This is a genomic window from Paenibacillus sp. BK720 (assembly GCF_011761545.1).
GTDB lineage: Bacteria > Bacillota > Bacilli > Paenibacillales > Paenibacillaceae > Pristimantibacillus.
On the sequence record NZ_JAASRQ010000002.1, the window covers coordinates 115,343 to 173,013 of the forward strand.

The window sequence follows — 57,671 nt, forward strand, 5'->3', positions numbered from 1 at the left end:
AAGCTTGTAGCAGACGGCACGCTTCCTCCGTTGGCGGAGCGCCTGCCAGTCCAAGCAGATGTCATGGTGGAGCCGGTTGTCGACGAAATCGGACAGTACGGCGGCGACTGGACGATGGCGTGGACGGGGCCGGGCGACAAGTGGGCCGTCGGACAGCCGACGGAGGAGGCGCTTTTCCGTTTCAACAAGGACGGCAGCGGCGTCGAGCCGAACGTTGCCAAAAGCTATGAAGTCAATGAAAATTCAACCGAATTCATCATCCATCTCCGGGAAGGCATGAAATGGTCCGACGGCGAGCCGTTTACAGCGGACGACGTGCTGTTCTATTGGGAGCACATGCTGACGAAGGAAACCTTCGGCAAGGCGATTTACGATGCTTATTACTCGGTTGACCCGGTTACCGGCGATAAGGCGCTGGCCACGGTCACGAAGGTGGACGATTATACGTTTAAGGTTGTTCATAAATATCCAAGCGTACAATTTCTCGAACGGGTTGCGATCGACAATAAATGGTTTTTCGCGCCTGCGCATTTCCACAAGACGATCCTGCCCGAGCTGGTCGGCGAGGACAAAGCGCTGGAGATCGCCAAACAGTGGGGCTTCGAGGATACGACCGCGTTCCTGAAGGAAACCGGTTATTATTACTGGCTTTATCCGCAAATTCCGACGCTCCGCCCATGGGTGGCGAAGAACGATCCGAACAGCGACCAGTTCATCATGGAACGGAATCCGTATTATTGGAAAACGGACCCGGAAGGCAATCAGCTGCCTTACATGGACCGGATTGTCGCAACGAAGATCCAGGATCCGAGCCAACGCGTTCTCGGCACGCTGGCGGGCGACTTTAACTTGTCCACGTTCGGGGCGCAGGATTTCACGGTACTGAAGGAAAACGAGAAGAAGGGTGATTACCGCGTTATCGCTTGGCAGCAGCCGGCATGGATGACCTCGGGCATCCAGCTCAACCAAACCGTCGACGATCCTAACCTTCGCAAGCTATTCCAGGATATCCGATTCAGGGAAGCGCTCTCTCTTGGGGTGAACCGCACGGAGATTACGGAGATTGTGACGAACGGCATCGCGGATCCGATCCAGGCTTCCGTTCAGGAAGGGCTTGTGGGCTATCAGGAAGGCTGGGCGGATCAATGGGCCAGCTTCGATCCCGAACGGGCGAACGCGCTGCTCGACGAGATTGGTTTAACGAAACGCGACAAAAATAACTTCCGGCTGTTCCCCGACGGCTCGGACGTAACCCTCACGATTATGGACTCCTCGGAGGCAAGCGCCAATTACACGGAGCTTCTCAAGAAATTTTACGAGGACATGGGCATTAAGACAAACGTGAAGCTTGTCGATCAAGCGACGCTGCAAGAGCTGAAGTATTCCAATCAGGTGCCGGTGAGCATCGAGAATATTTCCGTCGTGAACGTGGCTTACCGTCCCGATGCGCTTGTGCCGCTTCGGGTACTGACTCCGTGGTACGGCCAATACGGCTTGTATGTTTCTTCGGGAGGGAAGGAGGGCGTAAAACCGGAGGGAGACGTCGCTAAGATTCTGGAGTACTGGGATCAGATTAAGGCTGCCTCAACAACCGATGAGATTAACCGGCTCGGCGATGAGATCGTTAAGCTGCATATGAAAAATCAATGGGTAATCGGATACGCAGGCCCAACGCCAACCCTTATCACGGCATCCAACAAGATGGGTAACATTCCGGAAGATTTGATCTGGGCCGACGAGTTCCGTTCGCTTGGAGCCGCTCATCCCGCGCAGTTTTATTTGAAGAAGTAACCTTTGTTTTGCACGCGTGCGGCAAGGGGAGAGCGGGAGCTCTTCCCTTCGCAACGGGTCATTCTGATGACATTCGCGCAAGGCCGAATGTCAAGGGGAGGAGAAATAACAAGGTGCTGCAATACACGTTGAAGCGTATTTTGCTGGCCGTCCCAGTCGTGTTTTTCATATCCGTCATCGTGTTCTACATTATACAGCTGCCACCCGGCGATTACGTATCCAATTACGCGGCTGAAGCATCGGTTGCCGGGGAGGTATTCACGCAGGAGGATATGGATGCGATGCGGGCGGATCTCGGGCTTGACCGTCCCGTTTACGAGCAGTATTTCATTTGGGTCAAGGACATTGTATGGCATGGTGACTTTGGCTTCTCCTTTAACTATAACAAGCCTGTGCTGGCCGTCATTGAGCAATATATGGGTCTTACGCTGACCGTTTCCCTGGTCACAATGGCATTCCAATATCTCGTGGCGATTCCGATCGGCATTTATTGCGCGGTCAAGCAATATTCGATTGGCGACTATTTTTTCTCGGGACTGAGCTTTCTCGGGATGGCGACGCCGCATTTTCTGATGGCCGTCATTCTGATGTTCCTCTCCTACACGTGGTTTGGCGATCCGCTGCTTGGCCTGTTCTCCGCGGAATACGTGAATGCGCCGTGGTCGATGGACAAGGCGATCGATTTGGCTAAGCATATGGTCATTCCCGTCATCGTTATCGGGTTGTCCGGGACGGCGGATTTAATCCGCGTTATGCGCGGCCAGATGCTGGATGAGCTGAATAAGCCAAACGTCGTTACGGCAAGAGCGAAAGGCTTATCGGAGAGGAAGATTTTGTTCAAATACCCGACGCGGGCGGCGCTGAATCCCATTGTCAGTACGTTCGGATGGTCGCTTACGTCGATCTTCACCGGCTCCACCATCACCGCAATTGTTCTTAATTTGCCGATTCAAGGACCGGTCATGTTTAATGCCTTGCTGGGACAGGACATGTATCTGGCAGGGACTTGGCTGCTGTTCATGGCGCTGCTCACCGTGCTCGGAACCTTGATTTCGGACATTCTGCTCGCGTGGCTGGATCCGAAAATTCGCACGGAATTCAGAGGTACCTAAACGATGAGACGATTCGGAAGACGACAAGCCGCTGCCACGGAGCCGGCCATTGATAAAGACTTAAACTACAGCTCGCAATGGCGTCTCATGTATGTAAGATTCAAGAAGCATAAGCTGGCCCGGGTCAGCCTCGTTATATTGGCCTTTCTCTACGCAGGTGCGCTGTTCGCGCAGTTCCTGGCTCCTTACGGGCTGGAGAACTACGATAGCAAGTATGTGAACGCGGCACCCATGAAGCTTCGATTTGTCGATGCGGAAGGGAAGTTTCATATCCGGCCTTTCGTATACGGGCTAAAGTCGGGGCGCGATCCGGAGACGATGCGCAAAACGTTCACCGCCGACACGGAGAAGCAATATCGGCTGCAATTTTTCGTTAAAGGGGAAAAGTATAAGTTTCTTGGCCTCATCCCTTCTTCCACGCATTTAATCGGCGTCAAGGAGCCCGGCCGGCTCTTCCTGCTCGGCACGGATTCGCTCGGACGGGATTTGTTTTCCCGCATTTTGCTTGGAAGTCAGGTTTCGTTAAGCATTCCTCTGGTGGGGGTTGGCATCAGCTTCGTATTAGGATTGATTATCGGCGGCGCGTCAGGCTATTTCGGAGGCTGGGTTGACGCCGTCATTCAAAGGGTTATCGAAATCATACGTTCCTTCCCGACCCTGCCGTTATGGATGGCGTTGTCCGCTGCGATTCCTCCGCGCATTCCGGTCGTCCGAATGTATTTCTACATTGTTATTATCTTTGCGTTCATCGAGTGGACGGGGCTTGCGAGGGTTGTGCGGGGCAAGTTTATATCCCTAAAAAATGAGGATTACGTCGTTGCGGCCAAAATCGCAGGCGTCAGCGACTCGAAAATCATGGTCAAGCATTTGCTGCCCGGCTTCATCAGCTATCTGGTCGTTGCAACGACGCTGGCGATACCCGGCATGATTTTGGCCGAGACGGCCATGAGCTTCCTTGGCCTTGGCATTCGGTCCCCCGCCACCAGCTGGGGCGTGCTGCTGCAGGAAGCGCAGAAAATCGACAATATTGCTCTGTATCCATGGAAAATCATTCCGCTTGGCACAGTCATTCTTACCGTCTTGACGTTCAACTTTTTGGGAGACGGCTTGCGCGACGCGGCGGATCCGTACAAAAGGTAGGTCAAAATTTAAGGTTATAGCGAGGGGATACCTATGACAGCAGACGCCGCTCAACCGCAGCAGCCGCTTCTCCGGGTCCAGGACCTGAAGATTCGGATTCGGATGGACAACGGCGTAATGAACGCCGTGGACGGGGTCGACTTCGAAATCCGAAGAGGCCGAACGTTAGGCCTTGTAGGGGAGTCGGGCTGCGGAAAAAGCTTGACGAGCAGGGCGCTTATCGGCATTAACCCGAAGGAATGCGAGACCTCGGGGACGATCGCGTACCGGTCGTCGCAGGAGCCCGAGGCGAACGAGGAGCCTCTCAATCTGCTCGCTTTGGACCCGAACGGCCGGAAAATCCGTTCCATACGCGGGCGAAAAATCGCGATGATCTTTCAAGAGCCGATGACGGCTTTCTCGCCGATGTATACGATAGGCAATCAGATCATGGAAGCCATTCTGATTCACCGGACCAGAAGCAAGAAGGAAGCGAAAAGAATCGCGCTCGAGATGCTCGGCAAGGTTGGCATATCCGATCAGGAGAAGCGGTTTGATCAGTACCCGCATGAGTTCTCCGGCGGCATGCGGCAGAGGGCCATGATCTCGATGGCGCTGTCGTGCAACCCCGAGCTGTTGATTGCCGACGAGCCGACCACAGCGCTCGATGTGACGATTCAAGCCCAGGTACTGGAGCTGATGAAGCGGCTGCAGCAGGAATTCGGCATGGCGATTCTGCTGGTGACGCATGATTTGGGCATAATCGCGGAAATGTGCGACGAAGTGGCCGTCATGTATCTCGGCAAAATCGTTGAGCAGGCGCCGATGAAGGAGATTTTCCGCAATCCGAAGCATCCGTATACGAAAGGTCTCTTGCGCTCGATGCCGAGGCTTGGCGGCAATAAAACGAAACGGCTCGAATCGATCGAAGGCTCGGTGCCGGTGCCGGTCAATATGCCGCCGATGTGCGGCTTTTACGACCGCTGCAAGGACAGGATCGAGGGCGTATGCAATAAGCAGTCCGTGCCCGCGACGCAAATTTCGGGCAGTCATACGGTCAGGTGTTTCTTGTACTCGGACCCGCGGGGAGGGCAATAACGATGGCGAGGCCCATACTCGAAATTAAAAATCTCAACAAGGATTTCAAAGTAAAGTCAAAGAAGGCATTGTTTGCGAAGCCGGCATCCGTGCGCGTGCTTCAGGACGTTTCCTTTCAGCTGCAAGAGGGGGAAACGCTGAGCATCGTCGGAGAATCGGGCTGCGGCAAGACGACGCTGGGAAGGTGCATCGTGAGGGGGATGAATGCTTCTTCCGGCGAAGTCGTCTACCGAACGGCAAGCGGAGAGGCCGTTGATTTTCTGAAGCTGAAAGGTGCCGAATCGAAAAAATTAAGAAAAGACATTCAGATGATTTTCCAGGACCCGTATTCTTCGTTAAGTCCGCGGATGAGCGTATTCGATATTATATCGGAGCCTCTCATCGCCAACTTCAAGCTGCCCAAATCGGAGGTGGAGCGGAGGGTGTCGGCCATCGCCGAGAAAACGGGATTAAACGTCAGCTACTTAAAACGGTATCCGCATGCCTTCTCCGGAGGGCAGCGGCAGCGAATCGCGATTGCGCGGGCGCTAATCACCCAGCCGAGGCTGATCGTTTGCGACGAAGCGGTATCCGCGCTGGACGTGTCGATTCAAGCCCAAATCATTAACCTGTTGAAGGATCTGCAGGAGCAATATAAAATCACTTATATATTTATCTCGCACGATCTGTCGATCGTAGAGAACATTTCTGACCGCGTGGCGGTCATGCATCTGGGCAAGGTGGTGGAGATGGCTGGCGTCGACTCCATCTTCAGCCAGCCCAGGCATCCGTACACCGAGGCGCTTCTTACCGCCGTGCCGCAGCCGGATCCTGATCTGAAGAAGGAGAGGATTGTCCTCGAGGGCGAGGTGCCGAATCCGGCGAATCCGCCAAGCGGCTGTCATTTTCATCCTCGCTGTGCTTACAGGACGGAGAGATGCGTGAAGGAAATGCCCGCCTTGCGGGAAATCGGAGATAACCATATGGCGGCTTGCCATTACGCGGAACAATTGCCATTACGCGGAACAATTGCTATTAAGGGGGGCAAGGCATGAACGGGGAACAAGCGAACAGCAATGAAGCCAAAGAACTTATCATTTTTCTTGATTGCGGAGATACGATTATCGACGAAGGCACGGAGGTGCGCGACGAGCACGGCGTCGTTATTGAGGGGAAGGTCATTCCCGGAGCCGATGAAATGGTCAGAACGCTTGCGGAGCGAGGGTACAGGCTGGCCATCGTAGCCGACGGCCTGGCTCAATCGTTTAAAAATTTGCTTTCGATAAACGGGCTTTACGATTATTTCGAAGTATTAATCTACTCCGAGCAGATGAAGGCCGAGAAGCCGGATCCGCGCATGTTCAGGGCAGCGATGGGCGCCATGCTGCTCGACGAGCGGGACCGGGAAAGAATCGTCATGGTCGGCAACAACCTCTCTCGCGACGTCCGGGGAGCTAATGCGGCAGGCATTACGAGCGTGCATCTGAACTGGACCTCGCGTTATCCGAATTCCTCGCCTGATCCGGCGGAACGGCCGGATTACACGATTGAAGAGCCGCTTGCGCTTGTGGAGCTTGCGGATCTTTTGAATGAAGAGCTTGTCTTGAAGAAGCGGGTTCAGGCCTAAAGGGAGCAGCAACCATCCATGGCGAAAATCGATGATGTGGCCCGTCTCGCCGGGGTATCCAAAGGAACCGTCTCCAACGTGTTCAGCCAGAAGAGGCCGACAAGCAGGGAAGTGACGGAAAGGGTGCTCAAGGCGTCGAAAGAGCTGAATTACGTTCCCAATCACATCGCGAGAAGCCTAGTGACGAAAAAGACGATGGCGATCGGGCTTACCATCCCGCACGGCAACTTTTTCTTCAGCGCCTTTCATAACCAATTCATTAACGGCGTCGTGCTGGAGGCTTCCAGGTTCGGCTACAGAGTACTGCTTGATATGCTTCCGGTACTGGAGGTGAAGACGCCTTCCTTGGCCAGCTACCCCATTGACGGTGCGATCGTGCTTGGCCCAACGGAAGAGGATGAACGGATTCGATTGCTCCATCTCACCGGCATTCCTTTCGTAACGGTCGGGAAAATTTCCAATTCGCAGGTAAAGGACGCGCCTACCGTAAACAACGATAACGCGAAAATATTGCATGACATCTGCGATTATCTGATCGCCAAAGGACATAGGGATCTCATGTTTCTAAACGCGACGGAAGGGACGACCGTCTCCATGGAGAGAAGAACGGCCTTCGTCGAAGCGCTTGCCAAGCATCGGATTGCCGTGCGCGATTCGATGCACCATTACAAGCCGCGAATTCAATCCGAACATTATTTGCTCTACGGGTATACGGAGACGGTGCGTGTTATCGGTGAGAACAAGGTGACGGCGATTATTGCGGACGACGACCGTTCGGCCTTTAATGCGATGAATGCGATTAAGGATCTGGGCCTTCGCATTCCGGAGGATATTTCCCTGTTTGTCATATGCGGCGACCTTTCCATGATGCATCAGACCATGCCGCCGTTGACCGGCATGGACCTGCAGCCCTCCGAGCTGGGAGCGCAGTCCGTCAAGCTGCTTATGAATAAGCTTGGCAGCAACCAAGGCGATGGCCTGGACCATATCATTATCGCTAGTAAACTCGTAGAGGGAGCATCGTGTTCTTCGATTAGGGAAAATAAGTAGGGGAACCGGCGGCAGGCAAGGACCTGCTCAGCATCCCAGCCCGTAACCGGGCCATGCGGAGTAACCGCCCACCGTCTCTGACGGTAGGCGGTATTTTTATTTGGACAAGGTCACCGCGCCTTATTCCTGATTAATTTAGGAAGCCGGATCGAGACGCGAGTGCCTTGACCGGCCTCGCTTTCAATCTGCACGGACGCAAGGCTGCCGAACAAATGCTCCAGCCGTCTCTTCGTATTGCTAAGGCCGATGTGCCTTAGCCCGGGGCTGCTCTTTTTCTCATGCGACTCCCAAATCCTCCGCAGCATCTCCGGCTCGATGCCGATCCCATCATCCTCGATGGTGATCAAGAGCTGGCTTTCGGATTCATAAGCGGAAATACGGATGGTGCCGGGCTCGTCCTTTGGGCATATACCGTGAAAAATGGCGTTCTCGACAAACGGCTGAATCAGTATGCGCGGCACCAGATAAGGAAGCGATTGATCCTCCAGCTCCCATTCCACCTTGAACATATCGGCGTACCGGTACGATTGAATGTCAATGTAATCCCTTAGCAGGGCGACATCGTCCCGGAGCGGGACAAGCAAATCATCGCCGCCCGTCTTCACCGCGTCCTGAAGCACGCGGATAAAAGCGGAGACCATGCGGACGATGTCCTCATTCCCTTGTTTTTGGGCCATGTAAATGACGGCATTCAGCGTGTTGTAAACGAAATGCGGATTCAGCTGGGACATTAGCAGCTCCATCTGGAGCTCGCGCTTGTCTTTCTCGTGCTGGATCGATTCCTCGATGTGAGTCTTCAGCTGGCTTGTCATCCGGTTGAAGCCGTTCCCCAGCTTCTCCATCTCGTCTCCGGTATGGATCTGCACCGATACCTGCAAATTACCGCTCGATACCGCATTCATCGCACTATACAGCCGCATGACCGGACGAGTAATGCGCAGTATGGCCGGAATCATGAGGGCAAGGATAAGGGTGGTACTGACCAACGTGAAGAAGCCAAGCAGGTATAAGACAATCTTGGCCCGGTCGAACAACGATGCTTGCGAGACGAAGGTGGCTAGCCGCCAGCCGGATGTTTCGAACCGGTCGACAAGCAGGTAGCCGTTGTTTGCGCGGAATGCTCCTTCCTTGTTCGTGCCGTCATCAAGCTCTTGAACGAGCCGGGCTACGACCTGCTCGCCGCCGCTTGGCTTCACGTAAAGAACGTTTCCGGAATCATTAAGCCAGGTAATGTTAACGAAAGGACTGAAGTCGAGCAAGGACTGAAAATGGCTGTAGTCGAGATTGACGATGAATTTACCGATTGTCTGTCCCGGCTTCTCGATATCCCGCACCGTCACGACATAGCTAATGATTGCGGTCTCGGAAGACGGTTTCTGGTCGGCAAGCATAAGGTGTGGCTCGGTGAAGCCGTATTCGGTCCCGGACTGGAGGAAATTCAAATACCACGGCTCCTTCAGACGCTCGCTGAAATAGCTGTCGTTGCCTGCGGCGTTCCAGAACACGCGCCCGTCCGGAAGAACAATCGCATAGCTCGTCACCTCCTTGCGAAGCCCCTTGTAGCCGTCGACGAACTTGAACGTGCTCTGCAAAGCCTTGAACTGATCAAACGTGTCAAGCTGATCATAGGTTTTGTAGAATCTCTGCAGCTGCTCCGCAATGATAAGCGTTAACGTGAATTTGGAAATGTCATCGGACATATAGTCGAGCTGGCGAACCGTCTGGCTCAGCTTCGCTTTGTCCTCCTCCATCATTTGGCCGATCAGGATATGATTATAGTAGTAATAGGTAAAGGCGACGGACAGCAGAAAACTGACGGCGGCGACGATAACGATTCTCCAAAAAATGACGGTGCGAAGCTTGGTCATCGGGCCTGCTCCTTGGCGCGGAATTGATGGGGGAGAACGCCGGTCAGCCGCTTGAATACCTGACTGAAATGCTGGGGCGAACGGTAGCCGACGCGAGCGGAGACCTCCGTCATTTTGGCATCCTCGCGCATAAGGATTATTTTAGCTTGTTTAATGCGGTATTCGGTCAAGTAGTCAAGAAAGGTACGGTTGAGCTCCCGCTTAAATAGTTCGTGCAAATATCTTGCGCTAATGCCGGTGGCGATAGCGGCATCCTCGACTCCAATCTCGTCTTGGAAATGGGCGTGGAGGTAGCGCAGCGCCTGCAGCAGCTTCGGCGACAGCTGTTTGAGAGCAGCCGATCCCTGCTCGCCAAGCTCGCGAAAAGCAAATATGAACCGGTCGCGTATATCGGTTACATGATAGAGGGGACCTGCCGTTCTTGAATCTAACGGATCCGTTTCGGGAAGTCCCGCGGCGGCAAGCCGTTCGCGATACAGGGCGGTCATCGCACGGATGGCTTCGTACAAACCGTTCCAATTCCATTCCGGTTTTGAAAGACTATCGAACCTCTCTTTGACAACGCTTTCAAAACTGCCGTAATCTTCTTGCATTAAACAGTTGGCCAACGCGTCAAGCCATTGGCGGCTGGCGTCCGCGTTACTCGCCGCCGTACGGACCGGCAAAGGAAGATCATCCACGCATGCGAGAGCGCTTCTGCCGGAGAATACGGTGTGCCGAGCGGCTTCTTCCAGCTTGCGCAGCAAGCCGGGCAGATTCGGGGTATCGGCGTATTCGAACGCGAGATAGAGCGAGACGGTATGGCCAAGCCGGTCTTCGAGTACGCGCTGCATAGCCGACGCATGCCTGTACAAGGCATCACGCTGCAGGGCAGCGCTTTTATCCCGCTGCTCGAACAACGCAACCAGTCGGCCTGCTCCATGGGGGAATTCCCCGATCATTTCCCAGCTGCCCGGTTTATCCGCCGGTATAATGCCTTCCGCCCATCCCGCGATCCCGCCGGTATCGGGTTGTACGGAGACGGCCGGGATTGTCGTGAACGGAGCATCTGCCTGCAAGAGCAGCGCGCAAAGGGGCGGCCTCGCGATAGGCACGCCTTGCCTGGCGGGCTTGCCGCCGGCGAAAAACGCTTCCTTCAGCTGCTCGGAGCGAGAGAGCTTGCGCTGCCGCTCGCTTATTTCCCAAGCGAGCTTCGCTTTCGCAAGTTCCCGCATAAGCTTGTCGCGATTAACCTCGTGCTTAACAAGGTAGCTTGACACGCAGCCGAGCGAGATCGCCTGACGGGCATAATTAAAATCCTCGTACGCGCTCATTACGATGAAGCTGACGCCCCAGCCGCGTTCGGCTACCGCCCGGATGAGCTCAAGCCCATCCATGACCGGCATGCGGATATCCACGATCATGATTTGGGGACGATGCTCTTCGCAGAGCTTCAGCGCGCTTCGGCCGTTTGTTGCCGCCGCTGCGATTTCATAGCCGTTTTCTTCCCAGGGTATTAGCGTTCGTATATGCTCCAGGGCAATGCGTTCATCATCCACCAATATGATCTTCATCGAAGGGAGCCTCCCATGTCCATATTTTGAATTCATTATACTCTACGCATTAAGGGCGGTGAAGCAAAGTGCAGAATCCCGACCAAAAGTGCAGTTTTGTTATGTTTACGCTTTCATGGGGACTTGTATATGATGAAAGCGTAGCCAACAACAACCTAAGGGAGGATTTGGGATGCGTCGTTCGAGATGGGGAAGAGGAATCGCGCAGGCAATGACTGCCGTGACTCTTATTAGCTTGCTTGCTGCATGTTCAGGCGGCAGCGGAGGCAACAGCGGCGGGAACGTCAATACGAGCACACCGGCGGCAGAAACAGAGAATAACGGCGCTGTAGAGGACGGAGGCAATAAGGAGCTTTCCGGGGAGTTCGTGCTCTGGACCTGGGAACCGGAGCATCCGACGGCGATTGCGGCTTTTAACGAGAAATATCCGGGGATCAAAATCAAGCGGGTACAGGTGGAAGCGGCGGATGTCCCGAAGAAGCTGCAGACGACGATCGCCTCTGGCGGCGAGCTGCCGGACGTGATTCGGATCGAGCGCGGGCAGAAGGCCAAGATTTTCAGCATGGATATTCTGCAAGATCTAGAAGCCGACCCCTATAACGCGGATCGCAACGCGTTATTCGAGTATGACGCTCCGGCATTCTCCATGAATGACCATCTGGTTGCTATTCCGGACGATATGAGCGTTGCCGGGGTTGCTTACATCAAGTCGCTTGCCAAGGAATATCTGGGTACGGACAATCCCGAAGAGCTGGAAGCCATGCTGCCGGACTGGGACGCATTCATCGCCAAAGGCGTGGAAGTCTTGGATAAGAGCGGCGGTAAAGTCATGATGTTCCCGAGTCTTGGCGGCGTGTACGATATCTTGAAGGGTCAGCGGGATCAGCCGTACTTCGAGGATAACAAATTAAACGTTCAGCTGCTGCAAAGCGTGGTAACGCGGCTTGTCCAGTTCCGCGATGCGGGCATTGTAGACAAGCTTGACCAATGGACCCCGGCTTGGAACGCCTCGTTTGGCGGCGATAAATATATGTTTACGCCAAGCCCGGTCTGGATGCCGCAATACGTCATAGGACCAAATGACAAGAAGCCGGACCGCTGGGCGCTGATGGTAGCTCCGGATGGCGGTTATATCCGCGGCGGTTCGTCGCATGGCATTCCGAAAGGCGCGAAAAACGCCGAGCTCGCATGGAAATGGATCGAGTTCACCTCGATGTCGCAGGCAGGCGCGGAAGCGCAGAAGAAAGACGGCGTATTTACCCATTACAAGGAAGCATATCAGAATAAGGAGTTCTCGAATTGGACTTGGGAGAATTTCGGCAGCCAGGATATCGGGGAGAAGTTCTTCGTAGACATCTCCGGGGTGACGACGGATGTTGCCGAGAACGTGAACGACCAGGTGCTGGACGAAGCCATGAGCATTGTGCTGCAAACCCTCGCGAAGGATAAAAGCTTTGGCGTGGAGCAGGCGATGGACCGGATCCAAAAAGAGCTGAAGGCGAAAGTGCCGGACATTACATTCGGTTAATGGAGCTTCTGATGCTGTAGAGACGCTGGGAGCGGCCGGGCGGCCGCTCTTTGCGCTTTCCGCGACACTATAACGATCGGAGTGAGAATGATGGATGTCATGAAGCGGAAATGGGTGCCGTATCTGTTTCTGTCACCGTATATGCTGTTCTATGCAGCCTTTGGCCTGATTCCAATCCTGTTCTCGTTTTATGTAAGTTTGACGAGTTGGAACGGGATCGGCAAAAAAACGTTCGTTGGGCTGGACAACTATGCATTTCTGTTTAACCCCGACTCTTACTTCTTCACGTCAGTGGGGAACACGCTGTTGTTCGTAGCCGTATCGCTGCCGCTTCAGATGGCCTTCGGCCTTGCGATCGCTTCGCTGCTCTACAGCAAATTCGTAAAGTGGAAGGCCTTTTTCCAGCTCGTCAACTTCCTGCCGTACATCGTCACGCCGGTTGCGGTTGGCCTCATGTTCAACCTGCTGTTCGACTGGCAGGCCGGCTTCGTCAACAAGCTATTGCTTGAATTCGGTCTTATCGACGAAGGGATCTATTGGCTTGGCGAGCCAATGTATGCCCGTATCGTCATCATCCTGATGCTGTTCTGGAAGGGCTTTGGCTACACGATGATTTTTTATCTGGCAGGACTTGCTAACATATCGAAGGATTTGCATGAGGCGGCTGCCGTCGACGGGGCGACCGGCATGAAAGCGTTCTGGACCATAACGCTGCCGCTGCTTCGCCCGGTCACAACCTTTGTTGCCATTACCGGAATCATCGGCGGCTTCCAATTGCTTGAGGAGCCGATGCTGCTGCTTGGCGGCGCCGGAATGGGATCGGCGTCTGCCGTCATCGGCGGACCGGAGCGCTGCTGCCTGACGACCGTCTGGAATATGTATGACACGGCCTTTGGCAGCACGACCCGTTATGGGCTAGGCGCGGCGATTGCTTACGGACTTTGCGTCATTATTGCCGTGTTCTCGTTTGTAGGCACCAAGTTCTACAGGGAGGAATCCTAGATGAGTACACGATCGCGTACGATTACAGCGACAGTCGGTATCGCGCTGCTGTCGATCGTCGCCCTGCTGCCGTTTTACATTATGGTTGTTATGGGCACTTACAAGAACGAGGATCTTTTTACGAAGATCGTGCTTTATCCGGGAAACTACCTTGCGGAAAATTTCAAAACGGTTGCGGCCAGCCGTTTTGATCTGGCTTATTGGAACAGTTTTGTCGTCTCGGCTGCAAGCACGCTGCTGTCGGTGTTCGTCAGCGCGCTTGCCGGGTTTGCGTTCGCGAAATACGATTTTAAGTTTAAATCGAAAATATTCGGAGCCGTTCTGCTGACGATGATGATTCCGGGCCAGCTTGGCCTGGTCGCGTACGTTATCGAGATGCGATACTTGAATTTATCGGATACGCTGATGCCGCTCATCCTGCCTTGGGTGGCGAATGCATTTGGCGTGTACTGGATGACGCAGTTCATCCGCGGCGCGGTACCGGTCGAGGTGATCGAGAGCGCGCGCATCGACGGCTGCACGGATCTCGGGATTTTCTTCCGGATCGTGCTGCCCTTTATCTATCCGGCATTAACAACGCTGTCTTTGCTTGTCTTCCTCTGGTCGTGGAATAACTACCTGCTGCCGTTAATCGTCATCAACAAGCCGGAAATGTACACCATCCCGCTTGGCATCACGACGCTGGGATCCGCGTACAGAACCGATCTTGCGGCGCAAATTCTGGGACTGTCGATCGGAACGCTGCCGGTGCTCGTTCTGTTCGCCATCGGCTCGAAAAGCTTCATTCGGGGGCTGACGGCCGGATCGGTAAAGGGGTAGACGTTGTATATCGAAATAAAACGAGCCAATGGAAGCGTGATTCCATTGGCTCGTTTTTTCAATTCGCGATTGCCGTTCGCCCGACGGCGTCCAGTCGTTTCTTTGCTTCCTCGTAGACGTCGCTTGGAAGCGGGCCAAGCATGGCGTAACGGAGATTTTCCGCCAAGTGGGACGGATTCTTGGTGCCCACGATCGTTGTCGTCATGGAAGGGTGGGAGAGGGTGAATCGCAGCAGAAACCCTGTCCGCTGCTCGCCATGCTCAAGCAAGTCGTCCAGCTTCGCTTGCTCCCATGCGCTCCAGCGATCTTCCGAGCCGCGGCCGATGCCCGGTTCGCCTTGCCCAACGCCGCCGCGTACGATGATGCCGGCTCCGGTGCCCGCGGCTTTCGTTATCCAATCCTCGTGCTCGCGTTCCAGAGCGGAATAAGGCAGCTGGAACGTATCGAACGTTCCCCATTCCACGAAGGGAGGAAGGTTCGGAAGGTAAGAGGAGACGCCGATGTAACGGGCCTTGCCGCTCGCTTGAATTTCCTTCAGCGCGTCGACAAGCGCGCCTTCCTCGGCTTGCCGCACGGTTGGTCCATGCAGCTGCAAGACGTCGACATAATCGGTTTTCATGCGTTTTAAGCTTGTATCGATATTATGAAGCAAATTTTCGCGCGTCCAAATATGGGACGTCTCGTCATGATCTCCGCGGTCGGTTACGCAACAGCCGCATTTGGTCGCCAGAATGAACTCGGCCCGGCGGTGGCTGATGAAGCGGCCGATTAATTCTTCGCTGCGGCCGTAATCGTAAGAGGTGTCGATCAGGTTGATGCCGGCGTCGAGCACGGTATTCAGGATAAGGCCGGCATCGGCATCCTCGACCGGTCTTCCGCTCCATACGCGAGGTCCGCGAATTTCCATGGCGCCGTAACTCAATTTTGTGACTTCCAGTCCGGTGCGGCCTAAAATCGCTTTGTCCATCGTCCTAGCTCCCTTTTTATTGCCAGTTATTAACTTCTATGCTCTTTATATCATTTGAAATAATAGATTGGCAACCGTATGCAGCCCTTCTCTTATAACCGGACATCGCTCGAAGGACCGTTATGTTCGTTCCGGCGCGCTTCTTCCAGCTCCTGCTCCCAGGTTAAATGCCGGTAAGGCAAGGCAGCTTTATCGGTATCAAACCATTGGATAAAGTCCTGCCACATCGCCGTCGTCCAGGCTGCGTCGATTTGCGCCGTCGTATAGGTTCTGCTGTTCAGACGCGCAAAGCCAAACACGTCGCGGACCTGCGATTTCTCCGCATGGGTTGCCGTCAATTCGGCCAAGTGGGCCGGAATGAAGATGACGCCGGCCGGCGTGCCTAGCACGACATCGCCAGGGAGGCAGACGGCCCGGCCGATGCGGGCGGGAACGTTCATGCCGACCATCGTGACGTCCGCGATCGCGGTCGGGTCGCTGCCGCGATAGAAAACATTAATGTTGTCGATTTGCTGAACCTGCTGATTGTCCCGTATGCCGCCCCAAATCACGGCACCTCCGGTTTTCGTGCGAGTGGATATCGCCGTGGACAGGTTGCCCCCTACGTAGGTGCCTTGATAGATTTTATCGAACATATCGATAACGGCAACATCCTCTTCCTCCAGCGAATCGATCACCCATTGGTTGAAAAACCCTCTGCGATTTTCTTGTTCATGGCCGTAGTTTAGCAGCGTGTCATGCAAATCCGGACGTTTTGGCACCATAACGGCCGTTACCGCGCGTCCGACCATCACCTTGTTCGGGTGAATGATCTTGAAATCACCCTCGAATTGATAATGATAGCCTCTTGACCAGAGTGGCCCCCAAGCTTCCTCAAGCGTGATCCTGCTCAAGCGGCCAAGCACGCTGGACGGCACCTTGGGACGGCCGTCCGGAAAGCGCTCGCCTTCCCATAACGGCGATAATTGAATTGTATCTTCGGCATTATTAAACCTCATAAGGGACACCTCGCTTTATTTTTATTCGACTAACATGTTCAGCTCCACAGCCGGTCATTGGACCAATAGCCGTTCCATTCGTCGGTAGGAAGCCACAATCCCGGAATTTCGGGGTGAAGATGCTGAGCGATAACCTCGTCGTTAAGCGCTTCAATGCCAAGGCCCGGCGCATCAGGCACATGAATGAAACCATTCTGGACAAGCGGCTTCGGCAGCTTGCTGACGATCAGATCGTCCCACCAATCGACATCGACGGAATGGTATTCGAGCGCCAGGAAGTTTTCCGTGGCGGCCGCGGCGTGTACGGCTGCGAGGCAGGCGATAGGGCTTTCTGCCATATGGATGGCCATCGCGACGCCGTATTCCTGGGCCATGTCGCCGATTTTTTTCGTTTCGAGAATACCGCCCGTCGTAAGCACGTCGGGATGAATGACGGATACGCCGCCGGATTCCAGAAGCGGCTTGAAGTTCTCCTTGAGATAGATGTCCTCTCCGGTGCAGATCGGTGTCGTCACCATTCTGGCGAGCTGGGCATATTGATTCGTGTACTGCCACGGAATCATGTCTTCCATCCAAGCGAGATTGTATTTCTCGATGCGGCGGCCCAGCTTGATGCAGTCCTGCAAGCCAATGTGCCCGAAATGGTCTACGGCAAGAGGGACCTCGTAGCCGACGACCATGCGAACGTCGGCAACGTATTGCTCCAGCATGTCGAGACCCTTCTCGGTCACATGAATGCCCGTAAACGGATGCGCGATGTTATAAATATCGTAGTGGCGGCTGCGAATTTCGCGCAGCTGATGCTCTGAGAGGTTCGAATGCTTGCGGGAATACCAGGATTTGGACAGCGCCTTCATTTCCTCCAGGAAGCCTAGGGGAGCGCTTAACGTTCCGGGCTCGTTAATAATTTGATTGATGCCCAGATCCATCTTAAGGAAGGTGTAGCCTTGTTCCATTCTTTTTTGCAGCGCCAAGCCCATGGCCTTCCCCGTATCCTTGCCGTCAACGTCGGTGTCGCAATACATGCGGATCCGGTCGCGGAATTTGCCGCCCAGCATTTGATAGACGGGCATGCCGTAAGCTTTGCCGGCAATGTCCCAGAGCGCGATCTCGATGCCGCTCACGCCGCCGCCTTGCCGGGAATGTCCGCCGAATTGCTTGATTCTGCGGAAAAGCTTGTCGATATTGCACGGATTTTCGCCCAGAAGCCTGCTTTTAAGCTGAAGGGCAAACTGCTTGTCGGCGCCGTCGCGCACTTCGCCGAAACCAACGATGCCTTGGTTCGTGAATACCTTGATCAGACTGCAGTGCATGGGAGCGCCTGCGATATCGGCAAATCGAATGTCGGTAATGCGAAGCTCCGAAGGCTTGGAGTGAGTGTTGACGTGGGCTAACGTGCTTTCATAGGTTTCCTGTTGAGTCACGGGCATGGCTCCTTTAAGGGAATTTGGCATAAACAATGGATTACATTAACATGCCTGCACCGTCCATGCGGATGGTGGAGCCGGTCATAAACGAAGCTTCGTCCGAGGCCAAGTAGCAGGCGAGCGAAGCGATGTCCGCAGGCAGTCCGACGCGTCCAAGCGGGAATTTCTTGCGGTTTGGTTCCTTATGCGAGGCCTTGAATTTGCCGACGTCGACCGCGCCGGGCGCGATCGTATTGACCGTAATGCCGTATCGGGCCAGCTCTATCGCGCCTTCCCTCCCGAGCATTTTGATGCCGCCTTTCGACATGCAGTAGACGACGTCGAAGTCGGTAGGTCTTTTGCCATGCACGGAGGAAATGTTGATTATGCGGCCGAATTGCTGCTTCTTCATATAAGGGATAACCGCCTGCATGCATTGCCAGTAACCCTTAAGGTTGATGTTCATGACGCGGTCGTATAGCTCTTCCGTATAGTCGAACCAGTTAAGGTTAAGCTGAAGAGCGGCATTGTTGACCAGAATGTCGATGCCGCCAAGCTCCGCCGCTGCCGTATCGACCATGCGGACGATCTGCTCCCGGTCGGCGACGTCGGCTTGCACGGTCATGCATTTGCCGCCAAGCTCCTCGATTTGCTGCTGCGTGTCTGTGGCCCCGGCCCCGCTGGAATTGTAGTGAATAGCAACCCTTGCGCCGCGCTTCGCCAGTTCTAGGGCAATGCCTTTGCCGATGCCCGTTCCCGCTCCGGTGACAAGTGCCGATCTTCCTATCAAGCTGTGGCTCATGACGTTTGCGACTCCTCCTCGGCAGGCTTGTTCATGCGATGATCCATATAATGCAGGAGAAAACCGCCGTCCAGCCGGATATCGGCTCCGTTCAAATAGCCGGCCTCCTCTCCCGCAAGGAAGAAGGCAAGCCCGGCCAAATCGTCAGCCGTCCCGAGCTTGGTGCCAGGCACCTTGTAACGGTAATCGTCGTAAAGTCCGGAAACGGCGCTTTGAAACGTCATGTCCGCCCCTTCCGTAGGACCCATCTCAATCACATTAACATTGACGCCGAACCGGCCTAGAAACAACGCTGCTTCATGAGCCAGCATCTTTACCGCACCTTGCGATACGCTGTAGGCAAAGGATGAGCCGGTCGGCTTCTCGTTATGAATGGAGCTGACGAAGATGATGCTTCCGCTGCCTCTAGCCGCCATTCGTTTGCCTAACGTCTGGGTACAGATGAAGGCCGATTTGGCATTTATACGCATGGTTTCGACAAACTCCGCTTCGTTGCAGCTTTCGACAGAGACAGGCCTTATTTCGCAGCAATTGTGAATCATGACATCGACGGGGCCAAGCAGCTGCTCGGCATGATCCAGCGTAGTCGATAAGTCGCGGCTGCTGCATAGGTCGGCATGGGTAACGAGCACGTCGGAGCCTGCGGCTGCGCAGGCAGCGAGCACATCGTCCCATTGCTTATCCCCTTGAGAACCGTTCAAAATCAGATTCGCGCCAGCTTGACTAAACCGCTCGATAAGAGAATCGGCGGACCAGCTGCCGGCATCCGCGATAAAAACGACTTTCCTCTTCAAGCCATGTACACCTCCTCCATGAATCTCGGACTCCCTTCGGCAGGCGATTCGCTTTACATGACCATCTTACCGATCGTTTCAAGCGAAAAGCCATGCCGCAAAATTATGATTTTGTTTGTTTTTTTACGGTTGATGATCCGGTATGAAAGCGTTTAAATTTTATCTTGACATTCCCGTCCGAAGCGAATAGCATCGAATTATCGATTATCGATAATCCAAAGAATTTCCAAATTTCAAGGTGGTGAGAGCCCGTGTCCATCGAGACAGCCAGTTCAGAGCAAAGTCCTATCTCTCTAAGCGAGCATGTCTATATCGCCTTAAAGAAAAAAATTATGAAGGGTGAACTGCTGCCCGGACACCGCATGATCGTTCTGGATATCGCCAAACAATTCAATGTCAGTCAAGCACCCGTCAGGGAAGCGCTCGAGAGGTTGAAGCAGGAAGGTCTTATTGTCGGAAAAATGAATAAGGGCTCGGCCGTTTCCGAGATTACAGCCAAGGAAATACGAGACATTTACGAGCTCCGGCAAATGGTCGAGGGCGAGGCGCTCCGCAGGGCGATGAAGGTGCTGGAGGATAAGGATATCGCTTACCTGGAAGGCATCATTCAGGGCATGCGGGAAGCCATTGACAAGGACGATTCGTACAGGCTGGTCGAACTGGATATGCTCTTTCACGGCTACTTTTATTTGAGAAGCGGGAATGCGCTTTTATACGACATTTGGAACAGCATCAAAACGAAAGTGATGCGTTTTATTACGATAACGAACCAAGATCATCCGGGCTATACGCTATTTGATTCCCATACCGAGATCTTGGATCTCATCAAATCGGGCGACGTCGGGCAGACGGAAACGAAGCTGGTAAGGGGACTCGATTTCTATAAAAACTATACCGGCGAGTAGCTCGTCAGCCGCGCCGCATTCTTTTAATCATCCTTTCTTAAGAGAGGAGTACCGATTATGAAGCAAGGGGTAATGGTTCGGGTCCACACGCTGAACGACCTGCTCGCCGGCAGTGGCTTCGAAGCCGGAGAAATGAAGAGGAGGCTGGAGATGAGCGGGCTTCATGCTTATTACTCTTATCCGGCTCTAGCCTTGTTTAGCATTAGCTGCGCAGATTCGAATATCTGGTCCCGGAGGTACGCGGCGGATGAATTGTATACGGTCATCAAGCGGCATGGGCCGGATAATATGGCTATCCTTCCCGATGACAAGGGAAACGTCGGGGTCCTATTCTCCTGGGACGACCGCGATTCCGTCATGGATTTGTACGGCAGCATTTGCAGCCAAGAGCAAAGCATTAACCCTCAAACGATTTCGCTGGGCATCAGCAATCCTTCTTCGCAATTATCATGTCTGCATCATGGATACGAGCAAGCCCTCTTCGCATTGAAGCACCAATTCTACCAGAAATACGCACAGCCCATTTACTTCAGCAGTATTCCCGAGTATGCAACGGACGCCGAATACCCCTTGGAAAGGGAAGACGAGCTTCTGCATCTCCTGACTAGCGACTCCGTCACCGAATATGCGGCAACCCGCCAAGCGGTGGAAGCCTTCTACGGGAAGCTTACCAGCAGCGGCCCGCTGCCGGTCAACAAAGTCGTCGACGCGACGCTTCAGCTTCTGGTCAGCTTGCAGCTTCGGGTCAAATACGAGCTTGGCCAGTCCCATTTATGCAGTACGCCCGATATGACGGCTCTCATGCAGCTGAACACGCTGGAAGAAATGACGGATGCCGTATGCCAAGCCATTAAAGGAATGGGAGGGACGTCAGGCGCCTCCGACAATCTGAATCGCAATCTAGTTAAGAGAGCGGTTACTTTAATGGAGGAGGAATACGATAAAGCATCCCTGCATTACGTGGCCGATAAAGTATTCATTACTCCCGCCTATTTAAGCTCCTTATTCAAATCGAAAATGGGCGTTACGTTTATCGAGCATCTGACCCGCATCCGAATAGCCCATGCCAAAAAACTGCTCAAGCAGACGCATCTTAGAAACTATGAGGTCGCCGAACGAGTAGGCTACCAGGACTCTCGTTATTTCAGTCAAATATTCAAAAAGAAGGTAGGTTTGTCGCCAAGCGAATTCCGGGATGCCAATTAAACTGCTATCAATCCAATGGAGGTTATTAACGAGAATAAGAGGAGCGTGTACGGTTATGAAATTAGCCGAATTTTTCACTTCCCATCCGAACCGGTTATGGCATTTGGCGAAGCAGATGGGGGTCGATTATGCCGTTGGTCCGCTGCCTAAGGAAGATAACGGCTTAAAGCCGTGGGATTATATGAATCTGCTTCATATGAAGCAGCGCTACGAGAATCACGGGATTCAGCTGCTTGTCATCGAATCTGCTCCGCCGACGAATAAGATCAAGCTTGGCCTGCCGGGCCGCGACGAAGAGATTGAATGGATGGGCCAGCTCATATCGAATATGGGCGCTCTTGGCATTCCCGTCTTATGCTACAATTTCATGGCGCAATTCAATTGGTTCCGCACATCGACGACGACGCGTACCCGCGGCGGGGCGCTTGTGTCGAGCTATGATCATGCCTTAATGCAAAACGCGCCGCTAACGGAGGCGGGGATCGTAACGGAGGAGCAATTGTGGGACAATCTGCGTTATTATTTGGAGAGAATCGTGCCGATTGCCGAGAAGGCCAAGGTCAAGCTTGCTTTGCACCCCGACGATCCGCCTATAAGTCCGATTCGCGGCATAGCGCGCATTCTTCGAAATAGCGAGGCGCTGCAGCGGGCAATTGACCTCGTGCCAAGCGAATACAGCGGAATTACGCTATGCCAAGGCACGCTGGCAACCGCGGGCGAGCATATCCCTGATGTCATTCGCCGCTTCGCGAACCAGAACAAATTGTTTTTCGTGCATTTCCGTGACGTCGCGGGTACGCCCGATAAATTCCAGGAGACGTTCCACGATGACGGCAAGACCGATATGTACGAGGCGATGAAGGTATATTACGAGGTTGGGTTCGACGGACCGTCGAGGCCCGACCATGTCCCGACTATGGAAGGGGAGGACAATGCGAACCCCGGTTACGAAACGCTTGGACGACTGTATGGCGTAGGGTATATCAAAGGCTTGATGGAAGCGGCCATGGCGGAACGAAGGCCGGTTGCCGGAAGCATAAACGGATAAGCGGCATTAATAGAGGAAACAAGCTATGCATGCTCCGGCTGCATAGCTTTTTTTGCGTTCGGAAGGATCTATAAGGTCTCTCAAAAGTGTAAAAAAACAAACCAATTCATAATTCTATCGCATGTACACGTGTAAGCGATTTCAATAGAATGAGCCTTATAGATGCTGTGAGGGGGGATGAACATGAAATGAAGGCGGAAGCTATGAATAAGCCGGCGGCGGCCAAGCTGCGCTTGACGAAGAAGCTCAAAGGAACAAACGATAACAATCTGGCAGGCTACATTTTCATTTCACCTTGGTTAATAGGCTTTTTGCTGCTTACCGCATGGCCGATCATCCAGTCGTTTTATTTGTCGTTTACGGAGTACTCGCTGCTTGAGGCTCCGACCTGGACCGGAACGGATAACTACGCCAACATTTTCACAAACGATAACGATTTCAAGACATCGCTGAAGGTCACCTTCATCTTCGTCTTGTTTTCCGTCCCGCTTAAGCTTTTCTTTTCCTTAATGGTCGCGATGATGCTGAACAAAAATGTGAAGGGCATGAATCTGTACAGGACGGCGATCTATTTTCCCTCTTTAATCGGCGGGAGCATTGCCGTCGCGGCACTTTGGCGCAACATGTTTAATCTGAACGGTTATTTCAATCATGTGCTTTCCTGGTTCGGCATTCAAGGCGTCGGATGGATAACGAATCCGCATACCGCGCTCGGAACGCTGATTTTGCTGAATACATGGCAATTCGGCTCTACGATGGTTATATTTCTGGCCGGGCTGAAGCAGATTCCGGGCGAGCTTTATGAGTCGGCGTCGGTGGATGGCGCTACGAGGCTGCGGAAGTTTTTCCACATTACGCTTCCGATGCTGTCGCCGGTCATGTTTTTCAACCTGGTGCTTGGCATTATCGGCTCCTTCCAAATGTTCACCTCCGCGTTTATCGTTACGCAGGGCGGCCCGATCAATTCGACGTATATGTACGCGCTGTTCCTTTACGAGAAGGCGTTTAAGCATTATCAAATGGGATACGCTTCCGCGCTGGCCTGGATTCTGCTCGTTATCGTAGCGCTGATGACCGCCATCAACTTTCTGGTATCGCGTTATTGGGTATTTTACGAGACGGACGGAGGGAAGCAAAAGTGATCAAAACGCTAAAGAAACAAAAGGTAACCGGCCATCTGCTGCTGATTGCGTTCTCTCTCCTGATGTTATATCCGGTTATATGGTGGGTGGGCGCTTCGCTCAAAACGACGGCCGAGATGAGCTCGCCTTCCATCTGGCCCAGAGCGCCGATTTGGGAAAATTACACCAAGGGCTGGCAATTCTCTCCCGAATTTACGTTTGGACGCTTCTTCGGAAATACGCTTCTCATGGAGTTCTGGAACGTGCTGGGAGGCGTTCTCACAAGCGCGATTGTCGCCTACGGCTTTGCCCGCATAAACTTCAAATTCCGCGGCGCTTTATTCTCGATCCTGCTGCTTACGATGATGCTGCCGGGGCAAGTGACGATTGTTCCCCAGTACATTCTCTACAATAAGCTGCAGCTGATGGACAGCTACATCCCGTTAGTTCTGCCGCATTTCTTTGGCGGCGGCGCGTTTTTTATCTTTTTGCTCGTGCAATTCATTAGAGGCATCCCGCGGGAGCTGGATGAGGCAGCCAAGATCGACGGCGCTTCCGTTTACGGTATTTTCTATCGGATTGTTTTACCGCTGATCAAGCCCGCATTAGTAACCGTCGCGATTTTTACGTTCATATGGAGCTGGGACGATTTCTTCGCGCAAATGCTGTACTTGAATTCGGTTGGCAAATTTACGGTGGGTCTGGCGCTGCGCATGTACGTGGATCAATTTGAGATCCAATGGGGCAGGCTGCTCGCGATGTCGCTGCTATCGGTTCTGCCGTCCGTCATTTTGTTCTTCTTCGCGCAGAAGCAATTTGTCGAGGGGATTGCAACGACGGGCTTAAAGGGATAACGGCATGGCGGACCCGGCTTCAAAATATAAGGTAAAGGGGAAAAGAAGATGAAGCGAAGTGTATGCAAAGGATTCACGTTATTGATGCTGGCCGCCACACTGGCATTGTCGGCTTGCGGCAACGGCGGTGCGAACAACGGAGAGGCGAACGCTTCGAACGCCGGCGGGAATGGCGATCCCAATGCTCCGGTGAAGCTCAAGATCATGTGGCAAGGAGCGGATATCAGGCATCAGGCGATGCTGAAAACGCAGGAGGTCTATACGAAGTTAAATCCATCGGTCACCTTCTCGCCTGAATACATGGCATGGGACGATTATTGGAAGAAGCTGCCGACGCTGGCCGCTTCCCATTCGCTGCCCGATGTCCTTCATATGGACGGTGCATACATTCAAGAATATGCGACCAGAGGTACGCTGGAGGATTTGTCGGATATCGATCTTAGCGGCGTCATCGACGAGAAGACGCTGGAAAACTTGAAAATCGGCGGCAAGCTTTACGGTATTCCGATCAGCCGCAACGCGCAAGGCATGGCGTTCAACAAGGAAGCGCTGGAGGCTGCCGGCATAGAGCTGCCGAAGAAGGATTGGACTTGGGACGAATATTTCGATTTCGCGAGAAATGCCCGCGCCAAACTCCCGGAAGGGGTCTATCCGATCAGCGACACGGATACGTGGGATTTTTACCAGTATTATCAAATGTCTTACGGCAAAGGCCGGATTATTCAAGAGGATGGCAAGAAGTTTAATCTGGACAAAGACTTGTTCATGAAGTTCTACGGCATCCATGCGGAATTCCGCGAAAAGAAAATCGTACCTCCCGCGGACATGGTCAGCGCGTTTAAGGAAAACGATCCGCAAGCGGATCCGATGGCAAGCGGCAAAGTCATGACGCGGGGAGCTACGGTTGGTTCGGTAGGGGCGCTTGAGCAGTTAATGCCCGGAAAAATAGACGTTGTCAACCTTCCGGTTGGGCCAGAGGGAGGCGGATGGGCTCAGCCAACCATCTTCCTGAGCGTAAGCACCGATTCCAAGCACAAGGATGCGGCGAAGGCTTTCATCAAATGGTTCGTCACGGATAAGGCAGCCGGCGAAACGTACGGCACGAATTTCGGCATTCCGATCTACGACGAGATCTATACCGCGCTTGAGCCTACCTTGGCGCCAAAGGAAAAGCTGGGCAAGAAGCTATACGATACGTCGATCGACAAAGCCATGCCGTTCTCTCCGGCTGCGGCAGGGTGGACGGAATGGGTAGACAATTACAAGAAAACGATGGATTCCGTTATGTTCGGACAGAAATCGATTGAAGATGCTTATAACGAAATTTCGAAGGCAGGCAACGCGATTGCGGAGAAGCAAGCCGCGAAATAAGCCGGAAACGTTTTTCCTCCAGGCGGCAATCCCTTTCGGGTTTGCCGCCTTTTGGTTAGCTTTGCATTCGACGATTAAGATAGGAATGATGTGCCCGTTATTGTATGATAGACAAGAAGTAATGAAATTTGGAGGCTTACATGTCCTGGAGCAAACTGAAGCAGCAATTGGAGAGCTTTCTTAGTCCGGCGTTATCGGGGAGAGTCGAATACCGATCAACCAGCTACCGTTATTTACCCGATAAAGCAGGGCTTTGTTATATAGCTGTAGACAAGAAGAACGTATTTAATATGAGCGATGCAGCGACATCGATCAGATGGTATCAGACGGAGCAGGAAATCAAGAATGATCCGCAGCTTCAAATCCCGATCAGCAAGGAAGAGCTTGATGCGGTCAGAGCAGAGACGAAGGGGCTGGTTCCCGAGGAGCGTCTGAAGGTGATTGCGAGAGGCCGAAAAATAGGCGAGCTTGCAAAAGAGCTCTTGTCGGCACAGACCGCCTTAAGCAAATCTAACTTTGTTGCGGTAGCGAACAAGTTTCTATCCCTCTCCATAGAGGAGAGCATAGAGAGCAAGGATATCTTACTGAATATCCTGGCGTTGATTGATAGAAGGGTCGGGAAGAAACGCATTCAAAACATGAGCGGGAAGATCAAGCTCAAGCATCCCGTCGTTCAGTATTTCTATGAGCTGCGTCTTAGCACGATGTGAGTGAGGCAGCGCAGAACAGCCGGAGACAATCCAATCTGGGGATTGTCTCTTTTTATTGAAAGAAGAGATAATAAGGGAATAATAAATTCTTAAGACCTATTTAATACTTACCTTATATACTGGTTCAAACGTTGACGAGAGAAGGGGAAAGCATGAAACATAGCCGAAGCGTTTTTGTACCCGCCGTTGTTGTGGCGATGGCTGGTTTTGCCTTGATCTTCCACGCATGGTTTGGCGTAAGCCGCCAAGGCCTTCCTGGAATAAAGCCCGGGGATAGAGGGAACGAAGAACTATTCAAGACATTGGGAACGATTGCTGTGTGGAGTACCGCCCTTAGTTACGCGTGGCTTCGCGTGAAGCGAAAGCGTAAATCGCCATCTCCTCTCGTGAAGAAGCTGGTCAAGCTTTTTGACAAAGCGCATCGACTTGCTGGTTATGCAGCAATCGTCCTGATCGCTGTTCACGGCCTCTATTTTCTGACTCAAGCGAGAATCAAGGACGACACGTATACAGGTATTGCAGGATTTGCGCTGCTGCTATCGTTAGGGGTGTACGGTTTTTTAATCCGCCGCGTATAGAACAAGCATTTGCGCAAAATTCATTTTTTGCTGGCAACCGTGTTTGCCGTTGTGGCGGTTATTCATGCAGGCGTTTCGGCGATTATCGCGATACTCAGCACAATCGTGTTCTGGGGATTGGTTTGGTTGATTGAACGACGGGTGGCTCAGTCGACGGAGAATAGAGCCGCATAACCTTTCAATAAACTCATGGCGGGCAGAAGCGCGCTGTGAGTTCAGTAATAACCCTCTGGACAGAACCTACATATCTGTTGGATGCTCTAATTGGTCTTGATAAAAATCAAAATACAGCTTTCCATCGGTACCTCTTACGGCATAAAACACGTCGGTAAGAGCGTGTCCTTTCTTCTGCACAGCCTTTTCGATCATTTCCGTCTTAATATTCGCCTCATGCAGGTGTTCGTAAATAAACTTGCCTTCTTTTATGAGTTCTACAGGAAAGTTTATTGGTTTTGGCGGATATTTTTTTTCTGAATTTAGCAAATGCAAATTGAGATGCCGATATTCTTTCTTTCTCAGAACGGAGAGTTTGCCGCTGTTTTCAAGCAGGGCATACTCTACTTCGGAAATATCAAAAATCTCCTTCTCCCGAAGCATCTCGTTAAAGGAATCCAGTGTTAATTTGTTTTTCTTCATGTTCTCCTGAAGGAGTACACCTCCATCCACGACGACTGATGGCTTTCCGAATAACCATCTCTCCGCAATTCTTCCTTTTAAAGATAAAAGACTAAGCAGCCACGAAGTGACAGTAAATACACCTAGCGAAATTATTAGATGGGATAGAACGATCTTCTCGTTAAACGCAATGTTCGCCGCGATGGCGCCTAGGATAATCGCGGTTACGAAATCATGGCTATTCATATTGGATAATGTTTGTTTGCCAATCAATCTTGTGATGATTAAAAGGAGGATAAAGGAAGAAATACTCCTTATAAAAATGACATAGTATTCAGACATTTGGCTCCTCCAAAAATTGTATTTAAATTAATTTTTCTTTAAGTGCTTTTTATTATTCAGATACAAAAAAAGACCAGCCTAATGCTGATCTCTAGGTTTGTCGTTCCGTTAGGTTAAAGTTAAAAACTGACGGCCGTATTCCCCGTGATGATGAATAGCGGCATGCTCAATCTGGATGGTCGAATGCACGATGCCGTATTTCTCTTTCAATAGTTCGGTCAAGGCAAGCGTAATGCAATACGGCTGGGTATGGGAATCCGCAAGAACGTGGGCGGTTAAGGAATAATGATCGGTGGACACGGCCCATAAATGCATGTCGTGAACGTCCAATACGCCTGCCACGCCGCTCAAATCCTGGCGTATCGACTCCAGGTCAAATTTCTCCGGCACCGCCTCCATGAGAATAACGTAAGATTCGCGGATAATTTTTACGCCGCCGATCGCGATTATGCCGCCGATTACCATGCTAATAATCGGGTCGAAGAGAAGAATGCCCGTCGCTTTCATCAGAATGGCCGACACGATTACCCCTGCCGAGCTGAGCGTGTCGCCAATGAAGTGCCATAACGCGCTTTTGACATTCAGGTTCTCTTCTTCTTTCGCGCTGCGGTGCAGCAGCAGGGTAAGTACGACATTCACGATCAAACCGATTACGGCAATGCCAAGCATGAGGCCCATGTCTACCGGCTCGGGATGGATCAGCCGCTGAACGCCCTCGTACCAGATGAATCCCGCGATAGCCACCAGCGCAAGGCCATTCAAGAATGAAGCCATGATCTCGAAACGCACGAATCCGAAGGTATATTGGCTGGTAGGCTGCCGCGATGCCATATAGATGGCGAACATGCTTAAACCAAGAGCCAATACGTCGGATACCATATGGGCCGAATCGGAGAGCAGAGCAAGCGAGCCGGACAATAAGCCGCCGATGATTTCAATAGCCGTAAAGATTGAGGTTAACGTTAAGGTGAGCCACAGCGTTTTTTTGGATGCGGACTGCTCTTTCACATGCGGGAGATGATGATAGTCCCCTTTGTTCATGACACTCGCTCCTTTATTCTAGATTAGAATCATTATAAATAACTAATGTAGCTTAAGTATATGCCCTCCATGGCCAAACGTTCAAATGAACATTGTATGGATAACAGAAGGAATTCTCATTCTCACTCTATTTTCACATGTACATACAAGTTTCAATGATGGTATACTGTCTACAGACAAGTTAGCTAAACTGAACTTCATTTCAATTCATTAACCATAACGGAGGAACAAACATGAGTTTTGATATGAGAGAGGCTATTAAGAACGGCAAAACAGTGCTTGGAATCGAGCTGGGCTCAACCCGGATTAAGGCAGTTCTCATCGGGGAAGACAATACGCCAATCGCATCGGGCAGTCATGACTGGGAGAACAGCTACCACAATAATATTTGGACGTACAGCCTGGAGGATATTTGGAAGGGCATTCAAGACAGCTATCGGAAGATGGCGGCCAATGTGAAGGAGCGGTATGGCGCGGCATTGCAAACTATTGGCGCCATTGGTTTTAGCGGAATGATGCATGGCTACATGGTGTTTGATCAGGCTGGCAATCAGCTTGTTCCTTTCCGCACATGGAGAAACAATATAACGGAGCAGGCTTCGGCGGAGCTGAGCGAATTGTTCAATTTCCATATTCCTCAGCGCTGGAGCATTGCCCATCTGTATCAAGCGATTCTGAATCGGGAAGCGCATATTGCCGACATTCATTTCCTGACGACTCTGGCGGGGTACATTCATTGGAAATTGACCGGTCAGAAAAATCTTGGCGTAGGCGAAGCATCCGGCGTGTTTCCGATTGATATCCATACGGGAAGCTTTAACGAGGCTATGATTAATCAGTTTAATGAGCGGATTGCGGCAAAAGAGCTTCCATGGAAGCTCGAGGATATTTTGCCTCAAGTATTGGTTGCGGGCGAGCGTGCAGGGGTACTGACCGAAGAAGGAGCGAAGCTTCTGGACGTGACCGGAGAGCTGCAGGCGGGAATTCCGTTCTGTCCGGCCGAAGGAGACGCCGGAACAGGCATGGTTGCAACGAACAGTATCGCGAAGCGCACGGGCAACGTGTCGGCGGGAACCTCGGTATTCGCGATGGTTGTTCTGGAGAAGGAGCTGTCCAAGGCCTATGATGAGATTGACCTCGTTACGACGCCGACCGGCAACCTGGTCGCTATGGCTCACTCCAATAACTGTTCGTCCGATCTGAATGCATGGGTTGGCTTGTTTGACGAGTTTGCCCAGGCAATGGGTCTTCATGTTGACGCTAACAAGCTTTACGGCACTCTGTACAACCTGGCGCTGCAAGGCGATCCGGATGGCGGCGGACTGCTGGCTTACGGCTATTTGTCGGGCGAGCACATGACGCATTTCGAAGAAGGACGCCCATTGTTCGTGCGTTCCTCGGAGAGCCGCTTCAATCTGGCGAATTTCATGCGCGTTCATCTGTTTACCGCGCTTGGCGCGCTTAAGATTGGCATGGATATTCTTCTTAAGCAAGAGGAAGTGAAGCTGGACCAGATCCTTGGTCATGGCGGCTTGTTCAAGACCGAAGGCGTAGGACAAAAAATCATGGCTGGCGCTCTGAACGTTCCGGTCTCCGTCATGGAGACCGCCGGTGAAGGCGGAGCGTGGGGGATTGCCCTGCTTGCTTCCTACATGGTGAACAAAGCGGAGAACGAGACGCTGGAAGACTTCCTGAACGAGAACGTATTCGCAGGCAGAGCCGGCTCGCAGGTTTCCCCTGATCCGAAGGATGTGGAAGGCTTCGAGGTCTTTATGAAACGGTATAAGACGGGACTTTCCATTGAAAGAGCCGCGGTTGAATACTTGAAATAAACCGTAAAATCGCATGCAGATAGATAGAAGGAACGATTGGAGCCGGGAGTAGTATTTCCTGGCTCCGATTTGTTAATCTATACTCATATCGCAGAATCGTACAGACAAGCTAGAAAAGGGGCAGGTTCATGAAAGAAAAATCATTGCCGAAATACATTCAGCTCAAGAAAGAAATATTGGCATGGCTGGAGACGGGAAAGCTTCAGCCCAATGAGCAGATGCCGTCAGAGAACGAAATATCCGAGCAGTTCGGGCTAAGCCGGCAAACCGTCCGCCAAACGCTAGGAGAGCTGGAGAAGGAAGGCAGGCTGTACCGTCTGCAAGGAAAAGGGACCTTCGTAGCGGATGCGCGGGAAAGCGAGAGCCGTGCGGAAACCCAGACGATAGGCCTCATAACGACTTATATTTCGGATTATATTTTTCCGCATATCGTACGCGGGACGGAAGCGGCGATTCGCGCCAAAGGCTATCGGCTGCTGCTCTCCAGCACGGACAACGATAAGGGCAGGGAACGGGAAAGCCTGTCCATGTTAACCAGCCAGCCGTTGAGCGGTTTGATTATCGAACCGACCAAAAGCGCCGAAGGAAATCCGAATCTGGCTTATTTTCTCGCGCTTAACAACCGGCGAATTCCTTATGTCATGATAAACGCCCGATACCCGGAAATCAGCTGTCCTTCTCTTGTCATCGACGATGAAGAAGGAGGCCGTACGGCGGCTCAGCATTTGCTCGAGCTGGGACATCGCCGGATTGTCGGGTTTTTCAAGACGGATGACCAGCAGGGCGTGCTGCGCTTGAAAGGCTTTATGCGCGCGCATCAGCAGGAAGGCTGTCTCCTTCAGCCGGAGTTTGTTGTGGCTTACCGGACGGAGGAGAAAGCGAAGAAGCCGATTGAGGAAGCGGCAAGGTTCCTGGAGCTTCCGGAAGAGGAACGGCCAACGGCATTTGTCTGCTACAACGACGAGCTGGCTCTGCATCTGCTCGAAGTTATCCGCCAAGCCGGGCTATCCGTACCGCAGGATATATCCGTGGTTGGATTCGACGACTCGCCACTCGCAACGGCATCCGAAGTGAAGCTGACAACGCTTGTTCATCCGAAGGCGGAAATGGGAGAGGACGCCGCAAGCCTGTTGTTCGAGCTAATCGAGAGCGGCGGCACCTTGATGCCGGAATCCAAAACTTACAAGCCTAGCTTGATTATTAGAGAATCGACCCGCAAGATGTAATGACAAGTCGCGGGTCGTGGCAAAATAAATGTAGAAAACATGTACGTACAAGTGTATAATGACATTGGAAAATGAGGATCGACGAAAGGATGAGCAACATGCTGGAGCGGTTAAAGCAAGAGGTATTGGAAGCCAACTTGGATTTGCCTAAGTATGGTCTTGTTACGTTTACCTGGGGAAATGTGAGCGGTATCGATCGGGAAAGCGGTCTTGTGGTCATCAAGCCTAGCGGCGTGCCTTACGATCAGCTTAAGCTGGAGGATCTTGTTGTTGTGGATCTTGAGGGGAATAAGGTAGAGGGCGAGCTCAAACCATCCTCGGATACGCCAACGCATCTTGTCTTATATAAAGCCTTTCCGCAGATTGGCGGAATCGTGCATACGCATTCTCCGTGGGCAACAAGCTGGGCGCAAGCCGGCCGGGGGATTCCTGCTCTGGGGACCACTCATGCCGATTACTTCTACGGCGAAATCCCGGTTACCCGCGCAATGACGCGCGAGGAGATCGAAAGCGCTTATGAGCTCGAGACCGGCAACGTCATTGTCGAAACGTTTAAGGATAAAGACCCAATGATGATACCAAGCGTGCTTGTGAACAGCCATGCGCCATTCAACTGGGGCAAAGATCCGCATGAGGCCGTTCATAATGCGGTAGTCGTGGAGGAAGTTGCAAAGATGGCCCTTCATGCTTATAATCTTAATCCGGACATTCAGCCGATGGATCAGGCTTTGCTCGACAAGCATTTTCTCCGGAAGCATGGCGCTAATGCCTATTACGGCCAAATCAAATAACGAAACGATCATAGACAATTTTCTTCTGATTACAGAAGGGAATTGTCTTTTTTTTAAAAATATAGGGATGCCAGTCGTTCAATAGGCCAGCAAAAGCCTAACTTTGTATATTTGAAGCCAAATTAGGAATATTATTCTTACATTGCCATTTCCCCAATCTGCATTCGATCTGAACGAGAGTAATTAAAGGAAGGATTATGAATGTTATCTTCGATTAAATCCCATATTCCGGGATGGAGCGTGTTATTCCAGGCCTTTATTACTCTTGTTGTTCCCCTGTTGATCTACCGGATTTATAAAGCACTTGCCTCTTTAGCGGATGACAAGCTGGTCTCTTCAGGCGGGGCGAGCAGCATGAACGCTTCGGATAACGAAGAGCCGCCCATTCATCCCATTTCCGCAAATTACGATACCAATATCGATAAAATAAGGAACACGATCGGGTTAAACAGCGACGTTGTCATCCGCGAACTGACCATGGGGGATGCCAAGATTCGTGCTGCTCTCATTTTTGTTAAGGGCATGCAGGAAGATCAATTGCTAAAAATGGAGATTATGCAGATGCTGCGGGATACGGAGCTGCCTCTCCCGCTCATTGAACGTTTACCAACGAACTCGGTACATGCGATTTCCTCGATGGAGGAGCTGACAAAGGCCATTTTATTTGGCTATTTGGCCCTGGTTATTGATGGTCGAAATGAAGTTCTTTTAATCAATCCGCCAAGCGGTCCTGCCCGCGATATTACGGAGCCGGTGTCCGAAACCTTGCTGCGAGGCTCCCGGATTGGCTTTACGGAAGATATTAATATAAATACGGCTATCCTGAGAAAGCAGGGAGTCACGGAAAATCTTCAAATCCGAAGCTATTTGGTTGGTCACACTATCCAGAAGGAATTGGCTGTCGTATACCTGGATCAGATCGTCAATCCGGACTTGCTTCGGGAGGTTACCGACCGGATAGAAGGAATCAGGCTTGATTATGCCGCGGAGTCCGGTTATATCGAGCAATTGATTGAGGATAACTATCTAAGTCCGTTCCAGCAAACCCAAAACACGGAGCGTCCTGACCGGGTTATGGCGGCGCTGCTGGAAGGCAGAATAGCGATTTTGCTGGACGGAACGCCGTTCGCGCTGATTGTGCCCGTAACCTTCAGCATGCTTCTGCAATCGCCGGAGGACTATTTCGAACGCTGGATGCCCGGTTCCTTATTGCGCATTCTCCGTTTTCTGGCGGCCTTCATCGCTCTAATGGCTCCATCCTTGTATATTTCTTTTATTTCGTTTCATCCGGGGCTAATCCCTACGGAGCTTGCTCTAACGATTATCGAGACCCGGCAGGGCGTTCCGTTTCCCTCTTTAATTGAGGTTCTCATACTGGAAATTTCCATCGAGATATTGAGAGAGGCGGGAATTCGGCTGCCCAAGCCGATTGGACCCGCAATGGGCATCGTTGGCGGTCTTGTTATTGGAGAGGCGGCCGTTCAAGCGGGAATCGTAAGTCCTTTTCTGGTCATCGTAGTTGCGGTCACGGCGATTTCATCCTTTTCGATTCCGATGTACAGCGCCGGGATTACGCTTCGGCTTCTCCGGTTCGTGGCTATGCTGTTTGCCTCCATTTTGGGCATGTTCGGGACCATCTTGTTCTTCTTGCTGATCTGCTGTCATCTAGCCAAATTAAAAAGCTTTGGTGTTCCTTATCTCACCCCGCTTACGCCATTCCGCTGGAGCGACTGGAAGGATTTCTTTATTCGCGTGCCGATCTTCATGATGAAGAGGAGACCAAAGCTGATGAAAACGATGCAAAACAAACGCAGATAGAATCGAGGGAAAACGATGTCCGCTTCAAAATCCTTTCTTGCGCCGGACGACAAAATCACATCCTCGCAAGCGGCGCTGGTTTTAAATAATACGATGCTGGGGGCTGGCATCTTGACCCTGCCAAGAAGCGTAAGCGAGACGGTGAAAACGCCGGACAGCTGGATTTCCGTGCTTTTGGGCGGATTGGTCGTTATGCTGGTAGTTGTCTTGATGGTCAAATTAAGCCTGCGCTTCCAGGGCAAAACCGTATTTCAATATACGCAAAGCCTAATTGGCCGGTATCCCGGCATTTTATGGTGCTTGTTATTAGTCCTGTATTACATCGCAATCGCAGGCTTCGAGATCCGCGTGATGTCCGAGGTAACGATGTTTTACTTGCTGGAAGGCACGCCGATATGGGCGATCACGATTCCTTTTATTTGGCTGGGCGCCTATTTGATCCGAGGAGGCATCAATGCAATCGCGCGGGTGGGACAGATCGTTTTTCCCATCAGCTTGTTTATTCTGATTGTTTCCTATCTGCTGAGCTTGAGGTTATTCCATCTCGATAATCTAAGGCCCGTTCTGGGAGACGGGATACTTCCGGTTATTCTGGGGCTCAAATCAACCGTTCTGGTTTATTCGGGTTGCGAGGTTGTAATGACGTTGGTGGCGCAATTGGATCATCCAAAGCAAGCTCTGAAGGCTATGCTGGCTGGAATCTCTATTCCTGCCGTGATTTACTTTTTTACCATCATAATGGTCATCGGCGGTTTGTCCGTAGATTCGGCCGTAACCAGTACATGGCCAACGATAGATCTGATACGGAGCTTCGAGGTTACGGGATTTCTATTCGAACGCTTTGAATTCCCGCTGATGGTCATTTGGCTGATGCAGATGTTCTGCAATTACAGCAGCTTCTTTTATAATTCGTCCCTAGGTTTGTCGCAATTGTTTAACCTTCCTTACAAGTCGGTTATTTTTGCGCTTGTACCCTTCATCTTTCTTGCAGCCATGATCCCGAAGAACATCAATGAGGTATTCAAGCTTGGGGATGATATCGGCTATTTTAGTATATTTCTGTTTATTTTGTTTCCCGTCTGTCTTTCGCTAATTGCGATGATAAGATCCAAAGGTGGTCCTCAACATGAGAAAACGTAAGCTTCCGGGACTGCTGCTTGCAGCCGTACTGCTCACGCAATCCGGCTGCTGGAGCAGCAAAGAGATTGAAGATCTTGCGGTGTACGCGGGCATGGCGCTGGATACGGGCAATGAGAGCCCGATGGAAAAGGAATTCGAGCAAGAGGGAGGAAGCTATTCCAAGAAAAATAAAATAACGGCAACCGTTCAAATTGTCCCGCTGAAGACGGGCTCCAAGGATGAAGTAAAGGGCAAGACTTCCCCCTATATGAATATTACCGCAACGGGCGACTCCGTTCTTGAGATTTTCCGCCAGTTTTCCCTTCGGTTGAATAAGCCGATTATTGGCCATCATTTGAAAATTATCGTGATCTCCTCGGAGCTGCTGCAAGAGAGAAACATTAAGCAGGTGACGAACTTTATGCTGCGCGATAACGATATTCGGCCTAGCGTGAAAATTTTTCTAAGCACGGGCAAGGCGGAACAAGCTTTAACCATAAAGACGCCCGACGAGGTGCCTTCCTTCTATATTAACGATGTGGTGCAGAACCAGTTCCGGACAAGCAAGATTATGGACGCCGTTCTGCTGACGGATCTGGACGCCTTGATGCATTCCAAACAAAGCTTTATTCTTCAGAATATAATTCGGGCCAAAAAACAAATCGAATTCTCGGGAGCCGGCATTATCAAAGGGGATACCGGGCGCTGGATCGGGAATTTGACGCAGGAGGACGTTGCGTGCATCGACTGGCTGACAAACCAAGGGGATAGCGGAGCGATCAAAACCTACGACGAGCATCATAATCCAATCACTTACGAGATGAAAGCCATGAAAACCCGTATCCGGGTAGAGACGGATAAAGACAATCAGCTTACCTTCCGGGTCCGTGTCGAAACCAAGGGCAGAATTAGCGAGGATTGGGATGCGGAGGGGAACCCTTCCTTGAGGTCTTATCAGAAAGAGGCGGAGAAGCTATTCAAGAGCAAGCTGACGAGCATGCTCGAGCATCTGCTGAACGCCATGCAGACCCGCTACAAGGTGGATGTCGCTAAATTCGGCAAAGCCGTGAGGATTCAGAAGCCGGGCTTATGGAAAACGGTCAAGTCCAATTGGGATGACACGTTTAGCGCTTCGAAAATCAATTTGGATATCGACCTGCAAGTGACGGATTTTGGCTCTACGACAAAATAAGCGAACGCGCAGCCTCCCGGGCAGCGTTATGCGCCAGCCGATGCAAGTCGTTGTTTTTCTTGTGCTTGCTTATGTATTTGATCTGAAGAGTGATCGCGGGGCATTTGGAGTTGAAGGTGGCCAAGGCGGCTGACAGCTCGGTTCTTGCGAGTTCGTTTCGGGTTTGCGAGTGATTCCGCTGTGCAAGCAAATGCGATATACGGATGCAATCGGTGTAAACGACGGCGATTTTAGGCGGATGCTCTAACGCTGCATACGCGGCAGCCAGGGTGTCCAAGCTGAAAATAATCGCCAATACTTCGCCGTAGTTAGAGCCGTAATCTTTGCTGATCGGCAATTTTTTGGCGGTTAAACGGATCGTCCGGTTAAAAACGGTGCAACAAGCAGCGCCGTAAGCGTTCTGCAAAGCAAAGCCGGCGTAATCGCAGTACACGAACATGGTTCCTTTGTTTAAGAGGTATTGCCTTAATTTAGGGCTCGCATAAGCTTTCTTAACGAGCGGATTATTGTTCAGATCCATCCGTGCTTCTCCTATAAATGTAGTACGGGTAAACGTATTCGATCAGCTTTTACCGATCTTCAACCTTTTAAACCTCATCGCCATTGTTTCATGGCCGATAAAAAAGACTGCACCCCTGTCGGAGAGCAGTCTTTTTGCTTGTTAGATCGGTCTAACCGTATCCCGGATGATCAGGCTGGTAGGGAGCATGACCTTTTTGTTCCCGTAAGAATTTCCTTCGCTGATTTCAAGCAGCAGCTTGGCGCTTTCGTAACCGAGCACGTCAAAATACTGTTTCACCGTACTAAGGGCAACCTTGGCGAATTTGGAGCTCTCGAAATCATCGAAGCCCATAAGCGAGATTTGATCCGGTATTCGAATTCCCCGGCTGGTCAGCTGCTCGAGTACTTCAAGGGCGCGCTTGTCATTCGTGCAAAAGAGGGCCGTAATTTCTCCCTCTTGAATTTGCCCGGCAAGCGTATCGTAATCCAATTCCTTCTCCAGATAGAGAAGCTTCTTGTTCACGGGCAGGGAAGCGTTAGTCATGGCGTTGTTATAGCCGTTGAACCGGTCAACCTCCGGGCTGAGATGGAAATCGTAAGCGGCAAAGCCGATTCTCTTATGACCGTTCCGGATTAAATACTCAACGGCTTCATAGGCGCCGTCGTGATTGTTGCAGGTTACGACATTTACAGGATATCCTGCAGGCGAGCGGTCAAGCATGACGAATGGAATCGATTTCTTCCGGATGTCATTCAGGTAGCTCTTTGCCGCGACCGGATCCGAGGAGTAAATAAGAAGGCCTCTGATATCGGATTGGATTAACCGTAAAATAAGCTCGCGTTCCTGATCGAAATCGTTCTCCACGAATTCGATAATCAATTTGCAATCATGCTTGCCGAGGAAGGACTGAATGCCTTTCATAATCTGCATATAGGAGCTGTCGTACATTTCAACGCCGGAGATCACAAAAGCAACCAGGTTGGAAGCTTTTTCGGCTACGGCGGTTTGGCTGGCGGCCACGAAGCTTCCTTTTCCCCGAACGCGGTATATAACTCCTTCGTTTACTAGCTCGGAAAGCGCCTTTCGGACCGTAATGGAGCTTACATTTAACATTTTCGAAAATTCCGATTCGCTTGGAATGCGGTCATCCTTGGAAATTTCCTGATTATCGATTTGTGCGAGCACATAATCCTTCACAATTTGATACTTAGGTAGTCCAGGTTCTTTTTCACTCATTTTCGAGTCACCTCATAACAACATTTCTTTGATTATAACTTAACTTAGTCTGTAATGGTATACTAACTTTCCGGTGAAGGCAAAAAACAATAAACATACGGGCTAGGAATTCCTTAGACGGGTAGGAGGAAGCTCCTATTTGCGCAAAAAAGGTTTGAAAAATGTAGGGGTTCGTATTACTATAGGTTCAAAGATAGTGTGTGAACTTGTCGTCCTTAGCATAATAAGTTGTTGGAGGAAACGACAAAAATCATAAGGAGGTTAGGATAAAGAAGCAAATATCGGGCTTTTGTAAGCGCTTTACTAATCGATTCAAGAATATAAGCACTATAAATTCACGACAGGAAGTGTGGAAATACAAGACACTTCTACTGTTTTCTATGGCTCTTCGTATACTTACTTACTACATTGATTTCGACTAGGAGGAACTATTCATGAATAATAAGCTTACATCCGGCAATCCCGTATTTCCTGGCTGGTATGCCGATCCGGAAGCAAGAATTTTTGAGGGACGGTATTGGATTTATCCGACTTATTCGGCGCTGTACGAGGAGCAGCTGTATCTGGATGCCTTCCATTCGGACGATTTGGTCAACTGGACCAAGGCAGAGCGGGTTTTGGACAAGAAGGATTTCGAGTGGGCGCATAAAGCGGTGTGGGCGCCTTCGCCAATCGAGAGCAACGGAAAATATTATATCTATTTCTCGGCGAACGATATTCAAAGCAATGACGAGCTTGGAGGCATTGGCGTCGGGGTTGCGGACCGTCCGGAGGGGCCGTTCCGCGATGCAATAGGCAAACCTCTCATCGACCGGTTCCACCATGGCGCGCAGCCTATCGATCCGCATGTTTTTCGGGATGAAGACGGTCAGGTATACCTCTACTACGGAGGCTGGGGACATTGCAACGTGGTCCGTCTCGGCGAGGATATGATCAGCCTGCTTCCGTTCGAGGACGGAACCGTCTATCGCGAAGTTACGCCAAAGGACTATGTGGAAGGACCGTGCATGATCAAGCGGAACGGCCAGTATGTCTTCATGTGGGCGGAAGGCGGATGGGGCGGTCCTCATTATCGGGTTGCTTACGCGCTTGCGGAATCGCCGCTGGGTCCATTCGAGAGAATCGATACGATCTTGCAGCAGGATCCTGAAGTGGCGACCGGGGCGGGACATCACGGCTATCTTCAAATCCCGGATACCGACGAATATTATATCGTTTACCATAGACGTCCGTTGACCGAAACGGCTGCGAACCACCGGGTGGTGTGCATCGACAATCTTTACTTTAATGAAGATAATACGATTCGTCCCGTGAAAATCACCTTCGAAGGCGTAGCGGCCCGTAAACTGTAATCCGTGGCCAGGCTTCCTTCAGGATACGGGCTGGCCGCCCCAGCCGTGGCTGACCGAGGACGATCTCCGATAGTCGTTACAATAAAGACGAAAACCATAGGATGTGAAACTGGAATTGAATACGAGAAAAGAAATTCAGTATCAGGTTGAGAAGCTGCTAAGGGTAAAGCAGAAGTTTATTTACAAGAAATTATCCATCGTTGAATTTACTTGCTATGTTACCGGAGAACGTCTTTCTTATTCCGATATCGATTCCCGATCTTTTGAGTCTATAAGCGTCGGGGATCGCTGGGGAAGCAGCTGGACGTACGCTTGGCTTCGCAGCAGCCTCGTTGTTCCCGAGGGGACGGAAGGCAAGCGGCTGGTCGTGCTCGCGGACTTTGGCTCGGAAGCCACTCTTTACGTAAACGGGGTTGTGAGCGGAGCGCTCGATCTGCAGCATCATGACGTGACCTTAACCCGTCATGCGCGGGAAGGCGAGCGCTACGAGCTTGCGGCCGAAGCTTATGCCGGCCACTCCGGCGAGCAGCCGGTATTTGGCGAATCCTATTTGTGCCGGTTCGAAGAGGAAGTCTATCAATTCTTCATCGATCTGGAATGCTTGTGGCAGGTTCTTCAACATACGGATGCGAACTCCCTGCGCGCTGCCGACATTAACCGTTGCTTGACGAATGTCATTGCCGAGCTTGATCTTGGACTTGAGGGTCCGGAGCTGGCGGAGAACGTTAACGGCTGCCGCAGGCTGATGGAGCCGCTCCTATCCTGCGTGAACGGATCCACCTCACCGCTGCTGTATCTGATGGGCCAGTCCCATCTTGATATTGCCTGGCTCTGGCCGATTGAAGAGACGAAACGGAAAATTGCCCGCACGATGTCCAACCAGCTGGCGCTTATGGATGAATATCCGGAATATACGTACACCCAAAGCCAGCCGTATCTATTCCGGATCGTTAAAGAGCTTTATCCGGAGCTCTACTCCCGCATCAAGCGGAGAGTGGCGGAAGGGCGAATCATTCCGGAAGGGGGCATGTGGGTCGAGTCGGATACGAATCTGGCGGGCGGGGAGAGCTTGATCCGCCAGTTCCTTCATGGCAAGCGGTTCTTCATGGAGGAGTTCGGCAAGGACAACGAAATGCTGTGGCTGCCCGACGTCTTTGGTTATTCCGGCAATATGCCGCAAATTATGAAGGGCTGCGGGATCCGTTATTTTGCTTCCGTCAAAATGTTCCAGACCTATGAGAATGTCGTTGATCCGTTCCCGTACAACACGTTTATCTGGGAAGGAATCGACGGGTCGGAAATTCTGACGCATCTGCTGGACTATGGCGATTTCCCGATCCGTGTGAATCCTTCATTCCTGATCGGGCAGTGGAATGACCGCGTGCAGAAGGATGGTATTGCGACCCGGCTTGTCCAGTACGGGCATGGAGACGGCGGAGGCGGCGCGAACCGGGATGATCTCGAGTTTCTGCGCAGGCTCGACAATCTGGAAGGCGTTCCGCGGACAAGACAAAGCTCGCCGATCGATTATTTCGAGGACCAGCAAGCAAGGGGGCTTCCGGATGCGAGATACGTAGGCGAGCTGTATTATCCGGCGCACCGGGGAACCTATACGACGCAGGCGAAGCTGAAGCGGTTGAACCGGAAGACGGAAATCGGATTCCGCGAATACGAGCTTTGGGCTGCTGCCGCACAGCTGTTCCGGATGAAGCCGTATCCCTACGAGAAGCTGGATGGCTTGTGGAAGCAGCTCCTGCTTCATCACTTCCACGACATTCTGCCGGGAACCTCGATTCACCGGGTTCATGAAGAAGCGCAAGCGGAACTAACCAAGCTGCATGAGATCATCTACGAAATGGCCGCTGGGGCTAAAGCAGCGCTTGTAGAGCCTGAGCGGGAAGGGGTTACCGTATTTAATTCCCTGTCCTGGAATCGATCCGAGCTGGTTGCGTTGCCCGTCGGGGTTGCTGCGGTTGCGGATCGTTCCGGTCAGCCGGTACCCGTACAATGGCATGACGGGGTTGGATATGCCCGGTTAGAGACTCCATCCATGGGATGGGCGGCTTATGCTGCCGTCGGTAATAGCCAGCCGGAGCTTATGGTATCTCAGTCAGCTGTGTCTGCCACAACTTCGCGCATGGAAAATGAATTCATGGCGATAGCGATAAACGGCATAGGTGAAATTACCAGTATCGTAGACAAGCAGACGGGCGTGGAATGGGCAGCCGATTCCTGCAATGCGCTTGCTATGTACCGGGATCAGCCGTCTGCCTTTGACGCGTGGGAGATTGACCGCCGTTACCGGGCTTCCAAGGTTGAACTGGAGGAACAGGCGGAAATAACGGTTACCGCCAATGGGCCGCTTTTTGCCAACGTTCGCGTCCGGCGGAAGCTCAACCAGTCGACGGTTGTACAGGATATCCGAATGGAAGCCGGCAGCCGAAGGGTTGAATTCCGGACAACGGTTGAATGGCGGGAGAAGAACAAAATGCTGCGCGTTGATTTTCCGGTCCGGCTGCATGCCAATGAATCGATGCAGGAAATCCAGTTCGGTTACGTGCGCAGGCCTAATCATGCCTCCAGGCCTCACGATGCGGACCGTTTCGAGGTAAGCCAGCATAAATGGACGGCGCTTGCCGAGACGGGACGCGGCTTTGCGCTGCTGAACGACTGCAAGTACGGAATAGCCGTCAAGGGCAATACGTTAAGCATGACGCTTCTTCGCTCGCCGTCTTATCCGGACGAAACCTCCGATCAAGGAACGCATCAATTTACTTACGGTTTCTTGTTCTGGGAAGGAGCCTTCCAAGGCAGCCGGGTGATCCGGGAGGCCTACGAGCTTAATTATCCGGTTAGCGCCTTAAGCGGTGCAGGCCGCGTGGACCAGCAATCACTTCTGCAAATCGACCAGTCCGGTGTTCTGGCGGAGACGGTTAAGCTGGCCGAGGACGGTTCCGGGGATTGGATCGTACGCTTGTACGAGAGTACGGGTTCTTCCGTGTCTTGCGGCGTCCGCGCCGGGTTGTCCTATTCCGCCGCGTTTGAGACCGATATGCTGGAAGCTAACCAAGCCGAGCTGCCGGTTGCCAATGAGCTTATTAACTTGCATTTCCGGCCATTTGAAGTCAAGACCATCCGTTTTGCGCTAAAACAAGGGAGGTAGCGTATTCATGAAGCTAAAGCAAGGGCAGAGACTGGTTGTTATCGGCGATTCGATTACCGATTGCGAGCGTAAATTCCCCCATGGGGAAGGGTTATTCCAAGGCGTCGGCAAAGGGTATGTCGCGCTTGTGGACGCCTTGCTGCAGACCGCTTATCCGGAGCTGTCGGTCCGCGTAACCAATATGGGCATCGGCGGCAATACCGTAAGGGATTTGAAGGCCAGATGGCAAACGGACGTGCTTGATCTGAAGCCGGATTGGCTGACGGTTATGATCGGCATCAATGACGTATGGCGGTATTTCGATCAGCCGAATATTCCCGAATCGCATGTGCTGCTGGAGGAATACGAGCGGACGTTGGAGCAATTGGTGAAGTCTGCGCAGCCGGAGGTACAGGGGGTTGTCATCATGACGCCTTTCTACCTGGAGCCTAATCCGGAGGACCGGATGCGCAAACGGATGGATGAATACGGCCAGGCTGCAAGACGAGTGGCAGAGAGAACGGGCGCCGGGTTTATCGATATCCAAGCGGCGTTTGCCCCGCAGTTCGAATACGTGCATCCTACGGCTATCGCTTCCGACCGGGTGCATCCGGGCTTGTCCGGCCACATGATCATTGCGAGGGCATTGCTTCAAGAGCTTGGCTTTGAATGGGAGCGGATGAAGGGCTGACGAATAAGGCGCCTCGGGGAGAGTTCCCCAAGGCGCCTTATCTTATCCGATTCGGAATCGTGCTAAACCCTCTTAAGTAAATCAGGCTTTAAGCTTATCGAATGGGCTTTGCATACTAACTCACGTTAAGTTCGCCTAAAAAAATAGAAAAATGCAGGAAAAAAACTGTATTGACGTCCAAAAAAGTATGTGTTAATTTTAACATAGTATAACAAGGTAAAGAGGGGAGGTAAGCCGTTCCCTATCAATCCGTTTTCTTTGTGGTACTGCTCCCTTCTAGGAAAACATTGCGGTCAGTTCGGTACCTTTATAGGATGGGACAGGAAGCGTTGTTGATTAGGCTTAAAAATGAATACGCTTCCAATTAGAGTATTTCCCTGTCTCTTCCAATTGTTCGGTTGTAGAAATTTTTGGTTGGTATACTAATTTGATAAGGCTATTGAAGGGGTGTTTTTTTGGAAACAACCAATAAAAGCTTATGGTCGCGGATTAATAGACATCGTTATTTGTACTTGATGGTTTTGCCGGGATTTCTAACGGTTCTGATTTTTAATTACTTTCCGATGTACGGCATTCTGATTGCATTCAAAAAGTACAGCGTAGTCAAAGGCATTATGGACAGCCCATGGGTGGGGTTTAAATACTTCAATACCTTCTTCCATGATCCGCTCGCGTTCAGGGTATTAAAAAATACGTTGCTGCTTGGCCTATATACGTTGCTTTGGTCATTTCCGGCACCTATCATTCTCGCTTTGCTGTTTAACGAGCTTCGGAACAAAAGGTTTAAAAAGATTGTGCAAACCGTTTCGTATTTTCCCCATTTCATCTCCGTTGTTATTGTCGCCGGCATGATCAAGGAATTTACGGCTAGGGACGGACTCTTTAACGATATCATTTCCTTCTTCGGCGGATCGCCGGTGATGTTTCTCTTGGAGCCGGGTTATTTCAGAACCATCTTTATCTCTTCGGGGATCTGGCAGGGTGTGGGCTTTGGAACCATCATCTATCTGGCTGCATTAAGCGGCATAGATCCTACCCTGTATGACGTAGCGGAAGTGGACGGCGCCAACCGTTGGAAAAAAATCGTACATATTACTTGGCCGTCATTAAGATCCACAACCGTTATATTGCTCATATTCGCCGTTGGCGGAATACTAGGCTCGGACTTCCAGAAGATTATATTGCTCTATTCGCCTGAAACCTACAGCGTAGCGGACGTTATCGGCTCCTACGTGTACCGTCAAGGGATTTTGGGAGCGCAATACGAGTATACAACGGCAATCGGCTTGTTCATGTCCGTCATATCCTTCGTTATTCTGTATCTGACCAATTGGATCAGCCGCAAGGTTTCGGATACAAGTTTGTTCTAGGAGAGGGTAAGCAATGAAAAAGGTGAGCTTGGGTTCCAGAACGTTTGATGCGGTAAACATCTTTGTAATGCTGTTGATTATGGTCGCTATCCTGTATCCGATTCTGAACATTATCGCGACTTCCGTGAGCAGTACCCGTTATATCTCGTCGGGAAGCGTGTCGGTCTGGCCGAAGGGCTTCAATGTGGAAGCTTATACGACCGTATTTAAGGATCCTTTTATCTTCAAGGGTTATCTAAACTCGATTATATACGCGGTTGGGTCAACGGGGCTGATGCTGCTGTTTACCTCGTTGATGGCCTACCCCCTTACCGTCCAGACCTTTGTCGGGAAGAAGTTTCTTACCATCTTTCTAATGATTACGATGTTTTTTGGCGGAGGCTTGATTCCTACCTATTTGCTGATGCGCAGCATGCACATGCTGGATACGATGTGGGTCATGATTCTTCCCGGGGCTATCGGGGCGTATAACGTCTTTTTGTTCCGAACCTTCTTTCATAATATACCTGCCGAGCTGAAAGAGTCTGCCTTGATGGACGGCGCCAACGATCTTATCGTCTTGTTCAAGATTGTTCTGCCTTTATCCAAGGCCTTGCTTGCAACCTTCGCTTTGTTTGGACTTGTGGGAAGCTGGAACAGCTGGTTTGAAGCCTTAGTCTATCTGCAGGATCAGGATAAATATCCGCTCCAGATGGTACTGAGAAACTATTTGTTTACCCTGGATACCAATGCGATTGCGGGAAGGGTCGGCGCCGGCAATGTTGCGATTAATCAATCGGGGGACTCGCTCGACCCGCAGGCCGTACGAATGAGCGTCATTATTATCACGATGTTCCCGATTATGTGCATATATCCTTTCTTCCAAAAGCATTTCACAAAAGGGGTACTGGTAGGCTCGATTAAAGGGTAGGGAACGAAGACAAACCGTGCAGGGAAGGGAATGCAGGAATCCTGCTGTGGAGGTGAAAGGACGGCAAGCAATCCGTAAGCCTTACGACATGCTGTACACCAATTATTTATCAGGAGGGGTTTGTATGAAAAGAAAGACAAAAACGATGTCTTTGCTTTTGGCTTCCGCGTTGGCACTGGCAGTAACGGGCTGTACAAACAACAATACTAACAATGCGCCTAACGAGACTTCCGGCACGAATACGGGGGCGGGCAAGACGGACAGCAAGCCTTTGAGCTTCTCGGTAGCGCTGCCGTCCAATGGCGTTGACAACGAGAATAGCATGATGGGGAAAGAATGGCAGAAGGAAATGGAAGCCTATATGGGCAGAAAGGTCAACATTGATTTCAACTATATTCCTTCTTCCGAGTATGACGAGAAGCTGAAACTAATGATTGCGAGCAATGATTTGCCGGACTTCTTCGTTACTCCATTGTTCTATGATACGACCGAAATGGCGGAGCAGGGCCAGATCCTGGAGCTGAGCCAATATAAAGACCTGATGCCTAACTATATGAATTATTTGAGCAAGGTCAAGAACGGTTTGACCCGGGTAACTAACGCCGAAGGCAAGATGTATACCTTCAAAGAAACGTCAACGCCAAGGTTTCCTGCCGATAAAGGCATGCTGATCCAGAATACGTCCTCGTACCGATATGATATTTTCCAGCAAAACAATATCAAGATTCCCGAGACCTGGGATGACGTGTATCAGGCAGCCAAGAAGCTGAAGGAGCTGTACCCGGATAAATATCCGATTGCAACAAGATGGAACAGCTTGCGTTCCTTGTTCGCCGCAGACCATGTGAAGGATGATATTTATTGGGATGGCAGCAAATACGTATACGGCGTTCTTCAAGACGGATACAGGGATGCGCTCCAGTTCGCCAACAAGCTGTACGCCGAGAAGCTGCTGGATCCGGAGTATACCATCGATACGGACGATACGCTGAAACGCAAAGCGCTAAATGGCGATAACTTCATATGGCTGACGCAATGGTTCACGACTCCGGCCGAATATACGAGAACGCTTAATGACGGGAAAGTATTCGCGGTTACTCTTTACCCGAATAATCCGGATTACGGAACAGCTTGGCAGGAGGTTGCAAACGGCAATACGCCTGATTTGGGCTGGGCTCAGTTCTGTATTAACGCCAAAACAAAAGTGGCGGAGGATCTGATCAAATTCATTGACTATCAATATACGGACAAAATGATGAACTTGATTACCTGGGGAATCGAAGGAACGACGTATACGGTTGGGGCGGACGGCGCGCAAACCTTTACGGACGAATTTAAAAAAGCGCCGGATCCATGGCTGGTCGGCGACAAGTACGGAATTCGGGCAAGCAAAAACTATAATCCCGGCCTGCAAATGGTTAACGATTCCAAAGCATTCGTTGACTTTGCAGCTACAGATTACACCTACTTCGACGGCAAATACGAAGAGGTCCCGATTGAGAAATCGCCGTACTTAAGAAGTCTGCCAATGCCGCAGAATGATTATGTTCCATCCTGGTACAGCGAGCCTAGCATTCAATTCACGCAAGAAGAAAGCCAAAAGATTTCCGAAATCATGAACCCCGTTAAAACCTTTGTTACCGAAGAACAAGCGAAATTTGTTTCCGGGAAAAACAGCTTTGACGATTGGTCCAAATTCATCGACAAACTGAAGAAAATGGGCGATATCGATAAAGTGCTGCAAATTTATAACGATGCCGCACAACGCGCGACGAAATAAGGAATGCCATTTAGCAATGACGGGAGTGATCGAGTGTGGCAAAACCGGTTGTGGGGCTTCAATTATACACCCTGCGCGATTTAACGGAGCGGGATTTTCTTGGCACCATCCGCAAAGCGGCGCAGCTAGGCTATAAAGCGGTAGAGTTTGCGGGATTTTTCAACACGCCGGCCAAAGAGGTTAAAGCGCTTCTTGCCGAGCTTGATTTGGAGGCGCCATCGGCTCATATCGGGTTGAATTTTTCCGAGGATGCCGCTATCCGGTCGGCTGAGCTCGATAAGCAGATCGAATACGCGCAAGAGATCGGCCTGCAATACATGGTTGCGCCATGGGCTCCTCTGCCCGAGCAGCCGGAATGGAAAGATGTGCTGAAGCTGGCCGGCATTCTCGAAGAAGCGGGAAGAAAAGTAACCGGGGCGGGAATGACTTTCGGTTACCATAATCATGCCTTCGAGTTTCAATTAGTCAATGGCAAACCGGTCATGGATCATTTGCTGGAGCTTGTTCCGGCGCAGTATCTCATAGCGGAATTTGATCTAGGCTGGGTTCATGTGGCAGGCTGCAAGCCCGTTGATTACGTGCAGAGGTACAGCGGACGCGTGCCCCTCGTTCACTTCAAGGATTTCGTGGAGGGGCATACGGATACCGAGGTAGGCAAAGGCTCCGTTGATCTGGAGAGCGTATTGCCAATTGCCGAGGAAGCCGGGATCCGGTACATCTTCGTGGAGCAGGAAGCATTCTCTTCCTCTTCGCTGGAGAGCGCGGGAATCAGTCTTGAATTTTTCCGAAAGAACGGCCTTTAAACTTACGTCATTTCATCTTAGAACGAATAGGAGCAGTCTGCGGTCAGCATGCTGCTCCTTTTATTTTCGGGAGGTGATGCGATGACGTAGTTTGCAGTCGGAATCAACATGCTGCGCAAACAAATGAAATCAATCGGAGGATGATCATGTATGCATGCAAAGCTGCGTAGAACGACCGGAATAGCAGTCTCTATCCTGCTTAGTCTGGCTTTATTCCCGGGGACGATGCTGGCGGATAACGCCGCAAGCAACAGCGGGACCAGTCCAATCCAAAGCCAGCAGCCTTTTGGCATCCGGGTTGTCGACTCCAAGACCGGACGGGGGATTCCGGCCGTTGAACTAAGGACGACAAACAACATGACCTTCTATACGGACAGTGCCGGTTATGTCGCCTTTAAAGAAGCAGGGCTTATGAACGAGACCGTATTCTTTCATTTATCCAGCGACGGCTACACGATTCCTGAGGATATGTTCGGGTATCGCGGACAGGCTGTTGAAGTAACGCCCGGAGGAAGCGTTACGCTGACGATGGACAGAGTGAATATTGCGGAGCGGCTGTACCGTCTGACGGGCGAGGGCATTTACCGTGACAGTTTATTGCTCGGCAAGACGCTGCCGATTCATGAACCGGTGCTGAACGGGAAGGTAATGGGCCAGGATTCCGTCCAGACCATTAAATACAACAATAAATTGTACTGGTTCTGGGGCGACACGGACCGCGCCCGTTACCCGCTGGGCAACTTCCGGGTAACGGGCGCAACCTCGATGCTTCCGGGACAAGGCGGACTCGACCCGGATGTAGGCGTTGATCTGACCTATTTCAAGCAGGACGACGGCTTCGTAAAAAGCCTGGTGCCGCCTCTTCCGGACGGCGCCAACATTGCGTGGGTATTCGGATTGATGACCGCCAAGGATTCAAGCGGACGCGAGAGGCTGCTGGCCGGTTACAGCACGCATAATCCGGATTTATCGGCCTTTGGCATTCTTCAGTTTAATGATCAGACCCAGCAATTCGAACAGCTGGTCCAGTTCCCGGACAAGAATGATTGGCGCCATCCGGGAGGTCAAGCAAGCTACTACAAAGAAAACGGAAAAGGATATTGGGTGTTCACCGAGCACCGGATGCCGAATCTTCGCGTACCGGCGACTTATGAAGCGATTCAGGACTACACGAAATACGAAGCTTTTACGCCTCTGAAGCCGGGGACAACGTACAGCGGTGCCAATACGCAGCTTGAACGGGACGCTTCGGGCAAGCTTGTCTGGGGATGGAAGCAAAATACGCCGCCGCTGAAGCAGGATGAGGAGAAAGAACTTACTAAACTCGGAGTAATAAAAGATACGGATACCCGTTATTACCAGCTCAAGGATGTGGATACCGGCGCCGACGTCACGATTGCCGGCAGCTCCGTTGAATGGAATGATTACCGCCAGAAGTATGTTCTGTTTGGCCAGCAAATGGGCGGAACAACATCGGGGCTTGGCGAGATGTGGTATGCGGAGGCGCCTGCGCCGGAAGGGCCATGGACAACGGCCAAAAAAATTATTACGCATAACAACTACACCTTTTATAACCCGGCTCATGACGAGTTTTTCGATAAAGCCGGAGGCCGTTATATCTACCTCGAAGCGACTTACACCAATACGTTTACCGACCACGAGCCAACACCGCGCTACAACTACAATCAGATAATGTATAAGCTCGACCTTGCCGATCCGGATCTTGGGCTGACGCCACAGGCAACGGATTTGGCAAAAGGCAAGCCGATTGCCTCCTCTTCAAACGAAAAGAATCAGCCGGCGAAGCTGGCTAATGACGGCAGCTCGGAGACGTCCTGGACATCCGCTGCCAAAAGCCCGCAATGGCTGAAGGTTGATCTTGGCGAGCCAAGCAGCATTAACCGAGTTGTGCTGAATTGGGGAGCTGCCTACGGCAAGGCTTATCAGGTTCAGATCTCAAATGACGGGGCGAAGTGGAAGGACGTATACGACACCAAGGCCGGCGACGGCGGCGTGGACGACATTACGTTTGCGGATGCAAAAGCCAGATATGTCCGAATGTACGCCATACCAAGAGGCGCTAAGCTATCCGTAAGGGAGTTCGAGGTGTACGGGACTCGGCAGAGCTCAAACTAATCATTCTGGAACGGAGGGATTATGCATGGGAATGAGATTACGCATCCGGATCATGGCCGGCGTTCTGCTGGCTGGGGCTCTGCTCCCCGGAACTTTAGCAACGGCCGGTGCAGCCGGGGCAAGCGTTGCCGATAAGCCGGCGCAAAGCCAGGTTTATAATCAGGAATTGTTCAAAATTCACGTCGTGGACGCGGAGACCGGAAGAGGGATTCCGGCCGTGGAGCTGAAGACTACGAACAACATTCGTTACTATACGGACAGCGCCGGCAACGTTGCTTTCGACGAGCCGGGACTTATGAATGAAACGGTCTTTTTTCATATAGCCAGTCATGGCTACGAGGTTCCGACGGATATGTTCGGTTACCGCGGTCAGGCGGTGGACGTAACGCCGGGCGGAAACGTGACCATTCAGATGAACCGGATTAATCTCGCGGAACGGCTGTACCGGGTCACCGGACAAGGCATTTACAGGGACACCGTTATGCTTGGGGAGACGCCGCCGATTGAAGAACCGCTCCTAAACGGGAAAGTGATGGGCCAGGATTCCGTGCAGACCATTAAATACAAAAATAAGCTGTACTGGTTCTGGGGCGATACGGACCGGCCCTCTTATCCGCTTGGGAACTTCCGCGTGACGGGAGCCACGTCGAAGCTGCCTGAGCAAGGGCTGGATCTCGACGTTGGCGTCGATCTCGACTATATAACGCGCGAGGACGGGTTTGCAAAAAGCCTTGTACCGCCGCTTCCGGACGGTGCGAATATCGCCTGGATTTTTGGCCTGATGACCGTCAAGGACGGTAACGGCGAGGAACGCCTGCTTGCTGCTTACAGCACGCATGATCCCAACCCTCGTTCTTTCGGCATTCTGATCTTTAATGATGAGAAGCAAGAATTCGAGCAGCTGGTCCAATTTCCGGGTACCAGCGACTGGCGTTACGCGGGAATGGGCGGTCAAGGAACGTACTACGAGGATGGCGGCAAAGGCTATTATATTTTCACGCAATACGAGTATCCGAATATTCGGGTAGAGGCGAAGATGGATGCCATTGCGGATTACACCCAATACGAGTATTTTACGCCGCTTGCGCCAGGGACGACTTATGCCGGGGCGAACACGCAGCTTGAACGCGACGCTGAAGGCAAGCTGGTATGGGGCTGGAAGAAAAACACGCAAATGCTGACTCAGGAAAAGGAGAAAGAGCTGATTGGATTAGGCTTAATCAAGGCGGATGATGAACGTTATTTCCAATTGAAGGACGCCGATTCGGGCGATGAGGTTCAAATTGCCCAAAGCTCCGTCGAATGGAATGATTACCGCCATAGCTATGTCATGATTGGTCAGGAGAAATTCGGCAAGACGTCGCTGCTGGGCGAAATCTGGTTCGCGGAAGCGCCCGCGCCTAACGGACCATGGAAATTGGCCAAGAAAATTATTACCCATAACGAGTACTCTTTCTATAACCCTTCCCAGCATGAGTATTTCATTAAGGACGGCGGACGTTATCTTTATTTCGAGGCGACCTTCACCAATACGTTTACGAATGCGCCTGCCATGCCGCGTTACAACTATAATCAGATGATGTATAAGCTGGATCTTGCCAATCCGGAGCTGAACCTAACGCCGCCGGACGGACCGGAGCTGACGGAACTGGCGCAAGGCAAAGCGATAACCGCCTCCTCTTCGGAGAGCTCGCACCCGGCCGCGGATGCCAATGACGGAAACGGCCAGACCCGCTGGGCCTCCGACTCCTCGGATCCGCAGTGGATTCAGGTCGATCTTGGTGCTTCAAGCCCGATCAGCCGCGTCAAGCTGGATTGGGAGGTTGCATATGGCAAAGCCTACAAGATCCAGGTGTCGGATGACGGCTTGAACTGGACCGATGTATACAGCACAACTTCCGGTGACGGAGGCACCGACATCGTTAACTTTGATGAGACGCCAGCCCGTTATGTACGGATGTTCGGCACGCAAAGAGGTACGATGTACGGCTATTCGTTATGGGAGTTCAAGGTGTTCGGTCGTAACTAAAGGCTAGCAATGAGGCATCCGGTTCCTGTTCATCGGGAAGATGGATGCCTCGTTCTTTTGCCGGAATGAGCCGGCTTGTCCCGATTCCCTTCTACATCCCGGGCGAAATGAATATATTTCGAATATATGTGGAAGAAGGAGAGTTGCGTAAATGGAGGTTTATTCTACGGGTACGGCCGCATCCGCAAGCAGCCTGCCAAGATGGCAGGTTGTTGACGACTTTATCGCTTTTATCCGCGAAGCCAACGAGCTTCTTCAGAAGGAAATAGATTTGTCTCCGGCCAATCAATTGGTTACGGGCGTTATTGGCCGTATTTTCACCCAGCTGCGTTCCCGTTATTTGCCGGAGGAGGTACAAGCCGTGCTGAGCAACGAGTATATTCGAAAGCATCAGCGTCAGCTGCAGGATAAGCTCTCGGAAGCCGAGTTTCTGACAGAGCTCAGCGACTCCAGGCAAGCCTGCAAAGCTCTGGCTTTCGGACTGGATAACCTAAAAAATCTCCCGAATTGGCCGGTTTACATAGCGCTGGTAAAGCAGGAACTGGATACTCTTCGCCGCTTTACCATGCCGGATAGCCGCCTGGAGCAATCTCCCGTTGTGTTTGTAGGCAGCGGGCCGATGCCGTTAAGCCCGATTATTTTCTATCTGCTTGGCGATGTGGAGGTTGTCTGCCTGGAGAAGGACGCGGTGGCTTACGAGGCGTCTTGCTCGTTGCTCGAGCATATCGGTCTCGGATCGAAAATTAAGGTCGTATTGGAGAATGGCGCCCATTACGATTACGGTTCGTACAAGCGGATCTTTGTCGCTAGTCTTGTGAGAAACAAGCAGGCCGTGCTGGAACAAATATGCCGCACCGCTTCGGATCCCCTCGTCGCTATGCGTACGGCGGAGGGAATGAAGCAGATTATGTATGAGGCGATTGACGAGGAGGTTCTCGCAAGCGAAGGATGGCATATCCTTGGACGGACAGAACCTGATGAAGGTTTGGTCATTAATTCCACTTTGTTTTTGAAGCACAGAGGCTTAGAATAAGCTGCAATAAAAGACTATAGGACATTTCGCCAACGAAACGGCGTTTGATTATCCCGCATTTCCAATAACGGTTAAGCAGCTGCTTAACCGTTATTTTGTTGCTGCTCCAGCTTTCGGTAATCGCGGGGGGATAGACCGGACAGCTCCTTGAACACCTTGCCGAAATGGGAAAAGTTCTCGAAACCGCAATGCTCGGATATTTGGGTAATGCTCCAATCGGTTTCCTTCAATAGCTGCTCCGCTTCCTTGATCCGGGTAACGTTGATGTATTGGCTGTAGCCAAAGCCGGTAACCTCCTTAAAGACGCGGCTAAGATGTCCCTTGCTAATGAAGAAACGCTTGGCCAGCTCGTCAAGAGGCAAAGGCTCTCTGAAATGCTGATTGATATGGCGGACGACATCCGTTATTTTCTGCTGAACCGGAGTAAGCTCGATGGATGGCTGCACCTTGCGTCTCTGAACGTGACGGGCCGTAAACAGCAGCAATTCAAGGGCCATGTTCCGGATATGCAGCCGATAGCCGGGCGGACATTCGTGCAGCTCGCGCAGCAGGGATTCGAACAAAGCCTCCAGCTGCATGCGTTCCTGCAGATTAAGCTTGATGATCGGATGCACCGAAGCGAAAGGGGACAGGAGCAGCTCCGTCTCCTCCCGCAACAATCCGTCAAAGAAGGGCAGGTCGTAATGAAGCACTACCCGTTCATGATTAGGCTGGCTAAGCTCGGAGGTCCGGTGAACCTCGTTAGAGTTTACGAGGATAAGATCGCCCGACTGAATCTGATAGACGGAATCGCGTATAAAAAACTTTCTCTCGCCGCTGTACAAGTAAAAGAATTCGTACGAACGGTGATAATGGGTATTGTCCATGGAATGATAGCCGATTCTCCGGTCGAATTCGATCCACAAGGGTTCGCTGATCGAACCGAACCGAAGCCTATTGGGAAGCGATGCAATCGTCATAATGGGAGGAGCTCCTTTCAAGGACCTTCGCATGATCATTATATCAATAATTGCGGGGTTTAAGCAGTAATTGTCCATATATGCGGAGAAATCCTTGTAAAATTCATGCTACTCTTGGGGTATGATAGCGATTTCAGACGGAGGTTTGGATAATGAAAAAATTTGAAGCGAACCAAGAGGACGTATTAGAGCTGATTGATCTTGTCGTGCGCAGAACGATGAATATGGATTTTACCTGGAACTGGTCTTGCGGAGTTGCCTTTTACGGCATCAGCAAAGCATGGGAAGTAACGAAAAATCAGGAGTATATCGATTTTTTGGTGAAATGGGTGGACGAATATTTGGAGCTGGGGCTGCCGGCCTTAATGGTTAATTCTTGTGCCATGGGGCATACGATGCTGACGCTGCATGAAGCGACGGGCGACCAGAAATACCTGGATCTCGCTCTAATGAAAGCCGAATATTTGCGCAAGGACGCCATCCGGTTTGGAGAAGGGGTATTTCAGCATACCGTATCGTCCAAAAACGATTTTCCGGAACAGGCGTGGGCGGATACGTTGTTTATGGCGGCGTATTTCCTGCTGAGACTTGGCTTCAAGCTGGACAAGAAGGAGTATATCGACGACGCGCTTAACCAATTCTACTGGCATGAAGAATATTTGCAGGATACAAAGACGAATCTGTTCTACCACGCATGGGATAATGTAAGGGGAGATCATCTGTCCGGCATCTATTGGGGCAGAGCGAATGCATGGGCGGCCTACACCATGGCGCAGGCTCATAAAATGCTTAATCCGTTTATGCCGATGTGGATGCAGCTTGGCGGAGCGCTTGGCGATCAGTTAAGCTCTCTGGTCAGACTGCAGTCTCCGGACGGATTATGGCGTACGGTCTTGAATGACGAGACTTCGTACGAGGAAACCTCGGCTTCCGCCGGCATTGCCGCTGCCTTGACGATTTACGCGCATCCGCTGCATCAGAATTACATGGCCAAAGCTTACGATGGCATCCGCGCCAATATCGATGATGACGGTTCGGTCCGGAATGTATCCGCCGGCACGGCGGTTATGTATTCGGCGGACGACTACAAGGTAATTTCCAAGAAGCGGGTGCAAGGCTGGGGTCAAGGCTTAACGCTTGCTTACCTGGTCGCATTGATTCAGAATACGGAAGTGGTGAGCGCCATTTAATTAATAGCCCCCATGATTCCCGCAATCATGGGGGCTTTCAATCCTCTGTCACTTAAGCACCCCGGTGCTTGTAATATGGATATGAATCTCCGGTGTTATTTTGGTTTGAGGATATGCGTTCTTCCAGTCCATGCCTTTCCAAAGCTTCGAATGGCTGACTTTCAATTTGCGGCCAATCCCGAAAGCATCGCAATTCGCCTGCAGCAGCGTCTCCGCGATTTTGGCCGCTTGCTTGTTAAGGGAGACTTCCAGTTCCTTGCTCAATATCTTCGAATCGACCGTCCAGCCCGGATTTCCGGTATAGCTGTCGATATTCCCGTAGAGATCAATCCGGATTTTTGCTTCAATCGCGTTGGTCCGGTCATTAACTTTAACCCGGAAATTCCGTTTCATCTTGCGTACTTCGAAGGAAACCACGTTTCTCCCCAACGGGACATCCAGCCATGCTACCTTGCTGAGCTTGTCCTGCAGCAGCAGCAACAGGATACTGTCGTTACGACCTAAGGTAACCCCTGTGAAAACATCCCCGCTGAACAGGCCCGTACGGTCGATGACCAACGTGTTCTTGCGTATCTTGTGAATGATCGGCAATGCGGAATCTTCCGACGGATCCGAGATTTGATTCCATAGGGAATATAAGGTTTGATTGGGAACAAGAGTAGTTCTTTCCGAACCCAGCACGATTTGTTTAATGTCAAAGGCTATCGGATTATTCTCTACCTCCGGAACCGTTAAGATCTCGTAAGCCCGGCCTTTTGCGACTAATACTTTTGTATTCAGGTATGCTTTGGGTAAACGGTAAAAAAACTCAAGAATCGGCATAATCCCTTTTTTCGCCAGTTCATCGCCGATAATAATGACGAATGCCTTATTAGCTTCAATGGTCCCGGGAAGCATGCTGTCAATTTTATGGCCGATCTCGGTTATACTGCCTCCCGTCGCTCGCTCTAATTTATCTTTAACGTAAAACTGACCGCCGCCTTTGCTTTCCAGAATAATCGCTTTTACCGTCCCGAGAATTCGACCGTCGTCTTGAGTATCTATGGCAATCCCGTTTACTAAATTTTTGTTGGTTAAATAATGGGCATCCCAGCATCCGGGCGCAAGCAGCAAGATGACCGTGCAGAAAATAGGCATGAGCTTTCGTTTCATGTCAATCTCCTCTTATAAAAGCTTCGGAACATGATGGACAGTATCCACATCAGAAGGGGAACGGCCGCAATCATCGCCAGATAGCTGTATTCCATGTATTTGCT

General features: G+C 51.5%; 50 protein-coding genes (2 of these 50 running past the window's edge). 36 read left to right on the top strand and 14 right to left on the bottom strand.

Annotated elements, in window-relative coordinates:
• The 7 genes from FHT67_RS07520 to FHT67_RS07550 all read left to right on the top strand — a co-directional run.
• Nucleotides 1-1,791, top strand: partial view of an ABC transporter substrate-binding protein gene (locus FHT67_RS07520; protein WP_132307005.1) — the 3' portion only. 207 nt of this gene lie to the left of the window's left edge; 1,791 of the gene's 1,998 nt are visible here — the last part of the coding sequence; its start codon lies beyond the left edge, outside the window; its stop codon occupies nt 1,789-1,791.
• A 113-nt stretch (nt 1,792-1,904) separates the two neighbouring features.
• Nucleotides 1,905-2,903, top strand: coding sequence for an ABC transporter permease (locus FHT67_RS07525; RefSeq protein WP_132307003.1), 999 nt, complete (start codon nt 1,905-1,907; stop codon nt 2,901-2,903).
• Nucleotides 2,904-2,906: 3 nt separating this feature from the next.
• Nucleotides 2,907-4,043, top strand: a complete 1,137-nt coding sequence (locus FHT67_RS07530; protein WP_167197061.1) for an ABC transporter permease — start codon at nt 2,907-2,909, stop codon at nt 4,041-4,043.
• 33 nt (nt 4,044-4,076) lie between these two features.
• Nucleotides 4,077-5,120, top strand: coding sequence for an ABC transporter ATP-binding protein (locus FHT67_RS07535; protein WP_243867029.1), 1,044 nt, complete (start codon nt 4,077-4,079; stop codon nt 5,118-5,120).
• A 2-nt stretch (nt 5,121-5,122) separates the two neighbouring features.
• Entirely contained in the window at nt 5,123-6,154 is a 1,032-nt protein-coding gene (locus FHT67_RS07540) for an ABC transporter ATP-binding protein (RefSeq protein ID WP_167197064.1), read from the top strand.
• Entirely contained in the window at nt 6,151-6,726 is a 576-nt protein-coding gene (locus FHT67_RS07545) for an HAD family hydrolase (RefSeq protein WP_167197067.1), read from the top strand. The genes FHT67_RS07540 and FHT67_RS07545 overlap by 4 nt, the downstream gene beginning before the upstream one ends.
• A gap of 18 nt (nt 6,727-6,744) precedes the next feature.
• Nucleotides 6,745-7,776 (top strand): LacI family DNA-binding transcriptional regulator, encoded by a 1,032-nt coding sequence (locus tag FHT67_RS07550; protein WP_167197070.1) that lies wholly within the window; start codon nt 6,745-6,747, stop codon nt 7,774-7,776.
• Between the two features lie 110 nt (nt 7,777-7,886).
• Here FHT67_RS07550 and FHT67_RS07555 read toward each other — a convergent pair whose 3' ends face one another.
• Together FHT67_RS07555 and FHT67_RS07560 are read right to left on the bottom strand one after the other, a co-directional pair.
• Nucleotides 7,887-9,644 (bottom strand): sensor histidine kinase, encoded by a 1,758-nt coding sequence (locus tag FHT67_RS07555; RefSeq protein ID WP_167197073.1) that lies wholly within the window; start codon nt 9,642-9,644, stop codon nt 7,887-7,889.
• Nucleotides 9,641-11,197: a helix-turn-helix domain-containing protein gene (locus FHT67_RS07560; protein ID WP_167197076.1), complete on the bottom strand. Its 1,557-nt coding sequence runs from the start codon at nt 11,195-11,197 to the stop codon at nt 9,641-9,643. The genes FHT67_RS07555 and FHT67_RS07560 overlap by 4 nt, the downstream gene beginning before the upstream one ends.
• Nucleotides 11,198-11,369: 172 nt before the next feature.
• Between FHT67_RS07560 and FHT67_RS07565 the strand changes: the two genes are divergently transcribed.
• The 3 genes from FHT67_RS07565 to FHT67_RS07575 all read left to right on the top strand — a co-directional run bounded on the left by FHT67_RS07565 (nt 11,370) and on the right by FHT67_RS07575 (nt 14,546).
• Entirely contained in the window at nt 11,370-12,725 is a 1,356-nt protein-coding gene (locus FHT67_RS07565; protein ID WP_167197079.1) for an ABC transporter substrate-binding protein, read from the top strand.
• A gap of 99 nt (nt 12,726-12,824) precedes the next feature.
• Nucleotides 12,825-13,727 carry a carbohydrate ABC transporter permease gene (locus tag FHT67_RS07570; RefSeq protein ID WP_243711628.1) on the top strand — a complete coding sequence of 301 codons (903 nt, stop codon included), beginning with the start codon at nt 12,825-12,827 and terminating at the stop codon, nt 13,725-13,727.
• The gene (locus tag FHT67_RS07575; protein ID WP_167197082.1) at nt 13,728-14,546 is read left to right on the top strand and encodes a carbohydrate ABC transporter permease; all 819 of its coding nucleotides are present in this window, start codon (nt 13,728-13,730) and stop codon (nt 14,544-14,546) included.
• 58 nt (nt 14,547-14,604) lie between these two features.
• Here the strand turns inward: FHT67_RS07575 and FHT67_RS07580 are convergent, their stop codons facing one another.
• From FHT67_RS07580 to FHT67_RS07600, 5 genes are all read right to left on the bottom strand, one after another.
• The gene (locus tag FHT67_RS07580; protein WP_167197084.1) at nt 14,605-15,513 is read right to left on the bottom strand and encodes an aldo/keto reductase; all 909 of its coding nucleotides are present in this window, start codon (nt 15,511-15,513) and stop codon (nt 14,605-14,607) included.
• Between the two features lie 92 nt (nt 15,514-15,605).
• The gene (locus FHT67_RS07585) at nt 15,606-16,511 is read right to left on the bottom strand and encodes an RraA family protein (protein ID WP_167197088.1); all 906 of its coding nucleotides are present in this window, start codon (nt 16,509-16,511) and stop codon (nt 15,606-15,608) included.
• A gap of 38 nt (nt 16,512-16,549) precedes the next feature.
• Nucleotides 16,550-17,935 carry a mandelate racemase/muconate lactonizing enzyme family protein gene (locus FHT67_RS07590; RefSeq protein ID WP_347880081.1) on the bottom strand — a complete coding sequence of 462 codons (1,386 nt, stop codon included), beginning with the start codon at nt 17,933-17,935 and terminating at the stop codon, nt 16,550-16,552.
• A 40-nt stretch (nt 17,936-17,975) separates the two neighbouring features.
• Complete coding sequence (locus tag FHT67_RS07595) at nt 17,976-18,719, bottom strand: SDR family NAD(P)-dependent oxidoreductase (RefSeq protein ID WP_167197094.1); 744 nt, start codon at nt 18,717-18,719, stop codon at nt 17,976-17,978.
• A complete protein-coding gene (locus FHT67_RS07600) occupies nt 18,716-19,513 on the bottom strand; it encodes an SDR family NAD(P)-dependent oxidoreductase (RefSeq protein WP_132306973.1) in 798 nt (265 codons plus the stop codon). Before FHT67_RS07600 ends, FHT67_RS07595 begins: the two co-directional genes overlap by 4 nt.
• A gap of 251 nt (nt 19,514-19,764) precedes the next feature.
• Here FHT67_RS07600 and FHT67_RS07605 point away from each other — a divergent pair, with 251 nt between their 5' ends.
• The 9 genes from FHT67_RS07605 (at nt 19,765) to FHT67_RS07645 (ending at nt 27,480) form a co-directional block, all read left to right on the top strand.
• Nucleotides 19,765-20,418 carry a GntR family transcriptional regulator gene (locus tag FHT67_RS07605; protein WP_132306971.1) on the top strand — a complete coding sequence of 218 codons (654 nt, stop codon included), beginning with the start codon at nt 19,765-19,767 and terminating at the stop codon, nt 20,416-20,418.
• Nucleotides 20,419-20,475: 57 nt separating this feature from the next.
• Nucleotides 20,476-21,624, top strand: a complete 1,149-nt coding sequence (locus tag FHT67_RS07610) for a helix-turn-helix domain-containing protein (RefSeq protein WP_167197097.1) — start codon at nt 20,476-20,478, stop codon at nt 21,622-21,624.
• 55 nt (nt 21,625-21,679) lie between these two features.
• Entirely contained in the window at nt 21,680-22,672 is a 993-nt protein-coding gene (locus FHT67_RS07615) for a mannonate dehydratase (RefSeq protein ID WP_132306967.1), read from the top strand.
• A gap of 188 nt (nt 22,673-22,860) precedes the next feature.
• Entirely contained in the window at nt 22,861-23,814 is a 954-nt protein-coding gene (locus FHT67_RS07620; protein WP_167197100.1) for a carbohydrate ABC transporter permease, read from the top strand.
• On the top strand, nt 23,814-24,647 hold the full coding sequence (locus tag FHT67_RS07625; protein ID WP_481856695.1) for a carbohydrate ABC transporter permease: 834 nt from the start codon (nt 23,814-23,816) through the stop codon (nt 24,645-24,647). Before FHT67_RS07620 ends, FHT67_RS07625 begins: the two co-directional genes overlap by 1 nt.
• A gap of 48 nt (nt 24,648-24,695) precedes the next feature.
• Nucleotides 24,696-26,018, top strand: a complete 1,323-nt coding sequence (locus FHT67_RS07630) for an ABC transporter substrate-binding protein (protein ID WP_167197106.1) — start codon at nt 24,696-24,698, stop codon at nt 26,016-26,018.
• A 140-nt stretch (nt 26,019-26,158) separates the two neighbouring features.
• Nucleotides 26,159-26,728, top strand: coding sequence for an SF0329 family protein (locus FHT67_RS07635; RefSeq protein WP_167197109.1), 570 nt, complete (start codon nt 26,159-26,161; stop codon nt 26,726-26,728).
• A 152-nt stretch (nt 26,729-26,880) separates the two neighbouring features.
• Entirely contained in the window at nt 26,881-27,306 is a 426-nt protein-coding gene (locus FHT67_RS07640; protein ID WP_167197112.1) for a hypothetical protein, read from the top strand.
• A gap of 27 nt (nt 27,307-27,333) precedes the next feature.
• Nucleotides 27,334-27,480, top strand: coding sequence for a hypothetical protein (locus FHT67_RS07645; protein ID WP_208403184.1), 147 nt, complete (start codon nt 27,334-27,336; stop codon nt 27,478-27,480).
• Between the two features lie 66 nt (nt 27,481-27,546).
• On the opposite strand, the gene FHT67_RS07650 is transcribed toward FHT67_RS07645, so the two are convergent.
• Together FHT67_RS07650 and FHT67_RS07655 are read right to left on the bottom strand one after the other, a co-directional pair.
• The gene (locus FHT67_RS07650; protein ID WP_132306955.1) at nt 27,547-28,263 is read right to left on the bottom strand and encodes a DUF421 domain-containing protein; all 717 of its coding nucleotides are present in this window, start codon (nt 28,261-28,263) and stop codon (nt 27,547-27,549) included.
• Nucleotides 28,264-28,371: 108 nt separating this feature from the next.
• The gene (locus FHT67_RS07655; protein WP_167197117.1) at nt 28,372-29,304 is read right to left on the bottom strand and encodes a cation diffusion facilitator family transporter; all 933 of its coding nucleotides are present in this window, start codon (nt 29,302-29,304) and stop codon (nt 28,372-28,374) included.
• Between the two features lie 233 nt (nt 29,305-29,537).
• Between FHT67_RS07655 and FHT67_RS07660 the strand changes: the two genes are divergently transcribed.
• The 6 genes from FHT67_RS07660 (at nt 29,538) to FHT67_RS07685 (ending at nt 37,282) form a co-directional block, all read left to right on the top strand.
• Nucleotides 29,538-31,136 carry a xylulokinase gene (locus FHT67_RS07660; protein ID WP_167197120.1) on the top strand — a complete coding sequence of 533 codons (1,599 nt, stop codon included), beginning with the start codon at nt 29,538-29,540 and terminating at the stop codon, nt 31,134-31,136.
• Between the two features lie 128 nt (nt 31,137-31,264).
• Nucleotides 31,265-32,362 (top strand): GntR family transcriptional regulator, encoded by a 1,098-nt coding sequence (locus FHT67_RS07665; RefSeq protein ID WP_167197123.1) that lies wholly within the window; start codon nt 31,265-31,267, stop codon nt 32,360-32,362.
• A gap of 98 nt (nt 32,363-32,460) precedes the next feature.
• Nucleotides 32,461-33,153 (top strand): L-ribulose-5-phosphate 4-epimerase, encoded by a 693-nt coding sequence (gene araD / locus FHT67_RS07670; RefSeq protein WP_132307175.1) that lies wholly within the window; start codon nt 32,461-32,463, stop codon nt 33,151-33,153.
• Between the two features lie 201 nt (nt 33,154-33,354).
• A complete protein-coding gene (locus FHT67_RS07675) occupies nt 33,355-34,971 on the top strand; it encodes a spore germination protein (protein ID WP_167197126.1) in 1,617 nt (538 codons plus the stop codon).
• A gap of 15 nt (nt 34,972-34,986) precedes the next feature.
• Nucleotides 34,987-36,111, top strand: coding sequence for a GerAB/ArcD/ProY family transporter (locus FHT67_RS07680; RefSeq protein ID WP_167197130.1), 1,125 nt, complete (start codon nt 34,987-34,989; stop codon nt 36,109-36,111).
• On the top strand, nt 36,098-37,282 hold the full coding sequence (locus FHT67_RS07685) for a Ger(x)C family spore germination protein (RefSeq protein WP_167197133.1): 1,185 nt from the start codon (nt 36,098-36,100) through the stop codon (nt 37,280-37,282). Before FHT67_RS07680 ends, FHT67_RS07685 begins: the two co-directional genes overlap by 14 nt.
• On the opposite strand, the gene FHT67_RS07690 is transcribed toward FHT67_RS07685, so the two are convergent.
• Together FHT67_RS07690 and FHT67_RS07695 are read right to left on the bottom strand one after the other, a co-directional pair.
• A complete protein-coding gene (locus tag FHT67_RS07690) occupies nt 37,269-37,802 on the bottom strand; it encodes a hypothetical protein (RefSeq protein ID WP_167197136.1) in 534 nt (177 codons plus the stop codon). The genes FHT67_RS07685 and FHT67_RS07690 overlap by 14 nt on opposite strands.
• 141 nt (nt 37,803-37,943) lie before the next feature.
• Nucleotides 37,944-39,020, bottom strand: coding sequence for a GntR family transcriptional regulator (locus FHT67_RS07695; RefSeq protein ID WP_167197138.1), 1,077 nt, complete (start codon nt 39,018-39,020; stop codon nt 37,944-37,946).
• Nucleotides 39,021-39,454: 434 nt separating this feature from the next.
• Between FHT67_RS07695 and FHT67_RS07700 the strand changes: the two genes are divergently transcribed.
• The 10 genes from FHT67_RS07700 to FHT67_RS07745 all read left to right on the top strand — a co-directional run bounded on the left by FHT67_RS07700 (nt 39,455) and on the right by FHT67_RS07745 (nt 54,266).
• Nucleotides 39,455-40,372: a glycoside hydrolase family 43 protein gene (locus tag FHT67_RS07700; RefSeq protein WP_167197140.1), complete on the top strand. Its 918-nt coding sequence runs from the start codon at nt 39,455-39,457 to the stop codon at nt 40,370-40,372.
• A gap of 115 nt (nt 40,373-40,487) precedes the next feature.
• On the top strand, nt 40,488-43,535 hold the full coding sequence (locus FHT67_RS07705; protein ID WP_167197143.1) for an alpha-mannosidase: 3,048 nt from the start codon (nt 40,488-40,490) through the stop codon (nt 43,533-43,535).
• Nucleotides 43,536-43,542: 7 nt separating this feature from the next.
• Nucleotides 43,543-44,205, top strand: coding sequence for an SGNH/GDSL hydrolase family protein (locus FHT67_RS07710; protein ID WP_167197146.1), 663 nt, complete (start codon nt 43,543-43,545; stop codon nt 44,203-44,205).
• A 455-nt stretch (nt 44,206-44,660) separates the two neighbouring features.
• Nucleotides 44,661-45,575: an ABC transporter permease gene (locus tag FHT67_RS07715; protein ID WP_132306930.1), complete on the top strand. Its 915-nt coding sequence runs from the start codon at nt 44,661-44,663 to the stop codon at nt 45,573-45,575.
• A 13-nt stretch (nt 45,576-45,588) separates the two neighbouring features.
• Nucleotides 45,589-46,485: a carbohydrate ABC transporter permease gene (locus FHT67_RS07720; RefSeq protein ID WP_132306928.1), complete on the top strand. Its 897-nt coding sequence runs from the start codon at nt 45,589-45,591 to the stop codon at nt 46,483-46,485.
• A gap of 124 nt (nt 46,486-46,609) precedes the next feature.
• Nucleotides 46,610-48,265, top strand: coding sequence for an extracellular solute-binding protein (locus tag FHT67_RS07725; RefSeq protein WP_132306926.1), 1,656 nt, complete (start codon nt 46,610-46,612; stop codon nt 48,263-48,265).
• A 35-nt stretch (nt 48,266-48,300) separates the two neighbouring features.
• Nucleotides 48,301-49,068, top strand: coding sequence for a TIM barrel protein (locus FHT67_RS07730; protein ID WP_167197149.1), 768 nt, complete (start codon nt 48,301-48,303; stop codon nt 49,066-49,068).
• Nucleotides 49,069-49,218: 150 nt separating this feature from the next.
• Nucleotides 49,219-51,204, top strand: a complete 1,986-nt coding sequence (locus tag FHT67_RS07735; RefSeq protein ID WP_167197152.1) for a discoidin domain-containing protein — start codon at nt 49,219-49,221, stop codon at nt 51,202-51,204.
• Nucleotides 51,205-51,229: 25 nt separating this feature from the next.
• Nucleotides 51,230-53,233, top strand: a complete 2,004-nt coding sequence (locus FHT67_RS07740) for a discoidin domain-containing protein (RefSeq protein WP_167197155.1) — start codon at nt 51,230-51,232, stop codon at nt 53,231-53,233.
• A gap of 151 nt (nt 53,234-53,384) precedes the next feature.
• Nucleotides 53,385-54,266: a nicotianamine synthase family protein gene (locus FHT67_RS07745; RefSeq protein ID WP_132306918.1), complete on the top strand. Its 882-nt coding sequence runs from the start codon at nt 53,385-53,387 to the stop codon at nt 54,264-54,266.
• Nucleotides 54,267-54,349: 83 nt separating this feature from the next.
• On the opposite strand, the gene FHT67_RS07750 is transcribed toward FHT67_RS07745, so the two are convergent.
• A complete protein-coding gene (locus FHT67_RS07750; protein WP_167197158.1) occupies nt 54,350-55,225 on the bottom strand; it encodes an AraC family transcriptional regulator in 876 nt (291 codons plus the stop codon).
• 152 nt (nt 55,226-55,377) lie between these two features.
• Between FHT67_RS07750 and FHT67_RS07755 the strand changes: the two genes are divergently transcribed.
• The gene (locus FHT67_RS07755) at nt 55,378-56,415 is read left to right on the top strand and encodes a glycoside hydrolase family 88/105 protein (protein WP_167197161.1); all 1,038 of its coding nucleotides are present in this window, start codon (nt 55,378-55,380) and stop codon (nt 56,413-56,415) included.
• 48 nt (nt 56,416-56,463) lie between these two features.
• On the opposite strand, the gene FHT67_RS07760 is transcribed toward FHT67_RS07755, so the two are convergent.
• On the bottom strand, nt 56,464-57,567 hold the full coding sequence (locus tag FHT67_RS07760) for a Ger(x)C family spore germination protein (RefSeq protein WP_167197164.1): 1,104 nt from the start codon (nt 57,565-57,567) through the stop codon (nt 56,464-56,466).
• Nucleotides 57,564-57,671 carry the end of a GerAB/ArcD/ProY family transporter gene (locus FHT67_RS07765; RefSeq protein WP_132306910.1) on the bottom strand. Its footprint extends 978 nt past the window's final position, so 108 of the gene's 1,086 nt are visible here — the last part of the coding sequence; its start codon lies off the right edge, out of view — the gene reads right to left on this strand; its stop codon occupies nt 57,564-57,566. The genes FHT67_RS07760 and FHT67_RS07765 overlap by 4 nt, the downstream gene beginning before the upstream one ends.

What these genes read in the sequence shown, in the direction of transcription:
- FHT67_RS07530 (WP_167197061.1), top strand. Translation starts at nt 2,907, where the DNA reads ATGAGACGATTCGGAAGACGACAAGCCGCTGCCACGGAGCCGGCCATT.
- FHT67_RS07535 (WP_243867029.1), top strand. Translation starts at nt 4,077, where the DNA reads ATGACAGCAGACGCCGCTCAACCGCAGCAGCCGCTTCTCCGGGTCCAG.
- FHT67_RS07540 (WP_167197064.1), top strand. Translation starts at nt 5,123, where the DNA reads ATGGCGAGGCCCATACTCGAAATTAAAAATCTCAACAAGGATTTCAAA.
- FHT67_RS07545 (WP_167197067.1), top strand. Translation starts at nt 6,151, where the DNA reads ATGAACGGGGAACAAGCGAACAGCAATGAAGCCAAAGAACTTATCATT.
- FHT67_RS07550 (WP_167197070.1), top strand. Translation starts at nt 6,745, where the DNA reads ATGGCGAAAATCGATGATGTGGCCCGTCTCGCCGGGGTATCCAAAGGA.
- FHT67_RS07555 (WP_167197073.1), bottom strand. Translation starts at nt 9,644, where the DNA reads ATGACCAAGCTTCGCACCGTCATTTTTTGGAGAATCGTTATCGTCGCC.
- FHT67_RS07560 (WP_167197076.1), bottom strand. Translation starts at nt 11,197, where the DNA reads ATGAAGATCATATTGGTGGATGATGAACGCATTGCCCTGGAGCATATA.
- FHT67_RS07565 (WP_167197079.1), top strand. Translation starts at nt 11,370, where the DNA reads ATGCGTCGTTCGAGATGGGGAAGAGGAATCGCGCAGGCAATGACTGCC.
- FHT67_RS07570 (WP_243711628.1), top strand. Translation starts at nt 12,825, where the DNA reads ATGAAGCGGAAATGGGTGCCGTATCTGTTTCTGTCACCGTATATGCTG.
- FHT67_RS07575 (WP_167197082.1), top strand. Translation starts at nt 13,728, where the DNA reads ATGAGTACACGATCGCGTACGATTACAGCGACAGTCGGTATCGCGCTG.
- FHT67_RS07580 (WP_167197084.1), bottom strand. Translation starts at nt 15,513, where the DNA reads ATGGACAAAGCGATTTTAGGCCGCACCGGACTGGAAGTCACAAAATTG.
- FHT67_RS07585 (WP_167197088.1), bottom strand. Translation starts at nt 16,511, where the DNA reads ATGAGGTTTAATAATGCCGAAGATACAATTCAATTATCGCCGTTATGG.
- FHT67_RS07595 (WP_167197094.1), bottom strand. Translation starts at nt 18,719, where the DNA reads ATGAGCCACAGCTTGATAGGAAGATCGGCACTTGTCACCGGAGCGGGA.
- FHT67_RS07610 (WP_167197097.1), top strand. Translation starts at nt 20,476, where the DNA reads ATGAAGCAAGGGGTAATGGTTCGGGTCCACACGCTGAACGACCTGCTC.
- FHT67_RS07615 (WP_132306967.1), top strand. Translation starts at nt 21,680, where the DNA reads ATGAAATTAGCCGAATTTTTCACTTCCCATCCGAACCGGTTATGGCAT.
- FHT67_RS07620 (WP_167197100.1), top strand. Translation starts at nt 22,861, where the DNA reads ATGAAGGCGGAAGCTATGAATAAGCCGGCGGCGGCCAAGCTGCGCTTG.
- FHT67_RS07630 (WP_167197106.1), top strand. Translation starts at nt 24,696, where the DNA reads ATGAAGCGAAGTGTATGCAAAGGATTCACGTTATTGATGCTGGCCGCC.
- FHT67_RS07635 (WP_167197109.1), top strand. Translation starts at nt 26,159, where the DNA reads ATGTCCTGGAGCAAACTGAAGCAGCAATTGGAGAGCTTTCTTAGTCCG.
- FHT67_RS07640 (WP_167197112.1), top strand. Translation starts at nt 26,881, where the DNA reads ATGAAACATAGCCGAAGCGTTTTTGTACCCGCCGTTGTTGTGGCGATG.
- FHT67_RS07650 (WP_132306955.1), bottom strand. Translation starts at nt 28,263, where the DNA reads ATGTCTGAATACTATGTCATTTTTATAAGGAGTATTTCTTCCTTTATC.
- FHT67_RS07655 (WP_167197117.1), bottom strand. Translation starts at nt 29,304, where the DNA reads ATGAACAAAGGGGACTATCATCATCTCCCGCATGTGAAAGAGCAGTCC.
- FHT67_RS07660 (WP_167197120.1), top strand. Translation starts at nt 29,538, where the DNA reads ATGAGTTTTGATATGAGAGAGGCTATTAAGAACGGCAAAACAGTGCTT.
- FHT67_RS07665 (WP_167197123.1), top strand. Translation starts at nt 31,265, where the DNA reads ATGAAAGAAAAATCATTGCCGAAATACATTCAGCTCAAGAAAGAAATA.
- araD (WP_132307175.1), top strand. Translation starts at nt 32,461, where the DNA reads ATGCTGGAGCGGTTAAAGCAAGAGGTATTGGAAGCCAACTTGGATTTG.
- FHT67_RS07675 (WP_167197126.1), top strand. Translation starts at nt 33,355, where the DNA reads ATGTTATCTTCGATTAAATCCCATATTCCGGGATGGAGCGTGTTATTC.
- FHT67_RS07680 (WP_167197130.1), top strand. Translation starts at nt 34,987, where the DNA reads ATGTCCGCTTCAAAATCCTTTCTTGCGCCGGACGACAAAATCACATCC.
- FHT67_RS07685 (WP_167197133.1), top strand. Translation starts at nt 36,098, where the DNA reads ATGAGAAAACGTAAGCTTCCGGGACTGCTGCTTGCAGCCGTACTGCTC.
- FHT67_RS07690 (WP_167197136.1), bottom strand. Translation starts at nt 37,802, where the DNA reads ATGGATCTGAACAATAATCCGCTCGTTAAGAAAGCTTATGCGAGCCCT.
- FHT67_RS07695 (WP_167197138.1), bottom strand. Translation starts at nt 39,020, where the DNA reads ATGAGTGAAAAAGAACCTGGACTACCTAAGTATCAAATTGTGAAGGAT.
- FHT67_RS07700 (WP_167197140.1), top strand. Translation starts at nt 39,455, where the DNA reads ATGAATAATAAGCTTACATCCGGCAATCCCGTATTTCCTGGCTGGTAT.
- FHT67_RS07710 (WP_167197146.1), top strand. Translation starts at nt 43,543, where the DNA reads ATGAAGCTAAAGCAAGGGCAGAGACTGGTTGTTATCGGCGATTCGATT.
- FHT67_RS07720 (WP_132306928.1), top strand. Translation starts at nt 45,589, where the DNA reads ATGAAAAAGGTGAGCTTGGGTTCCAGAACGTTTGATGCGGTAAACATC.
- FHT67_RS07725 (WP_132306926.1), top strand. Translation starts at nt 46,610, where the DNA reads ATGAAAAGAAAGACAAAAACGATGTCTTTGCTTTTGGCTTCCGCGTTG.
- FHT67_RS07735 (WP_167197152.1), top strand. Translation starts at nt 49,219, where the DNA reads ATGCATGCAAAGCTGCGTAGAACGACCGGAATAGCAGTCTCTATCCTG.
- FHT67_RS07740 (WP_167197155.1), top strand. Translation starts at nt 51,230, where the DNA reads ATGGGAATGAGATTACGCATCCGGATCATGGCCGGCGTTCTGCTGGCT.
- FHT67_RS07745 (WP_132306918.1), top strand. Translation starts at nt 53,385, where the DNA reads ATGGAGGTTTATTCTACGGGTACGGCCGCATCCGCAAGCAGCCTGCCA.
- FHT67_RS07750 (WP_167197158.1), bottom strand. Translation starts at nt 55,225, where the DNA reads ATGACGATTGCATCGCTTCCCAATAGGCTTCGGTTCGGTTCGATCAGC.
- FHT67_RS07755 (WP_167197161.1), top strand. Translation starts at nt 55,378, where the DNA reads ATGAAAAAATTTGAAGCGAACCAAGAGGACGTATTAGAGCTGATTGAT.
- FHT67_RS07760 (WP_167197164.1), bottom strand. Translation starts at nt 57,567, where the DNA reads ATGAAACGAAAGCTCATGCCTATTTTCTGCACGGTCATCTTGCTGCTT.